Here is a 56,588-nt window from a genome sequence, read left to right as displayed (position 1 = left end):
CGGCCCTTTCGCTGGCCTCCTGCTCGAAGTCAAAAACGACCGAAACCACCACTACCGCGGGCATGGCCGGCGACTCGACGGCGATGACATCCTCGACGACGTCGAACACGATGTACACCGACGAAGCCTACAAGTCGCGCTCGAAACGCATTGCCGACAAGTACGCCACCGACATGAAGATTACGGACCCAGCGATGCGCGAGAAAATCAGCACCGCCTACTACAACCGCTCGAAGCGCTACGGCGAGATGAAGACCAAGTACGCCTCGGACACCACCGGCATGGGCGCCGCCATGCGCGACTACAATACGGCCACCGACACCGAATTTAAGGGCATTTACACCGACCCGGCTCAGTACAAATCGTACGAGTCGAGCCGCACCAATTACAACGAGGACTCCTACCTGAACGACGCCTCCAGTGCCTCTTCGTCCTCGTCGATGAGCCCCGACTCCAGCTCGACGATGAGCAGCGGCAGCGCCATGAGCGGCACCACTGACGACAACGCCATGGGCTCGCCGGCCGGCGCTACGACGGGCGCCACCGTGAGCAAATCGAAAACCAAGCTCACCGACGGCACGAAAATCAAAGTAAAGGAAGACGGCCAAGTGAAGCTAAAAGACGCCGACGGCGCCAAAATGAAGCAATAACCAGCGCCTTCGGCCGGAGATTCCGCGCCGTTCGTCTACTGGAGCCCGCGCCTGCAACGGCGCGGGCTTTTCTTTGCTCTTTAGGTGGGCCCCATGGGCCGGTTTTTGCGTTTATAGCCCCGAATGACGTTGCGATTTTTCGATTTGATGCGCCGCGGCTGGCCCTGGGTGCTGGCGCTGCTGGCCGGGCTGGCCTTGCCGGCGCAGGCCCAACAAAAGGTGCGCGTGAGCGGTACCATTTCGGCGTTCGACTTGCGTGAACCCATTCCGGGGGCCTCGGTGCGGGTGGTGCGCACCCGCGTGGGGCAGGCCGCGGGCCTCAAAGGCGAGTTTGAAATCGACGCCCTCCCCACCGACACGCTCTTATTCCGGGCCGTGGGCTTCCGGGCGCGGCTGCTGCCGCTGGGGGGCACCGGCATTTCGCAGCTCATCATCCAGGTGCAGTTGCAGCGCGACAGCGTGCGCCTGAGCGAAGTGAAAGTCATCAGCGACCGCCCCGACCGGGCGATGATCAACCGGGCCCTGCGCAACATGAAGCGCCCCGCGCCACCGGTGGTGAGTGGGGCCAAGCGCCCGCCGCGCCCCAAGCCCATGTTCCCCGTCGATTCGAGCGCGCCCAAGGCCCCCGTGCCCACCCTCGAAAGCCCCGTGAGCTTGCTCTACGAGCAGTTTTCACGCGAGGGCAAGCAGCGCAAAAAGGTGCGGGCCCTGGAAGCGGCCGACCAGGCCGAGAAGGACCGCAAGGCCCGCGCCAAGTACAACAAGGCCTTTAAGGATAACCGCGGCTACGAGCCGTAGGGCCCCGGGGCCCCAACCCCGGCCGGGCCTTCGCGTAAGCACAGGGTATGAAAATTGGGTATCCCTGCGTGAACGAGGCGATGGATTGCAGCGCCGCCAACACCTTCCGGCTGGCCTCTTACTCAGAAGAGCGCCTCGTGGCGGCCGTGGCCGCCAACCTGGCCTGCCTGCGCCGCCTGCTGGAATGGAACGTGGCCCAGGGCCTGCTGTTCTTCCGCATGGGCTCGGGCATTGTGCCCTTCGGCTCGCACGAAATCAACACCTTCCCGTGGCAGCAGCACTTCGGGGCCGAGTTTAGGGCCCTGGGCGACTACATCAAGGCCCACAACTTGCGCGTCAGCTTCCACCCCGACCAGTTCGTGGTGCTGAACTCGCCGAGCCCGGCCATTGTGCAGCGCAGCGTCGAGGAGCTGATTTACCAGGGCTCGATGCTGGACCTGATGGGGCTGGACGGCACGGCCAAGCTGCAAATTCACGTGGGGGGTTTGTACGGCGACCGGGAACTGGCCATCAGCCGGTTTGCGGATGTGTACGCCACCCTGCCGGCCGCCGTACGGGCCCGCGTGGTGGTGGAAAATGACGACCGCCTGTTTCCGCTGCGCGACTGCCTCGACCTGCACGCCCGCACCGGCGTGCCCATCCTGTTCGACAACTTCCACCACGAATGCCTCAACCACGGCGAACCCATGCACGAGGCCCTGCGCCTGGCCGCCGCCACCTGGCGCCCCACCGCCGACGGCGTGCCAATGATGGACTACAGCTCGCAGGCCCCCGCCGAGCGCAAGGGCAAGCACACTACGTCGATGGTTGAGGAGCTGTTCCGCGGCTTCGTAGCCGAGTTGCACGGGCTCGATTTTGACATGATGCTGGAAATTAAAGACAAAGAAGCCAGCGCGTTGCGCGCCGTGGCCATTTTGCGCGAGTTGGGCTTGGCCGCCCCCGCGCCTGGGGGCCCCGTGCCGCCCCTGGCCTTGCCCCCGGGCCCCGGTGCACCCCCCAAGGCGCGCGCCAAAAAGGCCGTTAAAAGCTAGCTTCTCGCCGCCCGCGGGCACGGGGCCCCACAATTTTTTATTTATCCTACCGAATTTTCACCCTCTTTTTCAATCAGCACCATGCCTTTCGACCACCTGCACGCCACCGTCAGCGCCCTCAAAAATGGCCTCACCAGCCTTCCCCTGGGCTCGGCCATGGACAATACCGAAACCTGGCAGCAGCAGTTTCTGCAGAGCGGCCAGCCCGGTCTGCAAGACATTGCCCGCGAACTCGGCAACCTCCAGTCGCTGCTCACCAGCGGGGCCCTCGACGGCGCCGCCATCGCCAACTCGCTGAGCATGCTCGGCGACCAAACCGGCGAAGCCGCCGCCCAAGCCCCCGACGAGCTCAAGAAACCCCTTACCGAACTCGCCGACCTACTGCGTCGTCACGGCGGTGACCTAGCCGCCCATAACGAACGGACCGGCGAATAATCACTCGTTTGGTCGTAACCGCAAAAAGCCCCGCTGACGAACTCAGCGGGGCTTTTTGCGGCATCATCAGGGCCCTAGTAGGGCGTCGTACTGCTGCGGCTGCGATTATCACGGCTCGGCACCACATCAGTCGATTCGCGCCGGGGCTGCTGGCGGATTATGGGCCGCTCGCGGACATCGGGCACTGCCGTGGGCGAGCCTTCGGGTGTACTCGCCGGCGCAAAGCCCGATTCTGGGTCGAGGCGCGAAGGCTGGGCGTCGCGGCTAGTAGTCGTGCGCTGCACTTCGGCCGGTCCTTGGATGGTGCTCTGGTTAAGGCCTGGGTTGATGGGCGGTACCACTGTTTGGCCCTGTGCCCCGCCCCGCACCGGCGCTGTGGGGTCGAACGGCACCGTCTGGGCCTTAGCTGCCACTCCCAGCAGCAGCAGTCCCATTGTAAAGAAGTTTTTCATAGTAAAAGGAATACCTGAATACAGCCAAAGCAAAACGACGGCTGCTTCTAAGCGAAACAGCCGTCGTTTTAATTACGCAGTATGGCCCACGGCCAAAACTGTGCTTAGTTCATCGGCTTGGTTTTGCTTTTAGCCTTACCGTCGCGCATCGAGCGCTTAGATTTTTTGTTCGACATCGTGCCGTTGTGCATGCTACCATCGCTCATGGTGCCGGTGCCCATCGTACCGTTACCCATAGTGCCAGTCGTCGTGCCGTTGCCCATGGTGCCGGTCGTCGTGCCGGTACCCATGGTGCCGGTCGTCGTGCCGGTACCCATCGTGCCCGTAGCAGGCGTCTGCATAGTGCCGGTCGTACCCGACGTAGTGCCCGGCGTCGTTTGAGCCATCGACACGCTTGTTGCACCAACAGTCAACAAAGCGGCGAGGAAGATTTGGGAAGCTTTCATAGTAAATTAACTTAAGTGGAAAGTGGGAAACTCAATATTTGGCAACCAAAGCAATTGTGCTGAGGTGGCATTTATACGAGAAGGATTTCTGAGGGTTATAGTTTTTCTAATTATAATATTATGTCATTATGCACAGTCACCAACGCCTATGCTAACGCACGATACCAGTAACCTCAACCATAGCAGCGACATAGGATCAATTTCCTGGCCAGTACACTTACTCTTTCTACCAGTTCGACCACCGGCCCCTTTCCTAAAAGATGAGGAAGAGCCAACCGATAGCCGTGTGTACACCGACTATGAAACCGCTCTAGTAGAAGTTATCCGTACAAATAGCCGAAAAACCACAACCGCCTTTTTCATCTATAAATTGCTAAAGCTCTAACAATAAAATACAGTTGTATTAAATAGATCGGCGGCAGTCTAACCCAGGATGATACTACGATTATAATTATCAATAATGATTTTAATTCGGGCCGTGTGCATTTTCAGGCATTTACTGAAGGAACAACTATTGCGCACGAGCACGCCGCCACGCTGGCGCAAAGAGCATTTAACGGACTCCACGGTGTTGGTGTGGCCTTCGCCTTTGGGGCAGGGCCGGTGCTGGTACCGGAACAGGACGTCGGCGTTGGCTTTTCGCTCGTCGGTGAAGTACCAGCTGCGGCGCCCATAACGCGGGGGCAAGGCCTGCCAGAGACGGCGGGCCGGGGCTTCGCCCCGGTTGCCCAGCATCCACCTATAAACTACTGCCCGGGGCCGGGCGGTTGCCCAAAGCGTGCTTCACACCCAGCGGGCTCACAAATGGCACGTTCTTAGCGGCAGGCTTGGCGACGGAATCGGCCGCCGCGGCCGCGGCAGTGGGGTTGAGCGATGCTGACTCGGTTTGGGCGGGGGCGTTCAGGGCCTCATCGCTGGGACGGGGCCCCGACGGCGTACCGGGCACACCGCCAGGCGATGCAGCAGGTACCTCGGTAGTGGGTTGGCGCGCGGGCTCGTTGCACGCAACCAACAGCACGCTGGCTCCGGCAAGGAGCCCAGCCGTTGTTGACCGTATTCTTTTCATGGCTAACAGCAAGATTGGCATTTCCCTTCTAAAACGCACTCGTCAGCTCTAGGTTGGTATTTCACTGAAAACAAAATGCACTTTTCTGTTTAGAAGTGAAGGTGTTCTTCGAAACTGCAAAAGCTTAAACTTCTCGGTTCGGCTGGCGTGACTCACACACCAAACCTATGCCCAGAGCGCATTGAGGCCTAATCCCTTCTTTTATTCGTCTGATTAACCCAGTTAGTAGCGGTGTTAATTGGGTACTATATGGGGTGATATGATTGAGCGAGATGGTTTGAAGCTATTGACTCAATAAGTTACTGGTGAGCAAAATACAACAATTGGCAATCAAGGCTGGATTATGGCCGTGCGTAGTTAATAGTAGTTAGGCTTGGGCGGCGCCAGCACGCGCAACGCCATGGGCGGCACCCAGTGGGGCCGGTTAGCGGCCGTGCGCATCTCCTGGCTGGTAGCATGGATGGTCACAATTAGTCGATTGGACAGCCAGAACTGGCCAAGTGCCGGCTGCCTAACCGACCACTGTTGGCTTGTTTGAGGTGTTTCAAAGAATAGGTGAGTAAAACCGACTCTTTCATATAGCCAGGGCAGGGTATTCCACAAGCCTAAGCGCTGACCACGCCACCCCTCTGTGTCCAACCGGCCAATTGTTCACCTCAATCGATGAATTTCACTGCACCCGCCAGCGCCGCCCGGCTGGGGCCCCACGTAGTATAACAGGGGCCCATAGCGGTAGCTGTCTCCAACCCACCTGCTTTTCGTGCCCTTGGCAGCAAAGCCTCATTGCTCCCCCCTCCCCCGCACCAGTCACGGCTTTAACGAAACCAAATGCGTCCAGGGCTGGGCGAGCGAGGATGCGGGAAGCACGTGGTGCCATCACGCGGCGAAGAAGGCAGCCAAATCTGCCGCGCACCAAGTAGCGGAGCAGCGACTTCAACTTTGAAATTATTCATCCAAACCGTCCCCCGGAAAAACAAAAACCCCGTTTCTGAGCCAGAAACAGGGTTTAAAGTGGAGCTGCAGGGATTCGAACCCTGGTCCAGACAAGGAGACCAACGTGCTTTCTACGTGCGTATCTATGCTTGAATTTTCGAAGGATTCCAGGCGCACATCAGGCCCTTGAAATCCCCTTAGCTGCAGTTGGGTTTCGCCCCCGAATCACAGCTCTTCGGAGGCTAGTTTCTACTTACGACGCGCCGAACTCCCAGGTGTAAAAACTTACCCGAGCGGCACGATGGCATTACCTAATTCTGAACTAGGCAGCCATGGCGTACGAATAGTCGCCAGTTGTTGTTTGAGCGATTTTTTTTACGGGAGAGCTTCGTTCAACTCCCGGCACGCTTACCCGCGATATGCGCAAGCTGTCAATTCCGGTCAGCCCCAAATGTTAGAAGAACGAGTTTCCGTTGCGCAACTCAGATGAGCTGCCTGGCGGGCCGCAAAGGTACGCGGGATTGGCTAAACGCCGGCGGTGGCGGAAAGGTTTCGTGGGGCCCCGGCCCGGCCCAGGGCCCCACAGCAGGCTTTCAAACGCCCTGTTTTCGGGGTAACTTTGTAGGAAGTCTTATGGAGAATTTTGTCGTTTCGGCCCGGAAGTATCGTCCCGCCACCTTCCGCAGCGTGGTGGGGCAGCAGCACGTCACCACCACGCTGCAAAACGCCATTCAGAGCCAGCACCTGGCCCAGGCGTTCCTGTTTTGCGGGCCCCGCGGGGTGGGCAAAACCACCTGCGCCCGCATCCTGGCCAAAACTATTAACTGCACCAACCTCACGCCCGAAACCGAGGCCTGCGGTGTCTGCGCCTCGTGCGTGGCGTTCCAGGAAAACGCTTCGTTCAACGTGCACGAGCTGGACGCCGCCTCCAACAACTCGGTCGAGGACATTCGCTCGCTGGTGGAGCAAGTGCGCTACCCCCCGCAGGCCGGCAGCAAGTACAAGGTCTACATCATCGACGAAGTGCACATGCTGTCCAATCAGGCCTTTAACGCCTTTTTGAAGACGCTGGAAGAGCCGCCGTCCTACGCCATTTTCATCCTGGCCACCACCGAGCGCCACAAAATCATCCCCACGATTTTGTCGCGCTGCCAAATTTTCGACTTCAGCCGCATCCGGGTTGACGACATGCGCCAGCACCTGCGCTACGTGGCCACCCAGGAAGGCGTAGGGGCTGAGGACGATGCTTTGCACCTGCTGGCCCAAAAGGCCGACGGGGGCCTGCGCGACGCGTTGTCGATGTTCGACCAGATGGTGACTTTTGCGGGCAACAACCTGACGTACAAGGACGTGGTGCAAAACCTCCACGTGCTGGACTACGATTACTATTTCCGGCTGGTGGATGCGCTGCTGCAAGAGAACCTTTCGGCCGCGCTGCTTCTGCTGGATGAAGTGATGCAGCAAGGCTTTGACCTGCACAATTTTGTGGTGGGTGCAGCCGAGCACCTGCGTGGCCTGCTAGTGTGCAAAGACGCCGTGACGGTGCAGCTGCTGGAAGTGTCGGATGGCATCAAGAAGCAGTACGTGGCGCAGGCGCAAGCCGCCCCCCTGGCCTTCGTGCTCTCGGCCCTGAACTTGGTGAGCCAGTGCGACCGCGAGTTTAAGCAAGCCAAAAACCAGCGCCTGCACGTCGAACTTACGCTCATGAAGCTGGCTTACCTCAACGGGGCCGTGCAGTTTGTGCGCGACGTGAACGGCACTGAAGCCGCTAAAAAAAAAACTAGCAGCCTAGCCGAGGCCCCCACGCCGGCCGCTGCCAGGGCCCCGGCGCCCGTTCAAGCTGCCCCAGCCCCGCTGCCGGGGCCCCCACTGGCCGCTGCCCCGCCTGCCCCTGCCCTGCCAAGCGTTACCCCAGTGCCCGCCCCCGTAGTATCGGCCCCCGCGCCGGCCGATGGCCCCGAGCCACTACCCGTGGAAAACGGCGTGGACGAGTTGCATGACACGCCCAGTATCGAGGCCGAACCGGATGCGGCCGTTACCGACCGCCACCAGATGCGCGACACGTTCCCGCACGTGGAAGTGGGCGTGCCGAGCATGGAAGGCCTGGAGCCAGAGCCGCGCCCGGCCCCGCCGTCGCTCCTCAACTTGGGGGCCAGCACGGGTGGCAAATTACCCAGCCTCAAAGACTTCAGCACCCGGCCCGCAGTTGCCAAAGCCGGCCCGGCGCTGGCCGACCCGCTGCCCAGCTCGGGGCCCGTGGCGCCCATCGACGACGCGCTGCTGCAACGCGTGTGGCGCGAAATGGCCGAGGAGCGCCGGGCCCAGGAGCGCATGAGCGAGTACACGCTGCTTAACCGCGCCGTGGCCGCCGGGCCCGACCACCGCATCGAGCTGACCGTGGACAACCCGGTGCAGGAAGACCAGTTCAACGAGATGCGCACCGAGTTTTTAGTAGAGCTGCGGCGACGCACCGGCCACCCCCGCCTCAACGTGGTGCCGGTGGTGGCGCAGGCGGCGCCCACCGCCCGGAAATTGTACACGGCCACCGACAAATTTGAGTACTTGGCCGAGCGGTTCCCCGCCTTACGCGAGGCCAAGCAGCGGCTGGGGCTGGAGGCTGATTTTTAGCGAGTTGGGCTAGTAAAAAAGTTGGGTTTGCGGAATGGTGCGGCCAGTGCGTAGCGTGCAGCCTGGGGCCCTGGGCGGCGGGTAATATCCTGGGTTTCTCCTATAAAAACCGTTTTTTATTCCCCTATTAGCCAACTACCTTTGTTTTTTCGTCCAGCTATTAGCTTCCCGCGCGCCCGATTTCGTGAAAAAATCTTCTTTGCTGTTACTTCCGGCCTTGGCAGCCCTGGGTTTTGCGACCGAATGCCAGACCAGTAAGCCGGCGGCCACCACCACGGCACCGGCCGCCCCGGCCCCGCCGGCCGCCGCAAAGGAAAAGACCTATTCTTACGAAACGGCCCCCAACGACCCGCTCAACGCCCGCATCTACCACCTGGCCAACGGCCTGACGGTGTACTTGTCGGACTACAAAAACGCGCCGCGCATCCAAACTTACGTGGCCGTGCGGGCGGGTTCGAAAAACGACCCGGCGGCCGCCACCGGCCTGGCCCACTACCTCGAACACATGGTGTTCAAGGGCACGTCGCGGCTCGGTACCAAAGATTGGAGCAAGGAAAAGCCCGAGCTGGACAAGATTGAGGCCCTGTACGAAACCTACCGCGGCCAGCGCAACGACCCCGCCGCCCGCAAGCGCACCTACCACCAGATTGACTCCATTTCGGGGGTGGCGGCCCGCTACGCCGTGCCCAACGAGTACGACAAGCTGATGGGCAGCCTCGGCTCGAAGGGCTCGAACGCGCACACCTCGAACGAGGAAACGGTGTACCAGGAAGACATTCCGAGCAACCAGCTGGAAAAGTGGGCCGCTGTGCAGAGCGAGCGGTTCACCGAAATGGTGCCGCGCCTGTTTCACACCGAGCTGGAGGCCGTGTACGAGGAGAAAAACCGGGGGCTCGACAGCGACTTCAGCAAGGAGTTTGAAGCGCTGAACGCGGCGCTCTACCCCACGCACCCCTACGGCACGCAGACGACCATTGGCACGATTGAGCACCTGCAAAACCCGTCGATTACGGAGATTAAGAAGTACTTCGGCGAGTACTACGTACCCAACAACGTGGCGCTATGCCTGAGCGGCGACCTGGACTACGACCAAACCATTCGGCTGATTGACAAGTATTTTGGAACCTGGCAACAGAAGACCGTGCCGGCGTTTAACGCACCCGTCGAGCAACCGATTGCGGCTCCCATCACCAAGGAAGTAGTGGGGCCCCAGGCTGAGAACGTGATGGTGGGCTACCGCTTTGCGGGCAAAGCCACTCGCGACGGCCTACGGCTGCGGATGCTGGACAAGATCCTGACCAACGGCCAGGCCGGCCTGTTCGACCTCGACCTGAACCAGCAGCAAAAGGTACTGCAAGCCAGCACCTTTACCGACCTGAACGACGATTATTCCGCACACATCCTGTTCGGCACGCCCCGCCAGGGCCAGTCGCTGGAAGCGGTGCAGGCCCTGATGCTGGCCGAAGTAGCAAAAGTGAAGCAGGACCAGTTCCCGGACTGGCTGATTCCGGCCATCGTGAACAACGAAAAGCTGCAACGCACCAAGGACTACGAGAGCAACCTGGCCCGCGCTAGCGCCTTCTACGAGTCGTTTATTGAGCGCATTAGTTGGGCCGATTACGTGAAGCAACAGGAGGATTTTGGCACCATCACGAAGGCCGAAATCGTGAAGTTTGCCAACGACCACTACGGCGCCAATTACGTCACCATTTACAAGCGCACTGGCACCGACCCCAACAAGGTGAAGGTGGTAAAGCCCGCCATTACGCCGGTGCCAGCCAACCGCGACGCGGCCTCGGTCTACTACACCGAGGTTTCGAAGCTGCCGAGCACGGAGTTGCAGCCGGTGTTCGTGGACTACAAAAAGGATATTCAGCAGGTGGAAGTAAAGCCCGGCCTGCCGCTGTACTACACCAAGAATACCGAGAACGGGCTGTTCAGCCTGTTTTACGCCATCGACCTGGGCACCAATAATCTGCCGCTGCTCGACGTAGCCACCGATTATATGCAGTACTTGGGTACCGGGCAGTACTCGGCGGCGCAGTTGCAACAGGAGTTTTACAAGCTGGGTTGCTCGTTTGCGGTCAGCAGCAGCCAGGACCGGGTGCTCGTCAGCCTCAGCGGACTGGACAGCAACCTGGTGCCGGCGCTCAAGCTGTTTGAGCAGCTGCTCAACAACCCGCGCCCCGACGCGGCGGCCCTCAAAAACCAGGTGGCCGGTATTTTGAAGCAGCGCCAGGATGCCAAGCTCAACAAGGGCGTGATTCTGAACCAGGCCATGCTGAACTACGCGAAGTATGGCGCGCGCAACCCATTTACTAACATCGTATCCGAGGCGCAGTTGAAATCGCTGAAGCCGGAGCAACTGACAGCTCTGCTAAAATCGCTGCCGACGTATGAGCACCGGGTGCTGTACTACGGGCCGCGTGCTATATCAGGCAATGATATATACACCAATGGCACCACGCTTGTTGGTATTACAGGTGTAGTTGCATCCGCTCACAAAACCCCCGCCAAACTAACGCCCGACCCCGCCGCTAAAGACTTCGCCGAGCAGCCGCTGAAAGACCGCAAGGTGTATTGGGCCGACTACAACATGGTGCAGGCCGAAATCCTGTTCCTGACCAAGGGCGACCTCTACGACAAGGGCTTGGTGCCCACGGTGAGCCTCTACAACGAATACTTCGGCGGCGGCATGGGCAGCATCGTGTTCCAGGACCTGCGCGAGAGCAAAGCCCTGGCCTACTCGGCCAGCTCGCGCTACGCCAGCGCCGACAAGCTGGGCCGCTCCAACTACATCGTGAGCTACATCGGCACCCAGAGCGATAAGCTGCCCGAGGCCATGACCGGCATGGAAGGCCTGCTCACCGACATGCCCATGGCCGAAGCCAACCTCCAGATTGCCAAGCAGTCCATCCGCAACAGCATCGCCACCGACCGCATCACCCACGAAGGCATTTTGCTGAGCTACGAGCGGGCCCGCCGCCTGGGCCTCGACTACGACGTGCGCCGCGACGTATACGAGCAAACCGCCAAGATGAGCTTTGACGATTTGAAGAAGTTTCAGGCCGCCAAAGTAAAGGGCCAGAACCAAGTAGTGCTGGTCATCGGCTCAAAAGACCGGCTCAACTTCAAGGAGCTGGCCAAGTATGGCACCGTGCAGCAGCTCACCCTGAAAGAACTGTTCGGCTATTGATGTTTAGTGGCCTATGGGGCCCCGGCAGTTGTCAGGCTGCGGGGCCCGGCCGGCGATTTGCCCGAAGCGGCGACGCCGCGGGCCGCACCCCAATTCCCACCCTGATAACGATTACCTACTCACTGACAACGCACAACTCTTTTCCACATGGCAGAACAGAAAATCACCATCAAAAATGGCAAGCTGAACGTACCCGATAAGCCCACGATTCCCTACATTGAGGGCGATGGCACGGGCCCGGACATCTGGCGTGCCTCGCAGCTTGTATTCGACGCGGCCGTGGAAAAAGCTTACGGCGGCAAAAAGCAGCTGGTGTGGAAGGAAGTGCTGGCCGGCGAGAAATCCTTTAAGCAAACCGGCAACTGGCTTCCCGCCGAAACCCTCGACGCGTTCCGCGACTACCTCGTGGGCATCAAGGGGCCCCTGACCACGCCCGTGGGCGGCGGCATCCGCTCGCTGAACGTGGCCCTGCGCCAGGAGCTGGACCTGTACGCCTGCGTGCGCCCCGTGCGCTACTACGACGGCGTGCCCTCGCCGGTGAAGCACCCGGAGCTGACCAACATGGTCATCTTCCGCGAAAACACCGAGGACATCTACGCCGGCATCGAGTACATGAACGGCACGCCCCAGGCCCAGAAAATGCTGGAATTCCTGGTGGACGAGATGGGGGTGAAGAAAATTCGCTTTCCCGAAACGTCGTCGTTCGGTATTAAGCCCGTGTCGAAGGAAGGCACCGAGCGCCTCGTACGCGCTGCCATCAAGTATGCCTTGGAACACAAGCTACCGTCGGTGACGCTGGTGCACAAGGGCAACATCATGAAGTTCACCGAAGGTGCCTTCAAAACCTGGGGCTACGAGCTGGCCGAGAAGGAGTTTGGCGCTAAAGTATTTACCTGGGCCCAGTACGACAAGATTGTGGCCAAACAGGGTGTGGCCGTGGCCGATGCCCTGCAAAAGCAGGCCCAGGACCAAGGCAAGCTCATCATCAAGGACAGCATCGCCGATGCGTTCCTCCAACAGATTTTGCTGCGCCCCGCCGAGTACTCGGTGGTGGCCACGCTGAACCTGAACGGCGACTACATCTCCGACGCCCTAGCGGCCATCGTGGGCGGCATCGGCATCGCGCCGGGCGCCAACATCAACTACCTCACCGGCCACGCCATCTTCGAAGCCACCCACGGCACGGCCCCCAAGTACGCCAACCAGGACAAAGTGAACCCCGGCTCGGTTATCCTCTCGGGGGTGATGATGCTGGAGCACATGGGCTGGAAAGAAGCCGCCGACCTCATCAACAAAGGCTTAGAAGCCGCCATTGAGAGTAAGCGCGTCACTTACGACTTCGAGCGCCAAATGGAAGGTGCTACCCTCCTCAAAACGAGCGAGTTCGGCCAGGAGATTATCAAAAATATGTAGTAGCTTGGCTACTACATATTAATTAGAAACCCCTACGTTGGCTCTAGTCGGCGTGGGGGTTTTACATTCAAGCTAATGTTAGACTTTGTATTTCAAAACGGAGAGTTTTCACCAGATAGCTCTTCATTTTTACCAGATCTACTTACAAGCGCAATTGGTGCAGGCATTGGTGCTGGTGGTGCACTCTTTGTTTACTGGTTGCAAATACAAAGAGAACGAGATCTAAAGTATATAAATCAAAGTACTCAAGACAAAGCAGACATAGAATACTTTCAATTAGTACTAAAAGATACTCTTGGCTTTGTTGAAGTAGAATCTAAAGTGCGTCTTGATTATGCCGCTGAAATCAAACAGCAACCATATAAAAGCATTCCTTTAAATTCTTACCCAACGTTACCCTTGATTCGTCTGGAAAAAATTAATCATGAAAAGATGCATCACTTATTTCTTTCAACACAAGGTAGCGATGCAACTAAAAATTTCAAAAATATTTATAAATACATAGACTATTTTACAAATTCCTTTACTGAAATTAATTCGACAATAGACAGAGATACTATAGAAATACAAACCCTCAAACAAGATTACGCTAATCAGTTCGACAGCTTAGTAGATGAAGTATCGAAGAAGGCGAATGCTATACGCTATGGTGTTCATAAAGGTCATCTATCCTATGAAAATGATCCGTTGTACGTTTTGCTTAATGGAATAATTTCTGATTTTTATGAAAATAGAACTGATACAACTGATTTAGTTTACTATCAGACGCAATTTGTAAGAAAGTTAACTGAAGGTTTAGTACTAGGTAAATTCATAGGAGATTCTGATTGTCTTAATTTAGCATTAAGTAGCAAAGGCATAACATTCATTTATAGCAACATAAAATTTAAGATCGAGGGTTTAGCAGAATATCTTCAACGATATTGCAGTTCTTTACAACAAGAATTGAAAAATTTCACTGTCTCCGTAGACAAAATAGGCTTTAGTAAGCAATTAATTAATGAACGCTGGTACCATATTTTTTATACGCCTGGACAGTAAATTATCCCTCCTACCATTTTTATCACTAGTTTTCATTAGTGTATCGCTATAATACAAGCTATTCTACCAGACCTGAACTAAATATTGTCTAATCATTTAGAGTTAAAGCCTATTGTCGATTTGGGACGGCACATTACTGCCGCCAGGACCGTTTGGAGCGATTTTAAGACACTGCTGAAGCCGCACGGGCTTTATGTAATTCCTTATCAACCGGGTAGTGAGGGCTGGGACGGGTTTCCTTACTCCGTGGCCGGCCTTACCTTTGCCGGGTATGCCATCAATCTCCCACCGCGGCCAGGCCATGCCGGTGTCGCCGTTTCGCAAGTTATTGCCGTTTGCCGATGCTGCCAAGCAGGCTGGCAAAGTCGTTTATCCGCTCAACATCGGCCAGCCCGACGTGCTGACGCCCCCCGAAATGATGGAGGCCGTGCGCAACGCCGACATCAAGGTGTTGGGCTACGGGCTGGGGGCGGGCTCCGATAGCTACCGCCACAAGCTGGCCACCTATTACCAGCGGGCGGGCATTCCGGCGCAGTTCGAGCACATCATGGTGACGACGGCGGGCAGCGAGGCCATCATGTTCGCCATGCTCGCCTGCCTCAACCCGGGCGATGAAGTGATTGTGGCCGAACCGTTTTACGGCACCTATACCGCATTTGCCATCGCGGCTGGCGTGAACATCGTGGCCGTCACGTCGCACATCGAGGACGGTTTTGCCCTGCCGCCGCTGGCTGATTTCGAGGCCGTCATCACGGACCGTACCCGCGCCATCCTCATCTGCAACCCCAGCAACCCCACCGGCTACGTGTACCGGCGCGACGAGCTGGAGGCGCTGCTGGGCCTGTGCATCCGCCACGATTTGTATTTGCTGTCGGACGAGGCGTACCGCGAGTATTGCTACGACGGGGCTACCTCAACCAGCGTGCTCAGCCTGGAAGGCAGCGAGCCGTACGCCGTGGTGCTCGACACCATTTCGAAACGTTACAGCGCTTGTGGGGCCCGCGTGGGAGCCTTCGTCACGCGAAACTTGGACGTGTGGCAGGCTGCGTTCCACTTCGGGCAGATGCGCATTTGCCCCCCTACCCTGGAAATGATAGCCGCCGAGGCTGCTGCGGACCTGCCCCCCTCCTACTTCGACGGCACCCGTGCCGAGTACCAGGCCCGCCGCGACCTCATGGTGGCCCGCCTGCGGGCCATGCCGGGCGTGACGTGCCCCGTGCCCGGGGGCGCTTTCTACGTGGTGGCCCGCCTGCCCGTGGACGACGCCGAGAAGTTTGGGCAGTGGCTGCTGGAAGAGTTTACGCTCGACAACCAGACGCTGATGCTGTCGCCCGCTAATGGTTTCTACCACACGCCGGGCCTGGGCATCCAGGAAGTACGTATCGCCTACGTCATCAACCGCACGGACTTGGCGGCGGCTATGACGTGCTTGGAGGTAGCGTTGCGCGAATATCCGGGGCGCACGATGCATCTTGCGGGCGCGGCGGCCGTAGAAGCGGCAGCCTCCACCGCCTCGTAACTACCTCATTCATGGTCCCTTCATCTGTTTCGGTACAAACCGCCGACTCACCTTCTACCCACGATTATTCGGCGCCGCTGCGTGTTTGGCACTGGGGCAATGCCCTGCTGGTAACCGGCCAGTTGCTGACCATCCTCTTCCTGAATGTTATCGTCGATGCGCGCTCAGCCATCCCGGAGTTTATGAAGGCGGCGACCAAGGACGGTGGGGCCCCCACCGAGCAGCAAGGCCGGGCATTTGCCCACATCATCAGCGACCGGATCTGGGAATGGCACATTGCCATCGGCCTCGGGCTAGCCGCTTTCTGGCTGTTGCGGGTACTGCTGGAGCTGCGGGGCCCCGCAGAGGTGCGCTTCTCGACGCGCTTGATGCTGGTGGCCCGCAAGTACCGCCTCGCCCCGCCCGCCGAAAAGGGCGACGCGCGCCACGCGCTATTTGCCAAGACCACGTACGCGTTGTTTTACATCTTCTTAACCGTCATGGTCATCACCGGCCTGGCCCTGACCTGGGCCGACGACGTACCGTTTCTGCACAGCATCGAACACACGGTCAAGGAAGTACACAACGTGACTATGTACCTAATTATTGGCTTTTTCGTGCTGCACTTGGCTGGCGTGGTGTGGTCGGAAATTACCGAAGATAACGGCCTTATTTCGCGGATGGTTAGCGGCAGCAAAGCCGGCAACCAGCGCGCTTAGCCACGGCAGCCCCCTGGGGCCCTAGACGCGCTTGGCTCACGACAACGCTGCTACGCCGGGGCCCTAAATCACCGGACCAGCGCCCTTCTGGGGCCCTGGCCTCCATCAAAAAGAGCGGCTCCTGGGAGCCGCTCTTTTTGTTCGGGCCGGAAATACCGGCGGCTTATTTGTTCAGCGGCTTGTCCTCGGCTTTTTGCGTTGAGCTTTGGATGGATTGCAGCTGCATGGGGTTGGGCTGGGTCGGGAACGACTGCTGGAACAGCTCGAAGCGCGAGGCCACGGGCTGGCGCGGGTAGGCGTTGTTGCTCAGGTCGGTATCGGCGGTTTGCAGGTAGGGGTCGAGCACGAAGCTCACCACCGGCTTGCTCGTGGTGACGACCTTGGTGACCTGCTCGTTGTTTTTGCGCCACAGCTCCACCGGGATGTTCTGGATTTCCTGGCTGCCGTCGGCGTAGGTCAATTGCAGAATGACCGGCATCACGAGGCCGCCCACGTTGTGCAGGCTCAGCTCGTAGAAGTTGGTGTTGTCGCGCAGGCGCTGCTGCTGGGCGGGGGTCAGGTTTTTGGTGTAGGCGGTGTAGCGGCTGCGGTCGGCGTCGGTCACGGCCAGCGGGTCGTAGCTGTTGTAGAAGTCCTTGAGGTCAGGCTTCTCGTCCACCACCGTCTGCTTGATGTCCTGGGCGTTGCGCTGCTGCGACACGGTTTGCGGCTGGGCGGCTTGCAGCTTTTGCAGGCGGGTGTTTTCCACGCTCGGGTCCTTGGTGTTCACGTTGTAGTACTTCACTGCGTCGATGCTGATGTCGCAGCGGTCGGTGCCATAGAACCAGCCGCGCCAGAACCAGTCGAGGTCCACGGCCGAAGCGTCCTCCATCGTGCGAAAGAAATCGGCGGGCGTGGGGTGCTTGTAGGCCCAGCGCTGGGCGTAGGTTTTGAAGGCGTAGTCGAACAGCTCGCGGCCCATCACCGTTTCGCGCAGCACGTTCAGGGCCGTGGCGGGCTTGCCGTAGGCGTTGTTGCCGAATTGCAACACCGATTCCGAGTTGGTCATAATCGGCGTTTGCAGGCTCTTGTCGGTGCGCATGTAGGCCACGATGTCTTTCGGCTCGCCGCGGCGCGAGGGGTAGTTGCGCTCCCACTCCTGCTCCGTCAGGTACTGGCAGAAGGTGTTCAGGCCCTCGTCCATCCACGTCCACTGGCGCTCGTCCGAGTTCACAATCATCGGGAAGAAGTTGTGGCCCACTTCGTGGATGATCACCGAAATCATGCCGTACTTCCGGTCGGCCGAGTAGGTGCCGTCGGCCTCGGGTCGCCCGCCGTTGAAGCACAGCATGGGGTACTCCATGCCACCCACCGGGCCGTGCACCGAAATGGCCACCGGGTACTGGTACGGGATGGTGAACTTCGAATACGTCTTGATGGTGTGAGCTACCACCTCTGTGGAGTACTTACCCCACAGCGGGTTACCTTCCTTAGGGTAATAGCTCATGCACATCACTGGTTTGCCGTCCTGCTTGATGCCCATGGCGTCCCAAATGAATTTGCGCGAGCTGCACCAGGCAAAGTCGCGCACGTTTTTGGCGGCGAAGGTCCAGGTTTTAGTGCCCTTGGGCTGGCCGCCTTCGCTCTTCACGGCCTCGTCCTGGCTCACGATGAGCACCGGCTTTTTGGCCCCCACGGCCTGGCGCAGGCGGGCCTGCTGGGTGCCGGTGAGCACCTGCGCGGCGTTCTGGAGTGTGCCGGTGGCGCCCACCACGTGGTCGGCCGGGGCCGTGATGCTCACGCGGTAATCGCCAAAAGGCAGGGCAAACTCGCCGTTGCCCAAAAACTGCTTGTTCTGCCAGCCCTGGAAGTCCGAGTACACGGCCATGCGGGGGTAAAACTGGGCGATTTCGTAGAGGTAGTTTTTGTCCTGCGGGAAATACTCATAGCCGCTGCGGCCGTTGATTTTCAGCTGGTCGTTGATGTTGTAGCGCCAGTTGATTTTGAACGACACGGACTGCTTGGGCCCCAGGGCCCGCGGCAGGTCCACGCGCATCATGGTGTGGTTGATGACATGGGCCAGCGCCTTGCCGTCGGCCGAGGTCACGGCCTCAATCTTAAAGCCGCCGTCGAAGTCGCGCTGCACCATATTATCCACCGCCTGGAACGGCACCCGCGCATCGAGTGCGGCCACCTGCGTGGCGATGGTGATGGAGTTCTTGTCGAACAGGTTTTGGTCGAGCTGCACCCAGAGGTAGGGCAGCGTGTCGGGCGAGAGGTTGGTGTAGGTGATGGTTTCGCGGCCCGAAATAGCTTGCTTGGCATCGTCAAGCGTCACGGCGATGGTGTAGTCGGCGCGCTGCTGCCAGTATTGGGGCCCCGGGGCCCCGCTGGCGGTGCGGTAGCTATTGGCGGTGGGCAGCAGCGTTTCGAGCTGCGCGAACTTGTCGGTGCCGGAGTTGGTGAGCTGCGCATGGGCCGCCGGGGCGGCCAGCAGCAGCAGCGCGGCTTTCAGGGAGGAAAAACGGGGCATGAACCGGGGAATAGGTTTCAACGAAATGAGTAAGGCACCCAAGATTGAGAAAGGCGGCAAATTACGCCGTTAAGTTGCAGGGACCCCGGCGGCAGGAAATCATTTCCTGCCTTAAGCATATTTTTGTTGCAGCAACAGCAGCGCAGCCACGCCCAGCGCCGCGCCGCTCACGGCCAGTACCCAGTCGCGCCGGGCCACGCCGAAGCCACGCAGCAGCAGGGCCCCCAGCGCCAGGATGACGCTCACAATCAGCACCTGCCCCAGCTCCACGCCCACGTTAAAGGCCAGCAGCTCCAGCACCGGCCGGCTCTGCTGGCCGAGCAATTCGCGCAAGTAGTTGGAAAACCCGAGGCCGTGGACGAGGCCGAATGCGGCGGCCAGGGCATTGGGGGCCGCCCATAGCACGGGGCCCAGGGACCGGTTTGCGGGGGCCGGCCGGCCTGGGGGCCCCACCCGCCCGAGGTTGAAAACGGCCGTGGCCATGATTGTCACCGGAATCAGGGCCTCGATAACGGCCGGCGGAAACGTGACGAGCCGCAGCGTGGCCAGCGCCAGCGTGAGCGAGTGCCCCACGGTGAAGCTCGTGACCAGCGCCAGCACCCGCCGCCAGTCGGCCAGCACGTAGGGCGCGCACAGGGCCAGCAGAAACGTGAGGTGGTCGGTGGCCCGCGGGTTGCAGATGTGCAGAAACCCCAGGTGCAGGTAGGTTGTGAATGTGCTCATGCAAAAAGAAAGCGGAGTTCCTGCAAAAGTCTGGTAACTTGCCGGAAATCTTATTCTATTCAGATTTTTAGTATAATTCCTGGTTTTAAAATCCTCAATGCGGACATTAAATATTCACTCTGGGGCCCCAAATTGGCCACGCCAGTTCATTTGCATTGGCTATATTATTGTTATTGCACCGGCACACAACAACCTGATAATTATTTCATCTTTATAACCATTCCATGCTGCACCGTTACGTTCTAGCCTTTTCACTGTTCTTAACATTCACCTCGGCCCACAGCCAGGTTTCCACTGCCGGCGCCGGCGCCATGCCCGTGCCCCTCAGCCGCCAGGACACGGCGCGCGCCGTGCACGAACTGTTCAAGAGCCGGCGCGGCGGTGGCTTTAGCTGGCTGGCGTTCGGTGGGGCGGGCATGGCGGCGTCCATCATCCCCGCCCAGCAAACCACCAGCGCGGGCGTTTGGACGCCCGGGGTGGTCATTGGCTCGGCACTGGCGGCGCTGGGCATCAAAAAACTCGCCCAGTTCGGGTGGGGGCGCGAGCACCGCGTGCTAAGCGCCTTGGCGGCCACTGGCTACTTGCCAGCCGATGTAAAGCGCCGCCTGCGCGGCAATTTTGCTCCGCTTCACGGTACTGCTTCGGCCCCCAACCCATTTTTGGCCGCTGGTATTGTGTCCAGCGCGTCAATTCCTGCCCCGCCACTGCCCGGCCCGGCTGCGCCAACGTCCACCGCCTCGGTTACTACGCCTACCCAATTGCTGGCCGATGCCCGGCAGGATACCCTCGACGCCGTGCAGGGGTTTTTCAACGCCAAACAACTCGGTGGGCAGCTACCGCTCCTCCTAGCCCTGCCTGGCCTGCGCCTGATGACGGGCGCCAGCAATACCAATTACTCGCCCTCGCCCTACTTGCAATCCCAAAGCAGCGAGCCCGGTACCGGGCAGGTAGTGGCGGGTTTGGCACTCATGGCGGGCGGCGCCGCGTACATGTTCATTCACAACGCGCCTTATACGGCCACCAAGTTCGCCACTTTGCGCAACGATTACTTGGCAGGCAAGCCTTTGCCCGCTGATATCCGCACCAAGCTCAAAGCCAGGCACCTTGTGCAAGGCCGCGCCTACCGTGAGCGGCTGGACCGCAAAGCTGCGCGCCGAGCCAAAAGAAACAGCTGATACAACCGAGCTATTTCACTGCAAATGGGGCTCCGGAGCGGTGGTGCTGGCAAGTACTGCCACTGCCCCCGGGGCCCCACCAACCGTAAAAATCAAACCACTGAGCTGGGCGCGGCGGCCAGCACCGGCCGGGCCAGCATGGCCCGCGCCACCGCCTGGCCACTGACGAGCGCCGCCTCGACAGTGCCGGCAAACGGGCCGCTATAGGTACCCTCCCCGGCAAAAAACAGCGTACCGGCCACGGGCGTGGCCAAGGCCGCTTGCGCCGCCCCGGCGCCCACCGTGGCATACGAATACGCTCCGTAGGCAAAGGGCTCGTGGCCCCAGTTGCGCACGTAGCTGGCGCAGAGCTGCGCTTGCAGAGTTTCGGGCGATACCGCCAGCAAGGGAGCCAGCGACGCCAGGGCGAGTTGCAGCACCGCTTCGTTGGGGGCCCCCACCAGCCGCTGCGCGGCGGGCCCGGCCAGCCAGCCGGTGAGCTGGGGCGTGGCGGCGGGCCGCTGGCTCCACCAAGTGGGCACGGCCGCATCGGAGAGTAGAAACTCCAGTTCCGGCAGCCGGTCTTGCCAGAAGGGCGTGCGAAACTCCAGTACGATTTTGATAACCGAGCCAAAGCCCAGTTGGGCCGCGGCGGCCCGGTGCGCGGCCACCTCCGGCACAAAGCCCAAGTAGCCGGCCTGCTGGGGGCCCCGCTGCCACACTCCTAGCGGCACCGTGCACAGCATCTGCTGGGCGCGGTAGGTGGCGCCGGCTGCCGTCACGGCCTCTACTTGCCCGGGCTGCCACCGGATTTCTCGCACCGGCGCCGCCAGGTGCAGCAGGGCCCCCGCCGCCTGCGCTTGCGCCGCCAGCCAGTGCAGCAGCGGCCCATAGCCCCCCACCGGCCGCAGCGAGCCCTGGGCCCCACCCGCCGACCACTCGTCGCGCATGGCCCAGGCGCTCACGCGCTGCGGATCGGCCGCGTCGTAGCCTTCGGCAAACTGGGTGGCAAAGGTGCGCAGCGCGGTGTATTCGGGGCCCGAAAATTCGCGGTCCAGAAAGTCGGCCAGCGGCAGGTCGTGGGCTAGTGCCTGGAGTTTTTCCAGCAGCGGGGGCAGCAGCGCGAAATAGTTGGCCTGGGCCTGCAGCTGGCCGCCTTGCACCAAGTACGATTCGCCATTGGCCTCCTCCCACGTGATGCCCGCTTCCGCCATTAGGGCCCTGGTGAGGGGCACTTCGCCGTGCATGAATTCTGCCCCGGCCTCGATGGACTGGGTGAAGCCCGGGGGCCCCAGCGTGTGCACACGCCCGCCGATCCGGTCCTGGGCCTCCACGAGGCACACGCGGCGGCCGGCCCGGGCCAGTCCCCGCGCCGCGAGCAACCCCGCGGCCCCAGCCCCAATCACCAGTACTTCGGTAGAATAACTATTGTTGTTGGCAGCCATACATTTTGCGCAAAAAAAGCCCCGCTAGCAAGCGCTGGCGGGGCTTTTTGTTTAGAGGCAACTTATTTATACGGTCGGGATTTCTACGTTCTCGAACTTCACCGCACCGTCTTCTATCGAGCGCTACTACACGTTCTAATTCAACAACAAGCGCACCAGAATCAGTTTAGTGAAGACACGGGGAGCATTTAATTAATTTAAGGTTCCGGGCAACTCTTGTAGCATTCGCGCCACAGTTTCATCCAGCGGGTTGATTTGCGTTTGCATTACCAACCACACAAACTCAAAATCAGTATCAAAATAATGATGCGTCAGCTTGTCGCGCATTCGGGCAATGTTGCGCCACGGTATTTCGGGGTACGCCTCGCGCCACTCGACCGGCAGGTTTTTTGTGGCCTCGCCAATAATTTCGACGCTTTTCACCACAGCGCGGCACATTACTTCATCGGCTACCAGCGCCGCCAAATCCGGCAATTTCAGCCGGCATCGCTGCAAAAACTGTATCTCGTCGCGGATATGCAATAGTCGTTCAAGCGGCGGCAAGGACATATTCAGTAGTACGTAAGATATGCGGCCCAATGTATGGCGACAGCCCCGGCCGCGTCAGCAGTTCCACTTCCCGCCCAAGCAACTCTTCTAAAAAATCAACTATTTCAAAGAAGCCGTTAAACGTCTTTCGCCCTTGCCCAAAATCCACGAGCAAATCCACGTCGCTCGCCTCCGTAGCCTCATCGCGCACAAACGAGCCGAACAGCCCCAACTGCGCCACGCCCAGCGCCCGCAACTGCGCCTGCTGCTGTTGAAGGCGGGCAATAACTTCGGCCTTGGTGCGGACTGGTTCCATAAGCGTGCTATATACGAAGGACACGCAAGATACAGCCCCCTTGCTAGCCGTTCTCTCTTCTCCCCCCCCCCGGCCCCACCGCCGTGGCTGGCGCGGTGGGAGCAGCAGCAGTTTCTTGCAGGCCCACCCCGATGTGGAGTGGGAACGCGGCGTAACAAGTCACCTCATTTTTGTAGATCTTTGGGGTTAACTTGCTGCTGACTTCTACAATTATCGGCATGGCTCTTATCTCGTCCACACCTACGGCCACGGTTGCGCAACAACTCGACAACCTCGCCAATATGGCCGAGCGCGTGGCATCACCGGAATTCAAGCGGGGGTTTCGGGAGTTTGTGCGTGCTCGAGCCAAAGCAGCCAATTCCTTTTTGACCTACCGCGACGAACAAGGGCGCTTGGTGCAGGAATGGCCGAGCACGGGCCGGCTGGAAGTTCTGGCTGCGCCGGTGCAATGACCGACCTTACCGTTCCCACCATTTATGTACTGGCGGGGCCAAATGGGGCGGGTAAGACTTCCCTTTATCAGTACGAAGCGGTGAAAGTGCCGCGCTTAAACGGCGATAGTCTCTACCAGCAGGGCCTAAGCGTAGCCGAAGTAGAAGCATCGTTGCGGCAGCAATTGGAGGGGTGGATTGAACAGCGAATTTCTTTCGTTATCGAAACCAATGCGGCCAGCGAACGGGACTACGCCCTATTCAGCGCCCTGAAAAAAGCCGGTTACCACCTCGAACTCCGGTACGTGGGCTTGGAGTCGGTAGCGGTTTGCCAGCAGCGCGTGGCCCAGCGCGTGCTGGAAGGCGGCCACAGCGTGCCACCGGCGCTGATTCAGCAACGGTACGCCAACGGCCTGTCGCTGCTCAAGCGGCACTACCGCATTTTCGACCGCATACAATTGTACGACAACACTGGCACTGAGGCGCAGCAAGTAGCTGAGCTACGGCCCGGCCACGCTTTGCAGCAAACTGCTCTTTGGGCCGCTTGGGCAGCCCCTGTGTTAGCCCACATCATTAAAATGGAAGCGGTTTACCAGAAATTGCCTGGCTAAACTGCTCTGTTAGCAGCATCCGCGCCCCGCCGCCGGGGCTGGCGCGGCGGTGGTAGCAGGCGTTTCTGCAGACGTGTCAGATGGGGTCACTGCATATATTTACCGAATGAAAAACTTGATTACTCCTTCAAGATGGTTTGAGCCCAGTCCGTTCTCCTTTATTCGATATATGTCTTTTTTATCAGGGATAATTGCCTTATTTACAGTCGCGCAATGGAGTTGGGCAAAGGCATTAGGTGAATTAGGTTTTTATATATTACTAACTGATGTTACGCGCTAAATTAAGGTTTGCCCCTTTCACTGCTTGCCGCCATGACCTGCACGCTGGACTTATACACGGATTATCTGATTAGCTCGACGGGTCAAACCTCGGCCACGGGTTTGTCGCGGTTGCTGGGCGGGGCGGTGAGCCACGACCAGGTGACGCGCTGGCTCAGTGGCTCGTACCTGGATTCCGAGCAGGTCTGGCGGCAAGCCAAGCCGCTGATTCGCCGGGCCGAGCAGCAGCGGCCGGCCGACGAGTTTGCGGTGCTTATCGTCGACGATTCTGTCCTGGAGAAGGCGCACACCGACCCCAGCGCCCTGATTTGTACGCACTGGGACCACGGCCAGGGCCGCTTTGTCAAGGGGCTTAACTTCGTGAGCCTGCTCTACCAGGCCGGCGCGTTGGCCGTGCCCATCGCCGTGGAACTCATCGAAAAAACCGAGGCCGTCTGGGACGCCAAAACCCAGCAAACCAAAGCCAAAAGCAAGTACACCAAGAACGAGCACCTGCGGGCCATGCTGCGCGTGGCCCAGCAGCAAGTGGCCTATCGGTACCTGCTGGCCGACAGTTGGTACGCCTCGGCCGAAAACCTGAATGCCGTGCGGGCCCTGGGCCACCACTTCGTCGTGGCGCTCGAATCCTCGCGCACGGTGGCCTTGAGCGAGGCCGCGCGGGCGCAAGGCCGGTTTCAGGCCGTCGATACCCTTGTTTTTCCCGAGGAGCAGCCCCTGCGCGTCTTTTTGCGGTCCGTCCAACCGGCGGTGCTCGTGACCAGGCAAGTCTTTACAAACAAAGACGGTTCGCAGGGCGTGCTCTACCTGGTCAGCAGCGACACGACCCTGAACCAAGCCCAGTTGGCGGCGATTTACCAGAGACGGTGGAAAGTCGAAGAATACCACAAATCCCTCAAACAGAATGCGTCGATGGGCAAGTCGCCCACCAAAACGCCCGACACCCAAGCCAATCATTTTTTTGCCGCTATTCTGGCTTACACCAAGTTAGAAGCGCTCAAACTCAAGTGCGGCATTGGGCATTTTCGCTTGAAAGCACAACTATATTTGACCGGACTCAAAGCCATGTACCAGCAATTAGCCCAATTCACCGCGTAATATCAGTTACTAATACTTTTTTATGCCGGGCCGTTGATTGCTGTTGATAGTCTCGAACAAGATATACGGAAGAAAATAGATGAGAAGGAAAATTATATTTCTCGTCTTCAAGCAAAAATAGAATTTTTATTGTTTGATTATCAATGCGTTGTTAAGGCTTTTAAAATTAGCTAAGCCTGCACACAATTGAAAAACCTCTTCCAATTTCACTTTTTTTCTCATTCTGTTCTCCTGGCGCAGGATAAAAAAGGATTTCATCTTCGCAAGTGCATTTTCTACGGCTACCCGTTCACGAGCAAGTAGGCGATTTATCGCTCGCTGCCAAGCGTTAATCGGGTTATTTTTGCTAGCCTTAAACGGAATGAAAATGCGTTCACTTATGCCCAGATTCTTAATTCCCTGAAAGCCTAGGTCAACATGAAGTGTATAGTTTTTTAAGCAAATACCGGCTAGCATATCTTTTAAAATGGCAAAATCCTGTTGCCTGCCGCTATAGCCCTTACTGATTAATTTTATTTGTCGGTCTAGGGTGCTAAGTAGCAGAAACTTTAGGGTGTGAAGTTTTTTTTACCGCTATAGTGCTCTCGTTGAATTTCTTGATTAGCAGCTCGTTCAATTGGTATTTCGGTCACATCAATCACTAAGTCTTCTATGCCCGCGAAATACTCGTCGAATGCCCGCTGATTGGCAAAAATTGCTTGACTAGCCGGCATTACTTGGTGCAAAGCAGCTTTTAAACAGGGTTTAAGTAGCTCCAAATACTGACTCACCGCATACTCAGAGATGTTAAAATAAACGCCCATATTTAACAAAGTTGGATACGCTTTTAAATAGTGCAGAATAAAAAATAAAGCCTCTTTTTTATCCGTAAGCACCGGCTTCTTGCCCGCGTGCAACAAGGTCTTTTTAGGGGTATAATATAACTCGAACGCAACAGCAAGTTTTTCGAATTCGGAAAGCGTTAACCCAGTAGTTGCTTTATATTGACGGTCTGTGCGAGTGTGATGATAAATACTAGGCATTTATTTTATACGCAAAATATTGATAAACAGTTAATAAAAACCTTAATAGAAGAAATGGAGTACAATAATTCCATTTCTAACCTTCAAATACAGTTGGACGAGTTGAATGACAAAGAAGAATTCTATAAAAATGAAATAAAGCGTCTGAAATCAAGAGTGAACCATTTACTTAGAGGTTAGGTAACATCCAGGTTCTGTAAGCAAAAAGCCCCGCCAGCACTGCGCTGACGGGGCTTTCTATTAAAATGCCAACCCAACGAATTACACCGCCGGGATTTCCACGTTCTCGAACTTCACCGCGCCGTCTTCCAGCACGGCTTCTACCACGGTGTCCTTGCTCACTTTGCCGGAGAGAATTTCCTTGCTTAGCTCGTTGAGGATCACGCGCTGGAGCACGCGCTTCAGCGGCCGGGCCCCAAACTGCGGGTCGAAACCCTGTTCGCCGAGGTAGTCGAGCACCTCGCTGGTGGCTTCGAGTTGGATGCCGGCTTCTTGCAGGCGCTGCTGAATCTGGCGGAACTGGATGTCCACGATGCGGCGGATTTCCTTGCGCTTGAGGGGCTGGAACATCACGATTTCGTCGATGCGGTTCAGGAACTCGGGGCGCATGTGCTGGCGCAGGCGCTCCACCACTTCGTCGCGGGTGCGGTCCACCACTTCCTCGTGGTTGTACTCATTCAGCTCCTTGAAATTCTTCTGGATGATATCGGCCCCCGTGTTCGAGGTCATGATGATGATGGTGTTCTTGAAGTTCGCCACCCGGCCTTTGTTGTCGGTGAGGCGGCCGTCGTCGAGCACTTGCAGCAGGATGTTGAACACATCGGGGTGCGCTTTCTCAATCTCGTCGAGCAGCACCACCGAGTAGGGCTTGCGGCGCACGGCCTCCGTGAGCTGGCCGCCTTCGTCGTAGCCCACGTAGCCGGGAGGGGCCCCGATGAGGCGCGAGGTGGCGTGGCGTTCCTGGTACTCGCTCATGTCGATGCGCACCAGGGCGTTTTCGTCGTTGAACAGGTACTCGGCCAGGGCCTTGGCCAGCTCGGTTTTGCCCACGCCGGTGGTGCCGAGGAAGATGAACGATCCTATCGGCCGCTTGGGGTCTTGCAAGCCGGCGCGCGAGCGGCGCACAGCGTCCGAAATGGCGGCGATGGCCTCGGTCTGGCCAGCCACGCGCTTGCCCAGCTCGGCTTCGAGGTTGAGCAGCTTATCGCGGTCCGGTTGCAGCATTTTGCTCACCGGGATGCCGGTCCACTTGGCCACTACTTCGGCAATGTCCTCGCTGGTCACCACTTCTTGCAGCATCGCGCCGCCGTCTTTGGTGGCATTGGCTTCGTCCTGCAAGGTCTTGAGCCGCTGCTCAGCCTCCTGGATTTTGCCGTAGCGCAGCTCAGCCACGCGGCCGTAGTCGCCCTGGCGCTCGGCTTGCTCGGCTTCGGTTTTGAAGCGCTCGATATTTTCTTTCTCGGTCTGAATGCCGGTGAGGACGGATTTTTCGCCTTCCCACTTGGCCTTCAGCGAGTCGCGCTGCTCGTTCAGCTCCGACAAGTCTTTGCTCAGCACGGCCTCGCGGTCGTGGTTTTCTTCGCGGCGCATGGCTTCGCGCTCAATTTCGAGCTGCATGATGCGGCGCTGCACCTCGTCCAGCTCCTCGGGCATGGAGTTCATCTCGATGCGCAGCTTGGCGGCGGCCTCGTCCATCAGGTCGATGGCCTTGTCGGGCAGGAAGCGGTCGATGATGTAACGGCTGCTCAGCTCCACGGCCGCAATCACGGCGTCGTCGGTAATGCGCACGCCGTGGTGCAGCTCGTACTTCTCCTTGATGCCGCGCAGGATGCTGATGGCGTCGGGCTGGCTCGGCTCATCCACGATGACGGCCTGGAAGCGGCGCTCCAGGGCCTTGTCTTTCTCGATGTACTTCTGGTACTCCTTGAGCGTGGTGGCCCCGATGGCGTGCAGCTCGCCGCGGGCCAGGGCGGGCTTGAGCAGGTTGGCCGCGTCCATCGCGCCTTCGCCGCCCCCGCCGGCCCCAATCAGGGTGTGAATCTCGTCGATGAAGAGCAGAATCTGCCCCTCCGAGTCAGTCACTTCCTTGATGACGGCCTTGAGACGCTCCTCAAATTCGCCCTTGTACTTGGCCCCGGCCACAAGCAGGCCCAGGTCGAGGCTCATCAGGGTTTTGTCTTTCAGGTTCTCGGGCACGTCGCCGGCCACGATGCGCTGGGCCAGGCCCTCAGCAATGGCGGTTTTGCCCACGCCGGGCTCGCCCAACAGCACGGGGTTGTTCTTGGTGCGGCGCGACAAAATCTGGAGCACGCGGCGGATTTCCTCGTCGCGCCCAATCACGGGGTCCATCTTGCCCTGGCGCACCCGCTCGTTCAGGTTCACGGCGTAGCGGTTCAGGCTCTGGTATTGCTCCTCCGCGGTTTGGCTCGTGACTTTGCGGCCCCCGCGCAGCTCCTGGATGGCGGCTTTCAGGTCTTTCTCGCTGAAGCCGTTGTCTTTGAGCAAGGTCGCGGCCGCGTCTTTGCCGCCGAGGATGCCCAGTAGCAGGTGCTCGACGGAGACGAATTCGTCGCCCATCTCCTTCATCTGGGTGTTGGCGCGCGTCACGGCGTTGGCCGCGTCGTTGGCGAGGTAGGGCGAGCCGCCGCTCACCTTGGGGTAGGCGGCCACAATGGCATCGAGGCGCTGGCCGACGTTGGCCATGTTGGCGCCCAGTTTCTTGCCCAGAAACGCCAGGGTGTTCTCGTCGTTCTGGAGCAGGGCCTTCAGCAAATGGCCCGTTTCGATGGCCTGCTGCTGGTTGGCCCCGGCAAGTTCGGTGGCCTTCTGCACGGCCTCCTGTGCCTTGATGGTGAAGTTTTTAAAGTCCATTTTGGTTCGTCTCTAAGTAGGTGCTTCGGGTTAGGAAGTTTGTACGAAGGGACTAGCAAACGGGGTGCGAGAAGGGTTTTTCGGACTTTTTGGCTAGAAAATGCGATTTACCATCAACCTCCTACGCCATAATTTCAGGCCTATTCACCCGACGACGCGGGCTTGCCGTTTTCCACTGCTTCGGGCACGATGTATAGCTCCCGAAACATCTGCTCTACCGTAGCTAGCAAGCCCGGCTCGGGGTTGGCGCGGCATTCCAGAAAGTACGCGCTGATAGCGGGCAGTGGGTGGTGGGCAAACCGCATGGGCCCCACAAAAGCCGTGACCATTTTGAGGTAGACGCGGAACCGTTTGGTAGTAATCTGCCCCTCTCCCACTAATGGCTCGCCCACGAAACCAGCCGAGGCCAACGGGTCGCGCCGGCAAATATCCAGGAAAATCTGCGTGCAGGTAGTCAGGATGCGGAAAGCATCACCGTCATTCACTAGCAGCTTAAACCGATTAGGCGAAGCCTTGAGGGCCAGCGGATAATACTTGAGCACGTACACGTGGTGCTGATACTCCTCAGCTTCGACGATGTAACGCCGGTTCTTGCGGGTGCGAAACGTGTAGTAGTGCGTACAAACCAAAGGGCCATCCTTGCGAGACGGCCCTTTGCGGTAATGAAACAGATAGCCTTCGCCTAGCTCGCGCTCAAATAGCATACTTGTAAGCGTTGCGACGCAAGCGAATTAAGTCCTCTTCCGAAAGCGTGTCAAACTTGAACTGCTTAGCATACTCGCGGGCCTGAGCCAGCCGCTCTTCTTTGGTCGGAGTAGGGGCCCCAGTGGGCTGTGGCTTTTTATTGTCGCTGGCACCCATGATTCGGCAGGTTTATAGGTAACGGGTTTCCCATTATCACGAAGATACTAGAGAAGGTTCAGCAAATGGCCCGTTTCGATGGCCTGCTGCTAGTTGGCCCCGGCAAGTTCGGTGGCCTTCTGCACGGCCTCCTGCGCCTTGATGGTGAAGTTTTTAAAGTCCATTAGTGCTAGGTTCTAGTAAGTGCTTCGGGTGAGGAAGTTGGTACGAGAACGCTAGCAAACGGAGTGCAAAGGTGCGGATTCGGACTTTTTGGCGGAAAAATGCGATTTAGCCGTTTTCGCGCTAACAATTTGTCATTATTGAGGCGTGTATTTAATGCTCTTCAGCTTTCCTGTCAAGTATGCAGTTGATGTTTTATTCTGGGTTGAATAGAAGAATAAATAAGACTTAGTTTTTCCAACATAGAATTCCGTAACATTAGATTTTAGTGTATCACTTTCAAATTCTACTTCTACATTACTAAAATATCCTGTCTTCACTTTTTGAATCTCATTCCACGTTGCGAGCAGAATTAAGAAAGTAAAACTTATTATTAAAGAGAGTATAATCACATACTGTTGGAAGGACTGAATACTATAATAAGAACCCGATTCTAAAGACATCATAGGTACAAGAATGGTAATAGTTGGCCACGCCCAAATATACCTCGCAAGTTCAAAGTTTTCTATTTTAGGCCTTCTCCATAGAATCAACAAAAACACAACAAGAAACACGAATCCCACAGCTACCAAAGGTAGCAAAAGACTAAAATGACGACTTAATCTTTCAAAGAATTCTAATCCAATATCAATTCCCGAAAGGTTATACGGTAAAATAAGGCCAATATATGGAACAGCCAGAACCATCACAATTACGCTCGCTGTTGCTATATTATCTGCGAAAAGGGTAATTATCTCGCTTGGGTCAATATAGTCAACAATTGAAATATTGAATGCCTTATAATAAATAATAAATTTTGAAAATCCAACTACTAACAGTGCTAATGAAATTATACTTATTGTTTGACTTGAAAAAAATGATTCCATATTATTTTAGTTTGATAGAACTTGAAAACGAATAGTCAACCCAGCAAAGTGGCTCATCCAAATGATAGGCAAGAATTCTCTTATCTCGAATTAATGAGCCAATTGCAGAATCTATCCCTCCTCGTGTCACTTGCACGGATGGAATCATATTCAAAAGCTTCTTCACTCCGCTATAGCTAACGATGTAGCCGTATGCCCCATTCCTAATTTGATATGGAATAAAAATCCGTTTATTTATAATAACACGCTTATTATGAGAATAATTATTACCTGAATTCAAAAATAATATGTCAAAATCATTTGGCACATTTTCTAATACAGAATTTAACTTGGTATTAAAACTTTTAGCCAGAATCACATCATCCTCAAAAATCATTGAATACTCAATTTTTTGACTGACAATCCTTTTCCAAACTGAATAGTGCCCAAGCCAACATCCAACACTTCCCTCTGAAAGGAAAGCAACTGACCTTACACTAATTATATTTGGATACTTGCACACATCTACTCCCATTAATCCATCGACAATAGAATAGTGTAATTTCTCTCCATCAAATCCTTTTTTGATAAAGCTTCTTCTATCTAAACTATTTTTTAACGATAAAACGAACGTTTGTCTTATATAAATTGACTCTTCAACTACACGCTCTAATTCAGGAGGTATATACCACCTTAATCTGAGCTTTACATATTCAATTCTATTACTGAAGTTGTAATGCGCAAAAGCATTAAATACTAGTGAGCTAATTAGCTTTGATATCCCTGTAGTCACAAATACGTCTGAAAATAGCTCTCGATAAAAACAGGGCAACTACACAAAGGCTACCGTTTTTTCAGCGGCACCCGCATCGCTCAATACAACGGCAGGCGGAATATCAGCCCAACAGAAGCGCCTGTTTCACCCAGCAGCTTCGGCGCGGGCCGGTGAATTGTAACGAATGTAAGATAACAGAGTATCAAAAGCCGCCCCAGTGGCTGGGCGCGGCGGCGGGCGCTAGGAAGTATCAAGGTAGTACTCGCGCGTATTTTCGCGGCCGATGGGCCACTATACCGACGCACCCGGGGACAACCTACTGGGCTTAACTGACCGCCACTTGCTGGATGAGGCGGAGGCAGAAGGCCTCATTCGGGCTGAAAACTACCTTTACGACCTGCCCGAAGAAACGGAATTTACCGTGGCGCTGCTGCTCGACCTGCACCGCGTGGCATTTGGGCGGGTGTACGAGTGGGCGGGCCACTACCGACGCTCCAATCCGAACGTCGGCGACTTCCTGCCCCCGGCCTTTCAGCAAGTCCCTACCCTGCTGTATCAGTTTGCAGAGGAAGTGCAGCACCGGCAGCAGTCGACCCGTACCGAAGCCGAGTTAGCAGCTTTGCTGGCCTATGCGCATCATCGCTTCGTGGCTATCCACCCCTTCACGAATGGCAATGGCCGCACCGCCCGACTACTCACCAATTTTCTGGCCTTTCGCTACGGCTACCAAGAAGTAGAATTGTACCAGCGGGCAGCTGGCGAAGGCCGGGAGGTGTATTTGCACGCTATAAAAGCGGGGAATTCTCTCGATTACCGGGCGCTGGAGCAATTAATTAGCACACAACTTCGTCTGTTTGCGGCGTAGGTTTCGCGATTCGCTCGGCTTCTACTTTTTCGTAGAGCGCCTCCAGGCGTTCCATTGACACGGTTTGGTTTTCCAGCGCCATCGTACCGTACACCGAGCGCAACATCATTTGCTTTACGAAAGCGGGGTTTTCTAATTGTTGGTAGCGTTGGCGGAAAGTCATGGCGAGGATGATAAAGCACGAATTTATGAAGTAATGCTGCTTTAGCTATTACTCTCGCGTTCCTGACGCGCAGCAGTAAGCTACGGTAGAACAGCTAATTCCAACTACGGTATAGACCTGCATCAAAATTAACAGGGAATCCCTACTCGCCCGCGCGCTTCGTACAACTGCCCGTATGAAACCGAACTCCCTTGCTGCTTTTTACGACGCGCTTGCCCCGGGCCCTGAGTCCGCCGTGGGCGTGTTGCCGCCGCCGGACATGGGGCAAGGCGTGGGGCATTTTAACGTGTTCCCGTTGGCAGACCTCCGTAGGGCGGCCCCGATGACGTTTAGCCGGCGGGAATACTACAAAATCACGCTCTGCCGCGGGCGCAGCCAGGTGGAGTGCGCCGGCCAGGCCCCGCACGTTGGCGCCAATACCTTGTTTCTGGTGACGCCGCGCGTGCCCTACCGATGGCTTCCGCTCACCGAAGATTTTACCGGCTACAGCTGCCTCTTCGACGACGCGTTTTTGCTGCCCGCCCGCCCCGGGGTGGTGCTGGCGGAACAACTAGTTGCACCGGCGCCGCGGCGAACATGGCGCGGGACTGACCAGCGGCTAAAAGTACGCGGCCAGGGCCCCCACGATTGTCACGGCGAGCACGCCGCTGTACAGCAGACTGGCGGGGTTGTGCATAATTGTTAGCAAGTCGGCAGTGCTTTTCCGGCTATGGGGTAGCACGGGCGCTTAACAAAATGAGCCCCTGCCAATTATCGGCAGGGGCTCATCCAGTAATCAAAACGAGGGCGCTGGGAGAGACTGGCTGCCCCTAGCAGCAACTACATTTTAGTTTTGGTTTTCATCGAACCGTCGGAGTTCATTTTCATTTTGCGGTCTTTGCGCATCATCTTTTTGTCGCTCTTGCTCATGCCCGACATTTTGTTCATGCGCTTGCTGTCAGGGGCCTGCTGGTCGGTGGTAGAGCCGGCGCTGGGCATGTTGGACGGGTTGCCGGTTTGGGCCCCGGGGGCGGTACCGGGGGCTACGGTCTGGGCGGAAGCGGCGCTTACGGTGAGAGCGAAGGCAGCGGCGAGGATCAGGGAAATTTTCATATTGGGAATCTGAATATGGGTGGGAAGTGGGTGGCGGCGTAGCCACCGCGCAAGTCTATACGCAGCGAAGCGCCCCGCGTTTACGCCAAAACCGCCTTGTTTGGCCAAGCACATAATTTAGTAACCCGCCGCTGGGGGCCCCGGCGCGCTACTTGGCCGTGGCCAGCACCTCGCGCAGCGGCGTCCACCGGATGTCGGGGTAGCGGGCGTTGTCGAGGGGCGCGAGTTTGGGGGCCCCGGTGAACATGTTGTGCAGGTACTGCATGCCCTGCCAGGGCGGGAACACCTCATCGGGGGCCGGGGCGAGTTGGCGCGTCGCCCGAATCATCAGCTTCAGGAGCCACAAGCTGCCGGCCCGCAGGCGGCGGAAGCGGCGGCCCGTCACGGCGGTGGCGGCGGCCTGGAGGTCGCGGACGGTGGCGACGGCGCCGGCCACGCGCAGGTAGCGGGGCGTGGTGGCGTCGAGGGCGGCGGAGGCCGTGAAGGCGGCGGTGTCGGCGATGGCGGTGAAGTCGAGCGGCTGGTCGGCGCTGCCCCAGTACAGCACCCGCCGGATGCCGAACAGGACCACCGGCGCCTGCCCGGTCAGCAGGTCCATGAACATGCCGTTGAGGATGGAGGTGGCCTGAATGGGGGCCCCGTCGAGCCGCTGGCCGAACTCACGGCGCAGGTCGAGGTTGCGGTTGGAGCCGGCGGGGAGCTTAGTGAAGTCGATGGAGTAGTCGGACGGGATAAAGCGGGGCACGCCGGCGGCCACGGCCGCGTCGAGCAGCCTCGTTTGCAGGTCCACCATCACGTCGCGCAGCCCCGACACGGCCGACACCACGCAAGCGGCGTCAACGCAGGCGTAGGTTAGGGCCCCCACGTCGTCGAAATCCACTTCTACGATGGTGGCGCCTTGTTGGCGCAGGGTTTCGACTTTGGGCTTGGTGTTGCCGGGGCGCACCAGGGCCCGCACGCGGGCGCCGCGTTGCAGGAGGTGCTGCGCGATGCGGTAGCCGAGGTCGCCGGTGGCGCCGGCCAGCACGATGAGGGCTGGTTCGGCGTTCGGAATGCTTTGCGGGCCGGTTATTTGCTCTGCCACAAGGGAGATTTTACACGTGGTTGGATGGATTTATTCGCCCCTGGCTTCGCAAGCCGCCGTAGCGAACCGAATGCGGCCATCGGGCGAGAACCTTGATACCGCATTGTTTTCCTTAATGTTGCGGACAGCAGTTTGCCAACGTGTGCTAATCTTGGCTTAACGCGCCTACGGGCGATGCGGCTCACAAAGGCTGGAGTGGACGCCGGCTAAACGGCACCTAGGCCCGGCGGCACGTATGAAGGCGCTACTCTTAGCTACTTCTGCCTGGCCAATCCGGCCGGCCCAACTAAGGACTTCGCCATGCCTCCCGCTTACTACATCGGCTGTTCCGGCTTTTCGTTTCGCGACTGGAAGGGCGCGTTTTACCCGCCCGACCTGCCCCCGCGCAAGTGGCTGGCCTACTACTGCTCGCAGTTCAACACCCTGGAGCTGAACGTCACCTTTTACCGGATGCCGACCCTGAAGGCCTTTGAAACCTGGTACGCGCAGAGCCCCGCCGATTACCGGTTCGCCGTGAAGGCGCCGCGCCAGGTGACGCACTACAAGAAATTCAACGCCGACGCCCAGCCCATCCTGGCCGATTTCTACGGCACCGTGCGCGAGGGGCTGCGCGAGAAGCTGGGCCCCGTGCTGTTTCAGCTACCACCCAAGGCGGAATACAGCGACGAGCTGGCCCAGCGCTTGGTCGACAGCCTCAACCCGGCGTTTGCCAACGTGGTGGAGTTTCGGCACCCGAGCTGGTGGGAGGCCGAGCCGCAGCGGCTGCTCACGCGGCACGGCATTGCCTTCGCGGGGCAGAGCTACCCGCCGCCCCTGGAGCTGCCCGACGAGGTAGTGGCCAACACGGCCGTGCTGTACTACCGCTTCCACGGCGTGCCCGAACTGTATAAATCGTCGTACAGCCCGGAGTTCCTGGCCCGCATTGCGGCGGAAATAAAAGCGGCCAAAAACGTGCAGCAGGTGTACCTGTATTTCAACAACGGCATCGGGGCCGCGGGTGTGCACAACACCCGGCAGATGCAGGCGCTGCTGGGCCAGTAGGCCCAGGGGTGATTGAGTTGGCTAAAAAGTATTTTAGGCGGTCATGCTGAGCTTGTCGAAGCATTGCTACCGCAGCAGTAATCAATTGGTTTCTTCTCCACGATTCAAGCAGTACGTATGGGCGCCCCGCAGATAACCCAAGTTTCCTTTGAAAACCCCTTCGTAGACGAGCTACGCGGCGAAGCATCGGGCCTGCTGGGGCCCCGGCAAGTGCCGGGCTATTGCTACTCGCGGGTGGTACCCACGCCCGTGCGCGACCCACACCTGCTGGCGTGGTCAGCCGAGCTGGGCGCGTACCTGGGCCTGGCGAAACCGGCCGAGCGGGGCCCCGCGGTGGACGCGCTGGCCGGCAACCTGGTCACGGGCAGCATGAAGCCCTTTGCGGCGCGCTACGGCGGGCACCAGTTCGGCAACTGGGCGGGGCAGCTCGGCGACGGGAGGGCCATTTCGCTGGGCCAGGTGGCGGCCACGGACGGCTCGCGCCAGGAAATTCAGCTCAAGGGAGCGGGCCCCACGCCGTATTCGCGCCGCGCCGACGGCCGGGCCGTACTGCGCTCGTCGCTGCGCGAGTTTCTGTGCAGCGAGGCCATGCACTACCTCGGCGTGCCCACCACGCGGGCCCTGAGCTTAGTGGCCACCGGCGATTCGGTCGTCCGCGACATGTTTTACAACGGCAACGCCGCCCCTGAGCCGGGGGCCATTGTGGCGCGGGTGGCGCCCACGTTCATCCGGTTCGGCAACTTCCAAATAATGGCGGCCCACAGCGAAACGAACAACCTGCGCGCGCTGGCCGACTACACCATTCACCACCACTACCCCGAGCTGGGGCCCCCATCGCCGGCGGTTTACGTGCGCTGGTTTGAGGAAATAGCCCAGCGCACGGCCGTGCTGGTGGCGCACTGGATGAGCGTGGGCTTCGTGCACGGCGTGTTGAATACCGATAACATGTCCATCCTCGGCCTTACCATCGACTACGGCCCTTACGGCTGGCTCGAGCCCTACGACCCCGACTGGACGCCCAACACCACCGACTTCGGCTCGCGGCGCTACGCCTTCGGCCAGCAGCCCCGGGTGGCCCTGTGGAACCTGATGGCCCTGGCGCAGGCCCTCACGCCACTGCTCGACGATGCGCAAGCCCTGCGCCCTGGCCTCGACGTGTACGCCGACACGCTGGCCGCCACCCGGCACGCGCTGATGCTGCGCAAGCTCGGCCTCACGCCCTTGGCGCCCGAGGCAGACCTCGCCCTGACCCAGGATTTGCCCGAAGCCCTGGCTGGCCCGGAAATCGACATGACGGTTTTTTTTCGGCACCTCTCCCACCTGGCCCCGGCCCTGGTGGCCGAACCCGGCCGCGAAACCGAGCGATTCGACGAGCTGCTGGCGGTAGCGGCCTACGCGGTGGTGCCCGGCGAAGACCAGCTCCTGCGGCAATGGCTGCGGCGCTACGCGCTCCGCCTCCGCCAGGAACCGGCCAGCGGCGAAACCTTGCGAGCCAACATGCTGCGTGCCAACCCGAAGTTCGTACTGCGCAATTACCTCGCCCAAGGGGCCATTGAGGCCGCCGAAGCCGGTGACTTGTCCCGGCTCGAAACGCTGTTCGAAGTACTGAAAACGCCGTTTGCTGAACACCCTGCGCACGACGAGCTGGCCGCCAAGCGGCCCGACTGGGCCCGCGACAAGCCCGGCAGCGCCACGCTCTCGTGCAGCTCCTAAGCAGTAGCTGGGCCAATGTGCCGCACCCGGGCCCCGCCCTGATGGACGGGCTGCTGCTCGGCTGGGGCCCTACGCGCGGGCTCGTGGCGTCCGGGCTGCTTGGCTCGGGTTAGTTCAGGCCCACCTTGCCTTTCATCGATTCGAAGAGCTTGGGCGAGTCGAAGCCGACGCCGTGCTTGAACACGATTTCCATCTGGCGGAGTTGGTGGATGTCCTGCTCGGGGTCGCCGTTTACCAGCACCAAGTCGGCCTGCTTGCCGGCTTCTATGGTACCGATTTCCTTTTCGCGGCCCAGGTAGCGGGCTCCGTTGAGGGTACAGATTTTGATGGCTTGCAGCGGCGTGAAGCCGCCTTCGACTAGCAATTCGATTTCGTGGCGGTTGGCGTAGCCAGCTATGGTGCGGCCCGCGCCGGTGGGGTCGGTGCCGGCCACGAGTAGGCCCCCAGCGTCGTAGAACTGCTTTTCCCAGGCTTGCTCCTTTTTGAAGAGGGCCACGCTGGCCGAGTCCTTGCCCTGGTTTTGCTGCCACGTGGTGGTTTCGCGCTCTTGCAGCTGCGGAATCAGGGCATCGAGGCCGCCGCCAAGCACCACTTCGCGTCCGGTGTAGGGCTCGAACACGGGCAGCGTGGAGGTAAGGGCCACGTGCTTGCCGATAAGAAATTTGATGAGGTCCGCCATGGCGGGGCTGTTCACGGGCAGGCGTTGCAGGGCCTGGTGGGCGGCGGGGTAGTCGGCCACGTCGGGCGTTTTGTTGGGCACAAAATCCGAGCTGGCCATGAAGCCGTGCTCCAGGTTGTCAATGCCAAGGTCGGCGGCCTCGCGGTAGGTGAGGGCGCAGAGGTGGCCGGTGATTTTGAGGTGGCGCGGGTGGGCCTCGCGCACCACGGCGGCCAGGTCGGCGCGGGTGGCGTGCATGTACATTTTGAACGAGGTGCAGCCCCGGTCGGCCCAGAACTTGGTGGCGGCGGCGGCTTCCTCGGGGCCCTTCACGGTGTTCAGGGCCGGAATGTCCATGCTCGGCTCCTCGATGTAGGGCGCCGTTACGTCCATGTCGGGCCCGGTGAACTTGCCCTCACCGATGAGCCGCTGAATGGCCAGGTCGGTTTGGGGCTCGATGCTGCCGGCCGTGCGGATGGTGGTGGCCCCGCCCGCCAGGTACAGCCGCGGGAACGAGTACGGCATCTGGGCGATGTTGAAGAACCCGCCCGCCGGCATGGTGTAGTACAGGTGCTCGTGCAGCATCACCAGGCCGGGAATCAGCGTTTTGCCAGCGCAGCTCACCACCTGGGCCCCGGCGGGCACCTTCACCTTTTTGCTGGGGCCCACCTGCTCGATGCGGCCGCCGCGCAGCAGCACAGTTTGGTGCAGCAGCGCCGGCCGCCCGGTGCCGTCGATGACCTTGGCGTCGGTGAGGGCCACCACCGGCGCGTTCACCTTGATGAAGGCTTGCACCTGGGGCGTGAACGCGGGCGGGGCCTGCGCCCGGCTGGCCGCGGCCGGGGCCCCGGCGAGTACGGCGCTTAGGAAGCAGCGAAAAAGCGAGTTTTTTCTCATCGTGGCGGGGAGCAAAAGGGCCGGAGTTAGCTGGGCAAATGTAGGCTGCTACCACCGGCCTGAATATCTCGTAGAGCTACTATGCGCATCCCCTACCAGCAGTTTCAGCAAGAGTTCAAACGGGTGTTAATGACCTTGGATTTCCCCGAGGCCAAGGCCGGGCAGTGCGCCACGCTGTTTGCCGAAAACAGCCGCGACGGCGTGTACACCCACGGCCTGAACCGTTTCCCTACCTTCGTGGGCCACGTGAAGGCGAGCCTGGTGCACCCCGCCGAGCCGGAGCTGGTGGAAACCAACGGCTTGGTGGAGCGCTGGGACGGCCACTTGGGCCCCGGCCCTACCAACGCGGCCACGGGCATGGCGCGGGCCATTGCCCTGGCCGGACAGCACGGCCTCGGCTGCGTGGCCCTGCGCAACGCCAACCACTGGATGCGCGGCGGCACCTACGGCTGGCAGGCCGCCGAGGCCGGCTGCATCGGCCTGTGCTTCACCAATACCATCGCCAACGTGACGCCCTGGGGCGGCACCGACGCCCGCCTCGGCAACAACCCCTTGGTGCTGGCCGTGCCCCGCGCGGCCGGCCACCTGGTGCTCGACATGGCCCTGTCGCAGTACTCGTTTGGCAAGGTGAGCACCTACGCCGCGGCCCACGAGGCGCTGCCCGTACCCGGCGGCTACGACCAGGCCGGCAACCTGACCACCGATGCCGCCGAAATCATGGCCTCGCAGCGCGGCGTGCCCATCGGCTTCTGGAAAGGCTCGGGGCTGGCGCTGATGCTCGACGTGGTACTGACGGCCCTGAGCGGCGGTCGTTCCACGGCCGACATCACCCGGAGCGGGCAGGAATCCGGGGTGTCGCAGTGCTTCATCTGCATCCGGCAGCCGGCTTTGCACGAGTCGGTCATCGAAGAAATGCTGCGCTTTACCAAAAGCAGTCCGCTGGGGCCCGGCAGCGCGGGCATTTTTTACCCCGGCGAGCAGTCGTTGGCTACCCGCACGGCCAACCTGGCGCAGGGCACCCCGGTGAACGAGGCCATTTGGGAGCAGGTGCTGCGCATGTAGTTACCCGCCCAGCCAGAGAACCACTTAACGCTTTATGGCTACTTACCACATCGGCTGCTCGGGCTACCACTACCGGCACTGGCGCGGCGTGTTCTACCCCGAAAAACTGCCCATGCGGCGCTGGTTCGAGTACTACTGCCAGCAGTTCCGCACCCTGGAGCTGAACGTGACGTTCTACCGCTTTCCGCAACTATCCTTCTTGGAAAACTGGTACGCGCAGGCCCCGGCCGACTTTCAATTTGCCGTGAAAGTGCCGCAGCTGATCACCCACTACAAGCAGTTTCACGGCGTGGGGCAACTGCTGGGCGACTTCTACGGCACGGCCGGCCGGGGCCTGCTCGACAAGCTGGGGCCCGTGCTGTTTCAGCTACCCCCGCGCCTGGCCTACGACGCCGACCGGCTAACGCGCATCCTCGACTGCCTCGACCCGGCGTTTGTGAACGTGCTCGAATTTCGGCACCCCAGCTGGTGGCGCGACGAGGTGTACGACGCCCTACGGCTGCGCCAAGTGGTATTCAGTGGCCAAAGCCACCCGCTGCTGCCCGATGCCGTGGTGGCCACCGCGCCCACGCTGTACTACCGGTTCCACGGCGTGCCGCACCTCTACGCCTCGCCCTACGACGCGCCGTTCTTGCAGCGCGTGGCTGCGGCAGTTGCCGCCGCCCCGGGCGTGGAGCAGGCTTATTTGTACTTCAACAACGACATCGACGGCTCGGCCATCGGCAACGCCCACCAGCTGCTTGACGCGGTGGGTTCAGCCCAGCCGCGTGGCGCCAACTAACCGGGCCAACACCGCGTGGCGCCAGCTAAATAGCCTGGGGCCCCGGGGCCGCTTGATTTGTTGCGCCTCACTGCACCAGCGAAGCCGCCGCTGGGGCCACGGCATCGGCCGCGTGGGGCGCGGGCCGGGGGGCCGTTTGGCGGCGCATCAGCAGCAAATAGATTCCAGCCGAAAGCAGGAAGCCCACGAACCACGCGTAGTTGTACACGGCCACCAGGCCGGGCCACACCGCACCCTTGGGCAGCACGCCGATGGCGGTGAGGAAGCCCGGCACGTTGGGCAGCACGCCCAGCGCCAGGGCCAGCAGGGCGGCGGGGTTCACGCCGCCGCGGTAGGCGTAGGGGCCCCGGTACTGGTAGAGGGCGGGCAGGTCGAGCTGCTGGTGGCGCAGCAGGTAGTAATCGGCAATCATGATGGCGCCGATGGGCCCCAGCAGCGCCGAATAGCCCACGAGCCAGGTGAAGATGTAGCCCGATGGGTCGGCGATAAGCTTCCAGGGGAAGATGAGCATGCCGAAGACGCCGGTGACGTAGCCGCCGGCCTTGAAGCTGATGCGCGTAGGCGACACGTTGGCGAAGTCGTTGGCGGGACTCACGATATTGGCCGCAATGTTGGTGGCCAGCGTGCTCAGGGCCACGGCTAGCATAGCAGCACTCACCAGCAGCTTGCTCTCGAACTTGGCGGCCAGCACCACGGGGTCCCAAATGGTGTGGCCGTAGATGACAAACGTGGCCGACGTGACCACCACCCCCACGAAGGAAAACAGCGTCATCGACGCGGGCAGGCCGATGGCCTGGCCCAGTTGCTGGGCCCGCTGGCTGGTGGCGTAGCGCGTGAAATCCGGGATGTTGAGCGAAAGCGTGGCCCAAAACCCCACCATGCCCGTGAGGGAGGGAAAAAAGAAGGCCCAAAATGCGGCGCTCGACGTGAACTTGCTGGGCTGCGCCAGGATGGGCCCCAGCCCATGCCCGGCCGATATGCCCCAAAACAGCAGCGCCAACGCCGCTACTGGCAGGAAAATGCCTTGAAAACCAGTAGCTTCCGAATACTCTCGACGCCCAAATACACCACGTACATGTTCAGCAGCTAGAACAGGAAGAACAGCAGCGCGGGCCCCGTGGCCAGGCCCCAGCTGGCCGGGAACACGGCCGGCAGCGTGCCCAGCGCCGGTACCCACAGCACGGCCATTTGATAGAGGGCGTAGCCACCGATCCAGGTTTGGATGCCGAACCAGCCGCAGGCGATGATGGCCCGCAGCAGGGCCGGCACGTTGGCCCCGCGCACGCCAAAGCTGGCGCGGGCCAGCACCGGAAACGGGATGCCGTTCCGGGCCCCGGCGCGGCCGTTTAACAGCATGGGCACCAGCACGATGGTGTTGCCCAGAAAGATGGTGAGCAGCGATTCCTACCAGTTCATCCCGCCTTCGATGAGCGAACTGGCCAGCATGTAGGTGGGAATGCATAGGCTTATGCTGATCCAGAGGGCGGCGTAGTTACCGGTGCCCCAGGTGCGGTCGGCCAGGGCCACCGGGGCCAGGTCAACGCTGGTGAAGCCGGGGGCCGGGGCAAGTTGCGGCGACGTATCCATGCGGTTCCAAGTAAAAGGGCTCGGAGCGAATGTAGTGACAACGTGGGCTTTGGCCCCCCAGGATACCATATGTTTTTTAGCCGGGGCCCCAGCACTGCTTGCTAATCGCAAAAAGCCCCGAACCTAGCGCAGGTTCGGGGGCCCTAATTGGCAACTGCGCTAGCGTTAGCGCCGGTGGCTGGCGGTGGGGACGAAAGCCGTGGCCTTAGGGGCCCCAGCGGCCGCCACGCGCCACACTTTGTTGCCCGCGTCATCCATCACCAGCAGGGCCCCATCGGGCAGCGTCACCACGCCTACGGGGCGGCCGTAGGCCTTGTCGGAGTCGCCACCGACGAGGAAGCCGGTGAGGAAATCCTCGGGTTTGCCGGCCGGTTTGCCATCCTTGAAGGGCACGAAGGCCACCTTGTAGCCCGAGAAAGCGGCGCGGTTCCAGGAGCCATGTTCGCCCACGAATGCGCCGTTCTGGTACTTGGCGGGGAAGGCTTTCTGGTCATAAAATGTGAGGCCCAGGGCCGCTACGTGGGGCCCCATCGGTACATCGGGCACGAGGGCTTTCTGCACCAATTCGGGGTGCTCGCCCTTGCGGCGGGGGTCTACATTCTGGCCGTAGTACGAATAGGGCCAGCCGTAGAAACCGCCTTCTTTCACGCTGGTGATGTAGTCGGGCACCAGCTCGTCGCCCAGCTCATCCCGCTCGTTTACGGCCGCCCACAGTGTGGAGGTGCCGGGGTAATAAGCCAGGCCGATGGGGTTGCGCAGGCCGCTGGCGTAGATCTTCTCGCCCGAGCCATCGGGGTTAATTTCTAAGATATTGGCCCGGCGCACCTCGTTTTCGGGGCCGTGCTCCTGCACGTTCGAGCCCGAGCCGACGGTTACAAAAATCGTTTTACCGTCCTTGCTGGCCAGCAAATTGCGGGTCCAGTGGTTGTTGTAGCCGCCTTCGGGCAGGCTCAGAATTTTCTGGCCCGCGCCGCTGATCTTAGTGGCCCCCGGCTGGTATGGGTAGCGCAGCACGCCGTCGGTATTGGCCACGTAAAACGAATTGCCCAGCACCAGCATCCCAAACGGCTGGTTGAGGCCGCCCAGAAACACGGTACGCACATCGGGCTTGCCATCGTGGTCGGTGTCGCGCAGCAGCGTGATGCGGTTGGCGCTAGTGGCTTGCAGTGAGCGCGACTTGTCTAGGTTCAGGGCGGCGGCAATCTCCTTTTTGGTGCCCTTGGGCAGTGTAGTGGCCTCGGCGATGAGCACGTCGCCGTTGGGGGCCACGTAGGCCCAGCGCGGGCTTTCGAAGGCCCCGGCAAACTCCGTCACGGTGAAGCCAGCCGGCGCGGTAGGCGTTTTGCCCGCGGGCCAGTCGATGATGTCCACTTTTTTGCTCACCGATTTGGTGGCGTAGGGCGCGGGCAGGTGCACCGATTCCTCGACGGGCGTGGTCACGGTTTGGGCCGGCGTGGTAGCGGCGGCATATTGCTTTTCCTGGGTACTGGGCCCGCCGTTGCAGGCAGCCAGTAAGCCAAGGCTAGCCAGTGGCAGAACGTTTTTAAAATGCATGGTCAACGGAGAATACGGTAGAAACACAGGGCCCTGGGGTCGCGAGAGAACAGCCACAGCCTTGGCATTTTACATCTTTTCTTCATGATTGGTTGTCCGTGGGGCCCCAACAAAAACGGCCCGCTTCACAGCGGGCCGTTTTATTTAGCATTAGCGCTTGGGCTGGATGCCTATTTGCGCGACGCCTTTCTAACGCGGGCCTTTTTGCGGGCCGGGGCGGCACCGTCGGGGGCCGTTTTGCCTTCGGCTTGCAGCTGGGCGATGGTCGGGGCCGGGCCGTATTTGGCTTCGGCCGGGTTGGCTTCGCCGGTCAGGTAGGGGTCAAATTCTACGCGGCGGTTTTTGGCGCGGCCGGCAGCGGTCTTGCTGGTGTCAAGCGGCTTGGTTTTGCCGTAGCCGCGGGCTTCGATGCGCTCGGCGGGCACGCCCTTTTTGAGCAGGTAGTCGCGGGCTGAGGCGGCGCGGTCGTACGAGAGGCGCAAGTTGTAGCCTTCGCTGCCCTTGCTGTCGGTGTGGCCAGCCAAGCTGAGGCTGTAGTCGGGGAACTCGGTCAAGGTTTGCGCAATCTGGTCGAGCCGCTCGTTCGACACCCGCAGCAAGCGTGCCCGGTTGTATTCGAACTGAATGAACTTAGTGGCCTTTTGCTCGGGCGACATTTCGGGGCAGCCGTTGGCGTTCACCTTCGTACCGGCCGGGGTATTGGGGCACTTGTCCTGGGCATCAGCCACGCCGTCGCCGTCCGAGTCAATGGGGCAGCCGTTTTCGTCCACTTTTACGCCAGCCGGGGTGCCGGGGCACTTGTCTTTGTCGTCCGATACACCGTCGGCGTCCGCGTCAAGCGGGCAGCCGCTGGCGTCCACTTTGGTGCCAGCCGGGGTATTGGGGCACTTGTCGTCGCCATCGGCCACGCCGTCGCCGTCGGCATCCGGGCAGCCTTGCAGGGCGGCCAAGCCTTTCACGTCGGGGCACTTGTCTTGGTAGTCGGCCACGCCGTCGCCGTCCGTATCAACCGGGCAACCGTTTTCGTCTACTTTCACACCGGTGGGCGTGTCGGGGCACTTGTCTTTGCGGTCGGGCACGCCGTCGCCGTCCGTGTCTTTGGCCTTGCCCAGGGCCAGCGTCAAGCCCAGTGAATGCACCAGGAAGTCGTCGTAGCGGTTATCCGTCGCGCTGTACACGTTATCCGTCCGCTCGGTCAGCGGGTAGTGGTAGGCCGTTTGCAGGTCGAGTGACAGTGCTGGCGACAAGTGGAAGCGCAGCAGGGCCCCACCCATGAAGTCGGGCCGGCCGATGGCGTTGTCGAAGTTGTTCGTGCCGTTGTTGCCCACGCTGTGCGCCAGGTACATGCCCACGCCACCGAAAATAGCTGGCTGGATGAAGGCGTCTTCTTTCAGAATTTTGCCGTTGTTGAGCTTCAGCTTCACGAACAAATCCACGAGGCCCGACTTCACGTCGTAGCCCGAGGGCTGCCCGTACGGCCGGTTTTTGGGGAAGCGGTAGAGCTCATAGTTGCCCATCAGGCCCAGGTCGAACGACGGGGAGAGGTAGCGCGTGATGGCGGCACCGCCACCAAAGCGCAGGCCTTCGCGGCCCAGGTTCCACCAGTCGGTGCCAATTTCGCCACGGTATTGCAGCACGCTAACGTTGCCGCTGATGGCTGTCTTGTGGTCGGCCGTTTGCGCATGCGCGCCAAACGAAGCCCCTAGCGATGCCGCAGCAAGCACGGCACCGGACGCCAGGTTCCGGGTAGAGAAAAGGTTTAATTTCATACGGGGTGAAAGAAAGGGTAACAGTTCCTTAATAATGTTAAGGCCCTATACTTCCTTACCCGTAAAAAGTTGCCCTTTGTAGTAGCCTTGAGGCCCTAGCAATTTACATTCGGCCGTAATTCAGGCCCAGAATTAGCACAATGCCAATAACCATTAAGATGAGGTAGGTTTCGACGGCGCCGGTTTGCACGTAGCGCAGCAGGTAGCCGCCGCCCTGCACCGCCCGCCCGAAGCCGTTGGTGATAGGGTTGATAACGCCGTTTTCCACGAACTTGTAGAGGCCGCGCGACAGGGCCATGGTGGGCTTCACGAACAGGGCATCGTACAGCTCGTCGATGTAATACTTGTGGTACACCAGATTTTCGGGGGCCGAGCGCGGGGCATCGTCGGCTACCGGGCGCTGGGCGCGGGCCACGTATAGCACGTAGGCCAGCACAATGCCAAGCACGCCGGCCGCCACCGACAAGCCGATAAGCATTAGCTCGGTGCCGTGGTCGGGCTCCAGGGCAAAGGCTGCCGGGTTGAGTCGACGCGAGTAGGTGAAGAGCGGGGCCAGGAAATCGGCCAGGTAGTGCTTGCCCAGCACCATAGGGGCCCCCATGAAGCCGCCCACGGCGGCCAGAATGGCGAGCACAACGAGCGGCAAGGTCATGCTGGCCGGCGACTCGTGCAAGTGGTGCTTCTGCTCTTCGGTGCCGCGGAACTCGCCGAAGAAGGCTAAGAATAGCAGGCGGAACATGTAGAACGCCGTGAGGAACGAGGTGAACAGGCCCACGGCCCACATCAGCTTGCTGTGCTCGTAGATGTGGCTCAGGATTTCATCTTTCGAGAAAAAGCCCGAGAATGGCGGGATGCCCGAAATGGCCAGGCAGCCGATGAAGAAAGTGAAGAACGTGATGGGCAGGGCTTTGCGCAGGCCGCCCATGCGGCGCAGGTCCTGCTCGTTGCTCATGGCGTGGATAACCGAACCGGCCCCCAGGAACATCAGGGCCTTGAAAAAGGCGTGGGTGAGCACGTGGAACAGCGACGACGAGTAGCCCATTACGCCCAAGGCCAGGAACATGTAGCCGAGCTGCGACACCGTGGAGTAGGCCAGCACCTTCTTGATGTCGTTCTGGGCCAGGCCGATGGTGGCGGCGAAAAACGCCGTAGCCAAGCCGATGATGCCCACCACCTCCAGCGTTTGGGGCGCGAGCGTGAAGAGCACGTTGGCCCGCAGCACCATGTAGATGCCGGCCGTGACCATAGTGGCGGCGTGAATGAGGGCCGACACTGGCGTGGGGCCCGCCATGGCGTCGGGCAGCCAGGTGTAGAGCGGCAACTGGGCCGATTTGCCCATGGCCCCCACGAACAGCAGCAGCGTGATGGCCGTGCAGATGCCCACGGTGTAGGGCCCAAACTCCAACAGCGAGGCTTTCTGAAACACCTCGCCGTACTGCACCGAGTTGAAGGTGAAGTAGATGAGGAAGATGCCCAGCAGGAAGCCCAGGTCGCCGATGCGGTTGATGATGAAGGCTTTCTTGGCGGCGTTGTTGTAGCTGGTGTGGGTGTTCCAGAAGCCGATGAGCAAGTACGAGCAGAGCCCCACGCCTTCCCAGCCGATGAAGAGAATGACGAAGTTGGCGCCCAGCACCAGCACCAACATGCTGAACACGAACAGGTTCAGGAAGCTAAAGAACTTGCCCACGTTCTCGTCGTGCGCCATGTAGCCGATACTGTACACGTGGATGAGGAAACCCACGCCGGTCACGAGCAGCAGCATAATCAGGCTGAGCTGGTCGATCTGGTAGCTGAACGGGATTTGCAGCGAAGCCACGGATATCCAATCGAATAGCTCGACGGTGTAGGCGCGGTGCACCGTGGTGCCGGGCAGGGCCCAGCCCGCCGCCGGGTGCAGGAAGCTCCAGAACAGGAACGCGGAAATCAGGAACGAGCCCAGCACGGTGGCGCTGCCCAGCAATCCGGCCAGCGCAGCCGGCAGGCGTTTGTTAAGCAAGCCGTTCAGCAAGAAGCCCACGAAGGGCAGCAGCGGAATGAGGACGTAGAGCAGGGTGGTGTGCGGCGCGTTGGGGCCAGGAATAACGGTTTCCATCAAGGAGGGAGTGAAGGAGCGAATGGGTGAATGAAAGGAGGGCTAAATGAGCAATAGAGCGGAGGGCCGGGGCCCCATTCGCTCATTCACTCCTTTGCTCATTCACCACTTGAGCCGGCTCAGCAGGTTGACGTCGGTGGTTTGGAAATTGCGGTAAATCATGACGATGATGCCCAGGCCCACGGCCACTTCGGCGGCCGCCACAGCCATAATGAAGAACACGAAAATTTGCCCGTTGGGGTCGGCGCGGTAGGCCGAAAAGGCCGTCAGCAGGATATTCACGGCGTTCAACATCAGCTCGATGCACATGAAGATGATGATGGCGTTGCGCCGCGTGAGCACCCCCACCACGCCGATGGAAAACAGGGCCGTGGCAAAAAAAACGTAGTACTGCAGCGGAACGGTGCGGATGACTTCAGGAATGGTGGCTTCCATGCGGGGCGGAACGGGCGGAGAATCGGACCGGGTTTGGGCCGTATTTTGGGCAGGCAAAGGTATCCTGAAAAAGCAAACCCCCCGCCGGTTAAAGTATTAGGGCCGGGGCCCCGTCTGCTTGCCTACCATGGAAAACCTGGCTTTTTCGCTCCCCACTCCTATCCTCCCGATGACGGCCTCGCAGCAAGACCGGCAAATTGCCGACGCCGTGCGCCAGCAGCGGCCCCGGCTACTGCAGTTCATCCGCCGCCGCATTCCCGACGAAGCGGAGGCCGAAGACCTGCTGCAAGACGTGTTTGCCGAGCTGGTGGAAAGCTACCGCCTGCTGAAACCCGTGGAGCAGGCGGCCGCCTGGCTCTTCCGGGTGGCCCGCAACCGCATCATCGACCTGTACCGCCGGCAGCGGCCGGTGTCGCTCGAAACGGCATTCGGGGCCGCCGAGGCCGACCCCGACGGCGAGGGCCTGCTGCTGGCCGACTTGCTGCCAGCCCCCGACGACTCGCCCGAAAACCGCCTGCTGCGCGAAACCCTGATGGAGGCCCTGGCCGATGCCCTGGCCGAGCTGCCGGTGGCCCAGCGCGAAGTGTTCGTGTGGCACGAGCTGGAGGACAAGAGCTTCAAGGAGATGGAGGCCGAAACCGGCGTGCCGCTCAAAACCTTGATTTCGCGCAAGCACTACGCCGTGCTGCACCTGCGCAAGCGCCTGCAAAAGCTCTACACCGAGCTGTTCACGGACTAGCCGGGGCCCCGGGGCCCTCCTAATTTTTACTGACTCAACTTAATGATTACCTTATCATGAACCGTCAATTCTGGCTGCTGCGCGGCCTCAAGTTCGTTGTTTTCGCCAGTCTGTTTGTCACAGCCGTGCTGTTCCTCACCCAGTATTTGTGGAACTGGTTGGTGCCGGCGCTCTTCCACGGGCCCCCCATCACGCTAGGCCAAACCTTCGGGCTACTGCTGCTCAGCCGCTTGCTGTTCGGCAGCTGGGGCGGGCGCCGCGGCAGCTGGGCCCAGAAACGCCGCGCCTGGCAGCAGCGCATGGCCGGACGCATGGAAAACCTAAGCCCCGAAGCCCGCGAGAAATTCCGCCAGCAAATGCAAGCCAAGTGCGGCGGCATGGGCTGGATGCGCCGGCCCGAAGCCGCCGCCCCGGCGCAACAACCCGCGTAGCTTTCCTGGGGCCCCAGGGGCCCCTCGTGCTGACTTGTTGGGGAATGGGCTGATTATGTTGGCGCAGTTTCCGAGTCCGTGTCCAGAGCCCTGTTGAACGGAGTGGTAGTCTGTTTAACGTTAGCACGGCAACGGAGTGCCACTCCGTTCTACAGCCATTCGTACGCTGACTGCTAAACTTCCTAAACAGCTTCTAATAAAAAGGCGCAGCCCCAGCAGGGTTGCGCCTTTTTTTGCACCCCTGCTCAGGGCCCTACAGTTTGAGGTCTTTGGTGTTGTCGTCGAGCTGGCGGTCGATGATGAGGTGGTCGGGGTCGATGGCGACGGAGGCGGGTTTCCGGTTTACCACGAAGCGGAGCTGGTTGTCGCCGGCGCGCAGGTGGCGCTTCACGAGCAGCAGCGGCGCCACGGGCTTTTTGTCGGGGCCCAAGGCGGGGAAGACGGCCACGGGCAGGGCGTCGCGGGATTGGTCGGCGGGGCGCTGGTTGCCCAGGCTGTCGGCGTAGAACTTGGCCGATTTCACCGTGAAATCGACTTGGTAGCGGCCGTCGGGCAGCTTTTTGGCGCTGGCGGCCGTCACGCGGTTGCCAAACAGCGTGATGCGCTCGAAGGCATCGGTGAGGTAGGCTTGCAGTGAATCGGGCGCGGCCCGGCGCAGGTAGCCGGTGAACTCGGGCGAGTTGGTGTAGGGCGGGCCCTGGAAGGCTACGGCGGCCACGTACTTCTTCAGGGCCCCGTTCAGCGTCGCCTCGCCCAAGTAGTCTTGCAGGGCGTACATCACCACCGAGCCCTTGGCATAGTGGATGTACTGCTGGTTTTCGACCAGGGCCAGCGGCACCTCCTTCTTGCGCTCGAAGGCCCGCCCGCTGAGGTAGCGGTTCATGTCGTACTTGAGGAAGCGCTGCATGGCGACCGGGCCGTTGTGGTGGCGTAGCACCATCAGGGCCGAATACTCGGCCATGGCTTCGGCCATCAGCGTGCTGCCCTGCACGTTGCCGCCGATGACCTGGTGGGCCCACCACTGGTGCGCCACCTCGTGGGCCGTCACGTAGTACGGGTAGTTCAGGTCTTCGGGGTCCTTGTCTTTCACGTTGGCAATGAAGCCGATGGCCTCCGAAAATGGCACCGTGTTGGCGAAGCTTTGGGCGAAGGCCTGGTAGCGCGGGAACTCCAGGATGCGCAGCTGCCGGTGCTGGTAGGGCGAGAAGTTGCGCGAGCAGTACGCCAGCGCGTCCTGGGCCCCGGCGGCCATGCGCTGGAGGTTGTACCCGTGGCCCGGCTGGTAGTAGATGGTAATGGGCACGGTGCGGTGGCCCACCGAGTCAACCCACTGGCTTTTGTATTCCTTGTAACGCGCCGACAGGAAGGTGTAGAAGTTAAGCATCGGCCGGTCCATCACATAGGTAAAGTAGCGGCGGCCGTCTTTCACCCACTCTTTTTGCAGGTAGCCGGGCGCCATAGCCGTTTGGTCGGCCTCGGTGCTGACGGTGGTGCGGAAGCGAATCCAGTCGGCGTCGTGGCTGATGTAGGTATTCTGGCGAGCCTTCAGGTCGTTTACCTTGGCCATGCGGGGCTTGGGTTTCAGGCCGTAGTTTTTGCGGTCCTGGTCGCCGCTTAGCTCGGCTCCTTCGCGGTAGCCCAGGCTGGGCAGGTAGTTGCTGCTGATGAAGGTGCCGTTGTATACGATGTCGGTACTCGAACCCGAGCTGGGGAAACCGCGCTCCTGGTACAGAATGTCCATGCCGAGCGCCAGCGAATCGCCGGGGGCCAGGGGCTGGGCCAGGCGGTAGAGGCGCACGCCGTAGGTGGTGTCGTTCAGGGCCAGGGTGGCCTGGCCGGGCTGGCCCAGCGTGAGGGAGCGCACGCGGGGGGTTTGCTCCACGGGAATGCTTACAATGACGGTGTCGAGGGCGCGGGCGTGCTTGTTCACCAGCGTGAACCGGCCCCGGAAGCGCACGGCGCGGGTACTCGGGAAAATCTCCGTGTTCATGTCCACGGCCGTAATGCGGGGCTGGGCCACGTCTTTGAGGCGGCGGTACTGCTTCTCGTAGGCCACTTGGCGCTTCTCGCCCGCTTTGGGCGTCCTGTATTCATTCAACACGTTGGTGTTGTAAAAAATGTAGCCACCCGCGCCCAGGCTCACGAGCAGGCCCAGGGCCAGGGCGGCGGTGCTGCTGGGGCCCCAGCGGCGGCGGGCTTCGCGCAGGCGGCCGGCGGCGTCGGTGCCGCGCGTCCAGAGCAAGCTGGCCAGCAGCACCAGCAGCACGGCCACGCCGGCCCACAGCAGCTTGGTCCACCAAAAGGCGGGCAGGAAGTGCCCGTAGCCGTTCATATCGGAATAGGGCCCCGGCGTGCCGCCGCCGCCGTAGCCCAGCAGCCGGTGGCCCAGGCCAATCTGGCTCCGGAAAATATTGGCCACGTAGTACACCACCATCACCGCGAAGCCCAGGTACTTGTTGTTCACCACTACCTGCGTCACCATGCTCAGCACGCACAGCAGCAGCAGGAATGGAAGCTGGTACAGGAACAGCGCTTGCAGGTAGAGACCGATTTCGTAGTGGAAGTAGCCCCTGAACGTCTGGATAACCAGGCCGCAGACCATTATCACGGCCAGCAGCACCACCTGCACCAGCCCCAGCGCCGCCAGCTTGCTCAGCAGCGGCACCCAGCTGGGCACGGGCACTGCATCGGTAATCTGGGCCACGCCGGCCTCGCGCTCGCGCCACACCAGCTCGCCACTGTAGAAGATGATGATGGCCAGAAAGAACAGGAAGAAGGAGCCGGTGATGGCCTCCAGCATCTCGTAAGTGACGGGGTAGGTAGCGGTATCGAAGGTTCTGCCGACCTGCGCCGAGGTGGCCAGCAGCAGGATTACGCCCGCCCCCGCAATGGCCAAAAAGTAGCGGCTGCGCACAATGCCCCGGAACTCCAGCTTGGTGAGGCTCCACCACTGGCGCAGGCTCATGGCGCCGGAGAATACCTGGGCCACGCGCGGCAGGCGCAGGCCGCCGGGCTGGGCAGCGGGGGCCCCTTCGGCCGCCAGGGCATCGGCGGCCGTCACGCGGCGGCTTTTTTTGTCGGGCTTATCCGAGGCGAAGGCCGAAAACCGGAACCGGGCGTAGCACAGCGCCAGCAGCCCCAGGCCAAAGGCCAGCCACACGGCCCGGTTCAGCAGCACGTAGCTGGAGAGGGGCAGCAGCAGGGAGTTTTTCTCGGCCGAAGTCCAGTAGCGGGTCGTGAATTCAATGGCCGACAAGCCAAAGGCATCCAGCGCGGCTACTAGGTGCTCATTCTTGAGGTCCTGCAGGTAAGACGTAGCCACCAGATACACCACCAGCAGCAGCACCGAGCCGATGTAGGTGCTCAGAATATTGCGCGTGAGCGTGGCCCCCGTGAAGAAAATAGCGCCCGAAAATAGCAGGTTGGGCAGCACCAGCACCAGGTAGGGCCACACGTAGGTGCCGGCCGGGGCCACGGCCAAAAACCGGTCGGCTTGCACCCAGGGCATAATTCCCGCCACCGCTGCGCCCAGCCCGATGCCGCTGAATACCAGCACCGAAATCAGGTAAGAGCCAAAAACCGCCCGCCCAGGTAACCAAATTTGCTAATGGGCGTGGTGTAGAACAGCGCGTGCGTGCGGTACTCGAAGTCGCGGTACACGGGGTTGCCCATCAGCGAGGAGGCGATGATGACGCCAAACACGCTGAGCACCGCCGTGATGATGTTGAGCGAAAACGGGGCGTTGATTTTTACTGTCTGGCCGTCGCCGCCCAAGGCAACGTTCACGCCGGTACCGAAGCCGCCGCCCGCCGCCGTCACCAGCAAAAAGGCCATCAAAAACAGGAGAAAGAAATAAATCCAGGTGGCCGGCCGCTTGAGCCGGTACTTCAGTTCAAAAAGGAAAATGGGAAGAAACATAAAGGTTCGATTTAGAAGGGGTAATGGAGAAATATGGTGGCACGGTCAGGTGACCGTCATGCTGAGCGAAGTCGAAGCATCTCTACTGCGAAGAGTAATCCAATTGAAAGGATATACTGCTGCGGTAGAGATGCTTCGACTTCGCTCAGCATGACGACCTGGTGGCTCTAGGCCATTACTGCCCCACTTTTACTCCGCGCTTCGTACCGCTGAATCTCCGCGAAGTACACGTCCTCCAGGTCGGGGCTCACGGCTTCGAAGCCGCTGTCCGGGGCCCCATCGGCCAGCACGTGCACCACGGTTTTGCCCGCAAACAGGCGCGAGCTGATGACCTGCTGGCCAGCTTGCAGCGCCGATAATTCCGTCTTCTCAATCAGCTTCTTCCAGATTTTACCCTTCAGGTTGTTCATCACCGTGAGCGGGTCGCCGGTGAGCAGCACTTCGCCCTTGTTAATGATGGCCATGTGCCGGCACAGGTCGCTTACATCGCTGACGATATGCGTGCTAAGTATCACCACCAGGTTCTCGCCAATCTCCGAGAGCAGGTTGTGGAAGCGGTTGCGCTCGGCGGGGTCGAGGCCGGCCGTGGGCTCGTCCACGATGATGAGGCGCGGGTTGCCCAGCAGCGCCTGCGCAATGCCGAAGCGCTGCTTCATGCCGCCCGAGTAGCCGCCCACGTGCTTCTTGCGCACATCATAAAGGTTGGTTTGGTGCAGCAGGGCCCCCACCATTTCCTGGCGCTCCTTGCGGCTGGCAATGCCCTTTAAGGTGGCGAAGTGGTCGAGCAAATCCTCGGCGCTCACGCTGGGGTACACGCCAAACTCCTGGGGCAAGTAGCCCAGCACGCGGCGCACGGCTTCCTTGTCGTGCAGCACGTCGATGCCGTCGAGCACGATGCTGCCCGTGTCGGCGTCCTGCAGCGTGGCAATGGTGCGCATCAGGCTGCTTTTGCCCGCGCCGTTGGGCCCCAGCAGGCCAAACATGCCGTTGGGAATGTCGAGACTAACGTTTTTGAGCGCCTGGGTGCCGTTGGGGTACGTTTTGGAGAGGTTGGTAATGGTGAGGGCCATGGGCAGCAGAAAGGAAGGTGGTTTTGAAAAAAAGATAGTGGCTGAACCGAAGCAATTACAGCGGCAAATTGCAGATGCAAATAACAGGTAAGTAGTTGCCCAACACGTGCCAAACGGGCCAGCAAATAGCAACAGTGATGCTGAATGGCCAGGGGTATCGAATTAGGTAGTAGGCGAAAGCTGCTTTTGCACTGGCCCGCCAGCCCAGCGAACGGTAGCGGTCAGCCACTCGGCGTAGAGGCAGGCGCTGCCTTGGTCGATGCTGCGGGGCAGCGCCTGCAAAGCGGTTTGGGCGAGGGCCAGGGCCCGCGCGGGGTCGTCTGCCAAGCGGGCCAGGGCGGCTTCCACGCGGGCCGTTACATCAGCCGTGACCAAGGCACTGGGCTGCGCCAGTGCCCGAAAGGCGCGGGCGGCGGGTAAGTCGTGCTGGTAAGCGGCCGCGAAAAACGCCGATTCCAGCCAGCCACTGGCTTGGATGGCCGCCGGCTGCTGGGGCAGCTGCACCCGGTAGGCGGCCAGGTGCTCGCCGGCTTGTTCGATTTGCTGGGCATCGAGGGCCGCTAGGTAGAGGTAGTAGTGCGCGTAGCACTTGCAGGGTAGCTCCTGGGGCAAGGCGGCCGCGGCCGCGAGCAGGGCCTGTGGCAAGTGGCGGGGCCGGGTGCCGGCCATGGAGTGGGCCATGGCCGTAATCAGGGCCAGGTCGAGCTGGCCGGCCGCGTCGCCCCGCCACAGGTGCAGCAGCCGGCCACCGTCGCTGTAAAAACCGCCCAGGTGCATGGGTACCAGCGTCAGCAACGCCAGCAGCGCCGAAATGCCGCCGCTCGCGGCCAGCGCCACCGCCAGCACCTGGCCCACGGCCGAGGCAGCGGGGGGCAGCAGGGCGTAGGTGCCCAGCGCCACGGCCGCCCACGCCACACTGCCCAGCGGCCCACCCGCCCCAAATACCATAAACCGCCGGCGCAAGTCGCCATCATTAGGAGGCAGGCACAGGGCCATGCCGCCGGCCAGGTTCAGGCTTTTGTTCCAAACAAAGCGCAGCCGGCCCGCTTCGCGCTTCCACATCAGGGGCCCCACCACCAGCCAGCGGAATTGGAAGCGCTGCGTCTGCCCCGCCAGCACGTGGCCCAGCTCGTGCAGCAATACGGCCAGCAGCCAGGCCACCGGCAGCAGCGCCAGCAAGCCGGCCACCTGCCCCCGGCTCCACGCCCCGTGGTGCGACAGCCGCAGGCCGTGTTTTGCGCCCAAGCCCCCGACCACAGCGCCCAAGCCCGCGCACAGAACAAGAAGAAGGTACTTACGCAAGTTTTTCATGGTTGTAAAGAAGGACAATTATGGAACGGCTACGCCGCTGGCAGCTTGGTGCCCCGGCGGCACAGCCCGTATGTCGATGGCGTAGGCCCCGCATCGATGAGGCCGCAGACGAAGCAAATTTTATTCTCGGCATTATCAAAACCAACCTTCGTATAGGTCTTACCGCCAGGGAGATTATGCCATTGATAATGGTAAGAGCGGGGGGCAGGAAAAAGGAGCAGTAATAGGTAGAGCTGCAAATGAACGACCGGTGAATCGGCAGCGCAAGTAATTCATTACACCCGGCTTGTAACGAGGGGTGCTGGTCAGTCCTGACGGCGCCGTAGGCCAGAAAGACGCGTTGGCCGGGCGTTTAGGGACACTGGCCGAAATGCGGCCCCGGGAGCCCTA

At 60.0% G+C, this 56,588-nt stretch carries 51 protein-coding genes, 1 other RNA gene and 1 pseudogene (1 of these 53 only partly in view); 22 read left to right on the top strand and 31 right to left on the bottom strand.

Going from position 1 to position 56,588, the window contains the following annotated elements:
* The 4 genes from AXW84_RS03545 to AXW84_RS03530 all read left to right on the top strand — a co-directional run.
* Positions 1-650 carry the 3' portion of a hypothetical protein gene (locus AXW84_RS03545; protein ID WP_068228765.1) on the top strand. It extends 31 nt beyond the left edge of the window, so 650 of the gene's 681 nt are visible here — the last part of the coding sequence; the start codon falls outside the window, past its left edge; it ends in the stop codon at positions 648-650.
* 123 nt (positions 651-773) lie between these two features.
* On the top strand, positions 774-1,448 hold the full coding sequence (locus AXW84_RS03540; RefSeq protein WP_082773678.1) for a carboxypeptidase-like regulatory domain-containing protein: 675 nt from the start codon (positions 774-776) through the stop codon (positions 1,446-1,448).
* Positions 1,449-1,495: 47 nt separating this feature from the next.
* Positions 1,496-2,479, top strand: a complete 984-nt coding sequence (gene uvsE, locus AXW84_RS03535; RefSeq protein ID WP_082773677.1) for a UV DNA damage repair endonuclease UvsE — start codon at positions 1,496-1,498, stop codon at positions 2,477-2,479.
* An 81-nt stretch (positions 2,480-2,560) separates the two neighbouring features.
* The gene (locus AXW84_RS03530) at positions 2,561-2,914 is read left to right on the top strand and encodes a hypothetical protein (RefSeq protein ID WP_068228759.1); all 354 of its coding nucleotides are present in this window, start codon (positions 2,561-2,563) and stop codon (positions 2,912-2,914) included.
* Positions 2,915-2,988: 74 nt separating this feature from the next.
* Here the strand turns inward: AXW84_RS03530 and AXW84_RS03525 are convergent, their stop codons facing one another.
* The 5 genes from AXW84_RS03525 to ssrA form a co-directional block, all read right to left on the bottom strand.
* A complete protein-coding gene (locus AXW84_RS03525) occupies positions 2,989-3,366 on the bottom strand; it encodes a hypothetical protein (RefSeq protein WP_068228756.1) in 378 nt (125 codons plus the stop codon).
* 104 nt (positions 3,367-3,470) lie between these two features.
* Positions 3,471-3,812 (bottom strand): hypothetical protein, encoded by a 342-nt coding sequence (locus tag AXW84_RS03520; protein WP_068228753.1) that lies wholly within the window; start codon positions 3,810-3,812, stop codon positions 3,471-3,473.
* Between the two features lie 423 nt (positions 3,813-4,235).
* Positions 4,236-4,547 carry an IS1 family transposase gene (locus tag AXW84_RS03515; RefSeq protein ID WP_068228749.1) on the bottom strand — a complete coding sequence of 104 codons (312 nt, stop codon included), beginning with the start codon at positions 4,545-4,547 and terminating at the stop codon, positions 4,236-4,238.
* A gap of 4 nt (positions 4,548-4,551) precedes the next feature.
* Complete coding sequence (locus AXW84_RS24445) at positions 4,552-4,830, bottom strand: hypothetical protein (protein WP_157886791.1); 279 nt, start codon at positions 4,828-4,830, stop codon at positions 4,552-4,554.
* 1,057 nt (positions 4,831-5,887) lie between these two features.
* Positions 5,888-6,260: a transfer-messenger RNA gene (ssrA, locus tag AXW84_RS03510) on the bottom strand.
* Positions 6,261-6,444: 184 nt separating this feature from the next.
* Here ssrA and AXW84_RS03505 point away from each other — a divergent pair.
* The 6 genes from AXW84_RS03505 (at position 6,445) to AXW84_RS03485 (ending at position 16,306) form a co-directional block, all read left to right on the top strand.
* The gene (locus AXW84_RS03505; RefSeq protein ID WP_068228746.1) at positions 6,445-8,439 is read left to right on the top strand and encodes a DNA polymerase III subunit gamma/tau; all 1,995 of its coding nucleotides are present in this window, start codon (positions 6,445-6,447) and stop codon (positions 8,437-8,439) included.
* Between the two features lie 184 nt (positions 8,440-8,623).
* Positions 8,624-11,635 carry a M16 family metallopeptidase gene (locus AXW84_RS03500; RefSeq protein WP_236943238.1) on the top strand — a complete coding sequence of 1,004 codons (3,012 nt, stop codon included), beginning with the start codon at positions 8,624-8,626 and terminating at the stop codon, positions 11,633-11,635.
* A 147-nt stretch (positions 11,636-11,782) separates the two neighbouring features.
* A complete protein-coding gene (gene icd / locus AXW84_RS03495) occupies positions 11,783-13,048 on the top strand; it encodes an NADP-dependent isocitrate dehydrogenase (RefSeq protein WP_068228739.1) in 1,266 nt (421 codons plus the stop codon).
* Positions 13,049-13,123: 75 nt separating this feature from the next.
* Complete coding sequence (locus AXW84_RS24440) at positions 13,124-14,089, top strand: hypothetical protein (protein WP_157886790.1); 966 nt, start codon at positions 13,124-13,126, stop codon at positions 14,087-14,089.
* Positions 14,090-14,360: 271 nt separating this feature from the next.
* Positions 14,361-15,608, top strand: coding sequence for a pyridoxal phosphate-dependent aminotransferase (locus AXW84_RS03490; RefSeq protein ID WP_068228736.1), 1,248 nt, complete (start codon positions 14,361-14,363; stop codon positions 15,606-15,608).
* An 11-nt stretch (positions 15,609-15,619) separates the two neighbouring features.
* Positions 15,620-16,306, top strand: coding sequence for a cytochrome b/b6 domain-containing protein (locus AXW84_RS03485; RefSeq protein WP_071890945.1), 687 nt, complete (start codon positions 15,620-15,622; stop codon positions 16,304-16,306).
* Between the two features lie 163 nt (positions 16,307-16,469).
* Here AXW84_RS03485 and AXW84_RS03480 read toward each other — a convergent pair whose 3' ends face one another.
* A complete protein-coding gene (locus tag AXW84_RS03480; RefSeq protein WP_068228728.1) occupies positions 16,470-18,818 on the bottom strand; it encodes a M1 family metallopeptidase in 2,349 nt (782 codons plus the stop codon).
* Between the two features lie 111 nt (positions 18,819-18,929).
* Positions 18,930-19,541 (bottom strand): HupE/UreJ family protein, encoded by a 612-nt coding sequence (locus tag AXW84_RS03475; RefSeq protein ID WP_068228725.1) that lies wholly within the window; start codon positions 19,539-19,541, stop codon positions 18,930-18,932.
* Between the two features lie 224 nt (positions 19,542-19,765).
* On the opposite strand from AXW84_RS03475, the gene AXW84_RS03470 reads away from it, so the two are divergent.
* The gene (locus AXW84_RS03470) at positions 19,766-20,716 is read left to right on the top strand and encodes a hypothetical protein (protein ID WP_068228722.1); all 951 of its coding nucleotides are present in this window, start codon (positions 19,766-19,768) and stop codon (positions 20,714-20,716) included.
* Between the two features lie 92 nt (positions 20,717-20,808).
* On the opposite strand, the gene AXW84_RS03465 is transcribed toward AXW84_RS03470, so the two are convergent.
* The 3 genes from AXW84_RS03465 to AXW84_RS03455 form a co-directional block, all read right to left on the bottom strand.
* Positions 20,809-22,140, bottom strand: coding sequence for a flavin monoamine oxidase family protein (locus tag AXW84_RS03465; protein WP_068228719.1), 1,332 nt, complete (start codon positions 22,138-22,140; stop codon positions 20,809-20,811).
* Positions 22,141-22,332: 192 nt separating this feature from the next.
* Complete coding sequence (locus tag AXW84_RS03460; protein ID WP_071890941.1) at positions 22,333-22,689, bottom strand: HepT-like ribonuclease domain-containing protein; 357 nt, start codon at positions 22,687-22,689, stop codon at positions 22,333-22,335.
* Positions 22,670-22,984 (bottom strand): nucleotidyltransferase family protein, encoded by a 315-nt coding sequence (locus AXW84_RS03455; RefSeq protein WP_068228714.1) that lies wholly within the window; start codon positions 22,982-22,984, stop codon positions 22,670-22,672. Before AXW84_RS03455 ends, AXW84_RS03460 begins: the two co-directional genes overlap by 20 nt.
* A gap of 191 nt (positions 22,985-23,175) precedes the next feature.
* On the opposite strand from AXW84_RS03455, the gene AXW84_RS03450 reads away from it, so the two are divergent.
* From AXW84_RS03450 to AXW84_RS03440, 3 genes are all read left to right on the top strand, one after another.
* Entirely contained in the window at positions 23,176-23,436 is a 261-nt protein-coding gene (locus AXW84_RS03450; RefSeq protein ID WP_068228710.1) for a hypothetical protein, read from the top strand.
* Complete coding sequence (locus tag AXW84_RS03445) at positions 23,433-24,026, top strand: zeta toxin family protein (RefSeq protein WP_157886789.1); 594 nt, start codon at positions 23,433-23,435, stop codon at positions 24,024-24,026. Before AXW84_RS03450 ends, AXW84_RS03445 begins: the two co-directional genes overlap by 4 nt.
* Positions 24,027-24,338: 312 nt before the next feature.
* The gene (locus tag AXW84_RS03440; RefSeq protein WP_068227993.1) at positions 24,339-25,400 is read left to right on the top strand and encodes an IS701 family transposase; all 1,062 of its coding nucleotides are present in this window, start codon (positions 24,339-24,341) and stop codon (positions 25,398-25,400) included.
* A gap of 126 nt (positions 25,401-25,526) precedes the next feature.
* Here AXW84_RS03440 and AXW84_RS03435 read toward each other — a convergent pair whose 3' ends face one another.
* The 7 genes from AXW84_RS03435 to AXW84_RS22980 form a co-directional block, all read right to left on the bottom strand.
* Entirely contained in the window at positions 25,527-25,907 is a 381-nt protein-coding gene (locus tag AXW84_RS03435; protein ID WP_236943322.1) for a transposase family protein, read from the bottom strand.
* Between the two features lie 41 nt (positions 25,908-25,948).
* On the bottom strand, positions 25,949-26,422 hold the full coding sequence (locus AXW84_RS03430; RefSeq protein ID WP_068228700.1) for a transposase family protein: 474 nt from the start codon (positions 26,420-26,422) through the stop codon (positions 25,949-25,951).
* Between the two features lie 261 nt (positions 26,423-26,683).
* Positions 26,684-29,293, bottom strand: coding sequence for an ATP-dependent chaperone ClpB (clpB, locus tag AXW84_RS03425; protein WP_068228697.1), 2,610 nt, complete (start codon positions 29,291-29,293; stop codon positions 26,684-26,686).
* Between the two features lie 140 nt (positions 29,294-29,433).
* On the bottom strand, positions 29,434-29,922 hold the full coding sequence (locus AXW84_RS03420) for a hypothetical protein (RefSeq protein ID WP_157886788.1): 489 nt from the start codon (positions 29,920-29,922) through the stop codon (positions 29,434-29,436).
* A gap of 64 nt (positions 29,923-29,986) precedes the next feature.
* Positions 29,987-30,154, bottom strand: coding sequence for a hypothetical protein (locus AXW84_RS24435; RefSeq protein ID WP_157886787.1), 168 nt, complete (start codon positions 30,152-30,154; stop codon positions 29,987-29,989).
* Between the two features lie 299 nt (positions 30,155-30,453).
* Complete coding sequence (locus tag AXW84_RS24430) at positions 30,454-31,182, bottom strand: hypothetical protein (protein WP_157886786.1); 729 nt, start codon at positions 31,180-31,182, stop codon at positions 30,454-30,456.
* Position 31,183: 1 nt separating this feature from the next.
* Entirely contained in the window at positions 31,184-31,954 is a 771-nt protein-coding gene (locus tag AXW84_RS22980) for a glycosyltransferase family 25 protein (RefSeq protein WP_071890939.1), read from the bottom strand.
* A gap of 265 nt (positions 31,955-32,219) precedes the next feature.
* On the opposite strand from AXW84_RS22980, the gene AXW84_RS03415 reads away from it, so the two are divergent.
* Entirely contained in the window at positions 32,220-32,801 is a 582-nt protein-coding gene (locus tag AXW84_RS03415) for a Fic family protein (protein WP_068228691.1), read from the top strand.
* Here AXW84_RS03415 and AXW84_RS22975 read toward each other — a convergent pair.
* Positions 32,770-32,964 carry a hypothetical protein gene (locus AXW84_RS22975; RefSeq protein ID WP_071889820.1) on the bottom strand — a complete coding sequence of 65 codons (195 nt, stop codon included), beginning with the start codon at positions 32,962-32,964 and terminating at the stop codon, positions 32,770-32,772. The two genes, AXW84_RS03415 and AXW84_RS22975, sit on opposite strands and share 32 nt — an antisense overlap.
* A 175-nt stretch (positions 32,965-33,139) precedes the next feature.
* Here AXW84_RS22975 and AXW84_RS03410 point away from each other — a divergent pair, with 175 nt between their 5' ends.
* Positions 33,140-33,649: a hypothetical protein gene (locus AXW84_RS03410; protein ID WP_068228688.1), complete on the top strand. Its 510-nt coding sequence runs from the start codon at positions 33,140-33,142 to the stop codon at positions 33,647-33,649.
* A gap of 134 nt (positions 33,650-33,783) precedes the next feature.
* Here the strand turns inward: AXW84_RS03410 and AXW84_RS03405 are convergent, their stop codons facing one another.
* Together AXW84_RS03405 and AXW84_RS03400 are read right to left on the bottom strand one after the other, a co-directional pair.
* A complete protein-coding gene (locus AXW84_RS03405; RefSeq protein ID WP_068228684.1) occupies positions 33,784-34,056 on the bottom strand; it encodes a hypothetical protein in 273 nt (90 codons plus the stop codon).
* 148 nt (positions 34,057-34,204) lie between these two features.
* Positions 34,205-35,140 carry an aromatic alcohol reductase gene (locus tag AXW84_RS03400; RefSeq protein WP_236943237.1) on the bottom strand — a complete coding sequence of 312 codons (936 nt, stop codon included), beginning with the start codon at positions 35,138-35,140 and terminating at the stop codon, positions 34,205-34,207.
* A 300-nt stretch (positions 35,141-35,440) separates the two neighbouring features.
* Between AXW84_RS03400 and AXW84_RS03395 the strand changes: the two genes are divergently transcribed.
* Together AXW84_RS03395 and AXW84_RS03390 are read left to right on the top strand one after the other, a co-directional pair.
* A complete protein-coding gene (locus AXW84_RS03395) occupies positions 35,441-36,181 on the top strand; it encodes a DUF72 domain-containing protein (RefSeq protein ID WP_068228681.1) in 741 nt (246 codons plus the stop codon).
* Positions 36,182-36,298: 117 nt separating this feature from the next.
* Positions 36,299-37,894, top strand: coding sequence for a protein adenylyltransferase SelO (locus AXW84_RS03390; RefSeq protein ID WP_068228678.1), 1,596 nt, complete (start codon positions 36,299-36,301; stop codon positions 37,892-37,894).
* Between the two features lie 109 nt (positions 37,895-38,003).
* Here the strand turns inward: AXW84_RS03390 and AXW84_RS03385 are convergent, their stop codons facing one another.
* On the bottom strand, positions 38,004-39,449 hold the full coding sequence (locus AXW84_RS03385; protein ID WP_068228675.1) for an amidohydrolase family protein: 1,446 nt from the start codon (positions 39,447-39,449) through the stop codon (positions 38,004-38,006).
* Between the two features lie 81 nt (positions 39,450-39,530).
* On the opposite strand from AXW84_RS03385, the gene yiaK reads away from it, so the two are divergent.
* A complete protein-coding gene (yiaK, locus tag AXW84_RS03380) occupies positions 39,531-40,511 on the top strand; it encodes a 3-dehydro-L-gulonate 2-dehydrogenase (RefSeq protein WP_068228672.1) in 981 nt (326 codons plus the stop codon).
* Between the two features lie 34 nt (positions 40,512-40,545).
* Positions 40,546-41,292, top strand: a complete 747-nt coding sequence (locus AXW84_RS03375) for a DUF72 domain-containing protein (protein ID WP_068228668.1) — start codon at positions 40,546-40,548, stop codon at positions 41,290-41,292.
* 67 nt (positions 41,293-41,359) lie between these two features.
* On the opposite strand, the gene AXW84_RS26135 is transcribed toward AXW84_RS03375, so the two are convergent.
* From AXW84_RS26135 to nuoK, 6 genes and pseudogenes are all read right to left on the bottom strand, one after another.
* On the bottom strand, positions 41,360-42,292 hold the full coding sequence (locus AXW84_RS26135; RefSeq protein ID WP_250636927.1) for a cytosine permease: 933 nt from the start codon (positions 42,290-42,292) through the stop codon (positions 41,360-41,362).
* A gap of 86 nt (positions 42,293-42,378) precedes the next feature.
* Positions 42,379-42,879: pseudogene (locus AXW84_RS26130) on the bottom strand (cytosine permease).
* A gap of 165 nt (positions 42,880-43,044) precedes the next feature.
* Positions 43,045-44,433 (bottom strand): PQQ-dependent sugar dehydrogenase, encoded by a 1,389-nt coding sequence (locus AXW84_RS03365; RefSeq protein WP_068238879.1) that lies wholly within the window; start codon positions 44,431-44,433, stop codon positions 43,045-43,047.
* 170 nt (positions 44,434-44,603) lie between these two features.
* Positions 44,604-46,202, bottom strand: a complete 1,599-nt coding sequence (locus AXW84_RS26325) for an OmpA family protein (RefSeq protein ID WP_068228665.1) — start codon at positions 46,200-46,202, stop codon at positions 44,604-44,606.
* Between the two features lie 103 nt (positions 46,203-46,305).
* Complete coding sequence (gene nuoL, locus AXW84_RS03355; RefSeq protein WP_068228662.1) at positions 46,306-48,294, bottom strand: NADH-quinone oxidoreductase subunit L; 1,989 nt, start codon at positions 48,292-48,294, stop codon at positions 46,306-46,308.
* 102 nt (positions 48,295-48,396) lie between these two features.
* Positions 48,397-48,729 (bottom strand): NADH-quinone oxidoreductase subunit NuoK, encoded by a 333-nt coding sequence (gene nuoK / locus AXW84_RS03350; RefSeq protein WP_068238878.1) that lies wholly within the window; start codon positions 48,727-48,729, stop codon positions 48,397-48,399.
* Between the two features lie 127 nt (positions 48,730-48,856).
* Between nuoK and AXW84_RS03345 the strand changes: the two genes are divergently transcribed.
* Positions 48,857-49,468 carry an RNA polymerase sigma factor gene (locus AXW84_RS03345; protein WP_068228659.1) on the top strand — a complete coding sequence of 204 codons (612 nt, stop codon included), beginning with the start codon at positions 48,857-48,859 and terminating at the stop codon, positions 49,466-49,468.
* A 56-nt stretch (positions 49,469-49,524) separates the two neighbouring features.
* Positions 49,525-49,899 (top strand): hypothetical protein, encoded by a 375-nt coding sequence (locus AXW84_RS03340; RefSeq protein WP_068228656.1) that lies wholly within the window; start codon positions 49,525-49,527, stop codon positions 49,897-49,899.
* Between the two features lie 253 nt (positions 49,900-50,152).
* Here AXW84_RS03340 and AXW84_RS03335 read toward each other — a convergent pair whose 3' ends face one another.
* The 4 genes from AXW84_RS03335 to AXW84_RS03320 form a co-directional block, all read right to left on the bottom strand.
* Positions 50,153-53,455 carry an ABC transporter permease/M1 family aminopeptidase gene (locus AXW84_RS03335; RefSeq protein ID WP_068228653.1) on the bottom strand — a complete coding sequence of 1,101 codons (3,303 nt, stop codon included), beginning with the start codon at positions 53,453-53,455 and terminating at the stop codon, positions 50,153-50,155.
* 5 nt (positions 53,456-53,460) lie between these two features.
* On the bottom strand, positions 53,461-53,817 hold the full coding sequence (locus AXW84_RS25695) for a hypothetical protein (RefSeq protein WP_068228650.1): 357 nt from the start codon (positions 53,815-53,817) through the stop codon (positions 53,461-53,463).
* Between the two features lie 167 nt (positions 53,818-53,984).
* A complete protein-coding gene (locus AXW84_RS03325; protein WP_068228647.1) occupies positions 53,985-54,887 on the bottom strand; it encodes an ABC transporter ATP-binding protein in 903 nt (300 codons plus the stop codon).
* A 162-nt stretch (positions 54,888-55,049) separates the two neighbouring features.
* Positions 55,050-56,198, bottom strand: coding sequence for a M50 family metallopeptidase (locus AXW84_RS03320; protein ID WP_157886785.1), 1,149 nt, complete (start codon positions 56,196-56,198; stop codon positions 55,050-55,052).
* Positions 56,199-56,588: the final 390 nt, after the last annotated feature.

Origin of the sequence: Hymenobacter sp. PAMC 26628, from assembly GCF_001562275.1 — a bacterium.
Classification (GTDB): Bacteria; Bacteroidota; Bacteroidia; order Cytophagales; family Hymenobacteraceae; genus Hymenobacter.
Note: the sequence above shows the minus strand (reverse complement) of the source record. Positions and strands in the feature narration are given on the sequence as shown.

What these genes read in the sequence shown, in the direction of transcription:
- AXW84_RS24430 (WP_157886786.1), bottom strand. Translation starts at nt 31,182, where the DNA reads ATGGAATCATTTTTTTCAAGTCAAACAATAAGTATAATTTCATTAGCA.
- yiaK (WP_068228672.1), top strand. Translation starts at nt 39,531, where the DNA reads ATGCGCATCCCCTACCAGCAGTTTCAGCAAGAGTTCAAACGGGTGTTA.
- AXW84_RS03540 (WP_082773678.1), top strand. Translation starts at nt 774, where the DNA reads ATGACGTTGCGATTTTTCGATTTGATGCGCCGCGGCTGGCCCTGGGTG.
- nuoL (WP_068228662.1), bottom strand. Translation starts at nt 48,294, where the DNA reads ATGGAAACCGTTATTCCTGGCCCCAACGCGCCGCACACCACCCTGCTC.
- AXW84_RS03390 (WP_068228678.1), top strand. Translation starts at nt 36,299, where the DNA reads ATGGGCGCCCCGCAGATAACCCAAGTTTCCTTTGAAAACCCCTTCGTA.
- AXW84_RS03340 (WP_068228656.1), top strand. Translation starts at nt 49,525, where the DNA reads ATGAACCGTCAATTCTGGCTGCTGCGCGGCCTCAAGTTCGTTGTTTTC.
- AXW84_RS03470 (WP_068228722.1), top strand. Translation starts at nt 19,766, where the DNA reads ATGCTGCACCGTTACGTTCTAGCCTTTTCACTGTTCTTAACATTCACC.
- AXW84_RS03465 (WP_068228719.1), bottom strand. Translation starts at nt 22,140, where the DNA reads ATGGCTGCCAACAACAATAGTTATTCTACCGAAGTACTGGTGATTGGG.
- AXW84_RS03460 (WP_071890941.1), bottom strand. Translation starts at nt 22,689, where the DNA reads ATGTCCTTGCCGCCGCTTGAACGACTATTGCATATCCGCGACGAGATA.
- clpB (WP_068228697.1), bottom strand. Translation starts at nt 29,293, where the DNA reads ATGGACTTTAAAAACTTCACCATCAAGGCACAGGAGGCCGTGCAGAAG.
- AXW84_RS03395 (WP_068228681.1), top strand. Translation starts at nt 35,441, where the DNA reads ATGCCTCCCGCTTACTACATCGGCTGTTCCGGCTTTTCGTTTCGCGAC.
- icd (WP_068228739.1), top strand. Translation starts at nt 11,783, where the DNA reads ATGGCAGAACAGAAAATCACCATCAAAAATGGCAAGCTGAACGTACCC.
- AXW84_RS03320 (WP_157886785.1), bottom strand. Translation starts at nt 56,198, where the DNA reads ATGAAAAACTTGCGTAAGTACCTTCTTCTTGTTCTGTGCGCGGGCTTG.
- AXW84_RS03505 (WP_068228746.1), top strand. Translation starts at nt 6,445, where the DNA reads ATGGAGAATTTTGTCGTTTCGGCCCGGAAGTATCGTCCCGCCACCTTC.
- AXW84_RS03475 (WP_068228725.1), bottom strand. Translation starts at nt 19,541, where the DNA reads ATGAGCACATTCACAACCTACCTGCACCTGGGGTTTCTGCACATCTGC.
- AXW84_RS24435 (WP_157886787.1), bottom strand. Translation starts at nt 30,154, where the DNA reads ATGGGTGCCAGCGACAATAAAAAGCCACAGCCCACTGGGGCCCCTACT.
- AXW84_RS03530 (WP_068228759.1), top strand. Translation starts at nt 2,561, where the DNA reads ATGCCTTTCGACCACCTGCACGCCACCGTCAGCGCCCTCAAAAATGGC.
- uvsE (WP_082773677.1), top strand. Translation starts at nt 1,496, where the DNA reads ATGAAAATTGGGTATCCCTGCGTGAACGAGGCGATGGATTGCAGCGCC.
- AXW84_RS03410 (WP_068228688.1), top strand. Translation starts at nt 33,140, where the DNA reads ATGAAACCGAACTCCCTTGCTGCTTTTTACGACGCGCTTGCCCCGGGC.
- AXW84_RS03405 (WP_068228684.1), bottom strand. Translation starts at nt 34,056, where the DNA reads ATGAAAATTTCCCTGATCCTCGCCGCTGCCTTCGCTCTCACCGTAAGC.
- AXW84_RS22975 (WP_071889820.1), bottom strand. Translation starts at nt 32,964, where the DNA reads ATGACTTTCCGCCAACGCTACCAACAATTAGAAAACCCCGCTTTCGTA.
- AXW84_RS03430 (WP_068228700.1), bottom strand. Translation starts at nt 26,422, where the DNA reads ATGCCTAGTATTTATCATCACACTCGCACAGACCGTCAATATAAAGCA.
- AXW84_RS03415 (WP_068228691.1), top strand. Translation starts at nt 32,220, where the DNA reads ATGGGCCACTATACCGACGCACCCGGGGACAACCTACTGGGCTTAACT.
- AXW84_RS03490 (WP_068228736.1), top strand. Translation starts at nt 14,361, where the DNA reads ATGCCATCAATCTCCCACCGCGGCCAGGCCATGCCGGTGTCGCCGTTT.
- AXW84_RS03445 (WP_157886789.1), top strand. Translation starts at nt 23,433, where the DNA reads ATGACCGACCTTACCGTTCCCACCATTTATGTACTGGCGGGGCCAAAT.
- AXW84_RS03345 (WP_068228659.1), top strand. Translation starts at nt 48,857, where the DNA reads ATGGAAAACCTGGCTTTTTCGCTCCCCACTCCTATCCTCCCGATGACG.
- AXW84_RS03325 (WP_068228647.1), bottom strand. Translation starts at nt 54,887, where the DNA reads ATGGCCCTCACCATTACCAACCTCTCCAAAACGTACCCCAACGGCACC.
- AXW84_RS25695 (WP_068228650.1), bottom strand. Translation starts at nt 53,817, where the DNA reads ATGTTTCTTCCCATTTTCCTTTTTGAACTGAAGTACCGGCTCAAGCGG.
- AXW84_RS03375 (WP_068228668.1), top strand. Translation starts at nt 40,546, where the DNA reads ATGGCTACTTACCACATCGGCTGCTCGGGCTACCACTACCGGCACTGG.
- AXW84_RS03365 (WP_068238879.1), bottom strand. Translation starts at nt 44,433, where the DNA reads ATGCATTTTAAAAACGTTCTGCCACTGGCTAGCCTTGGCTTACTGGCT.
- AXW84_RS03520 (WP_068228753.1), bottom strand. Translation starts at nt 3,812, where the DNA reads ATGAAAGCTTCCCAAATCTTCCTCGCCGCTTTGTTGACTGTTGGTGCA.
- AXW84_RS03525 (WP_068228756.1), bottom strand. Translation starts at nt 3,366, where the DNA reads ATGAAAAACTTCTTTACAATGGGACTGCTGCTGCTGGGAGTGGCAGCT.
- AXW84_RS03480 (WP_068228728.1), bottom strand. Translation starts at nt 18,818, where the DNA reads ATGCCCCGTTTTTCCTCCCTGAAAGCCGCGCTGCTGCTGCTGGCCGCC.
- AXW84_RS03515 (WP_068228749.1), bottom strand. Translation starts at nt 4,547, where the DNA reads ATGCTGGGCAACCGGGGCGAAGCCCCGGCCCGCCGTCTCTGGCAGGCC.
- AXW84_RS03455 (WP_068228714.1), bottom strand. Translation starts at nt 22,984, where the DNA reads ATGGAACCAGTCCGCACCAAGGCCGAAGTTATTGCCCGCCTTCAACAG.
- AXW84_RS03385 (WP_068228675.1), bottom strand. Translation starts at nt 39,449, where the DNA reads ATGAGAAAAAACTCGCTTTTTCGCTGCTTCCTAAGCGCCGTACTCGCC.
- AXW84_RS24440 (WP_157886790.1), top strand. Translation starts at nt 13,124, where the DNA reads ATGTTAGACTTTGTATTTCAAAACGGAGAGTTTTCACCAGATAGCTCT.
- AXW84_RS03485 (WP_071890945.1), top strand. Translation starts at nt 15,620, where the DNA reads ATGGTCCCTTCATCTGTTTCGGTACAAACCGCCGACTCACCTTCTACC.
- nuoK (WP_068238878.1), bottom strand. Translation starts at nt 48,729, where the DNA reads ATGGAAGCCACCATTCCTGAAGTCATCCGCACCGTTCCGCTGCAGTAC.
- AXW84_RS03440 (WP_068227993.1), top strand. Translation starts at nt 24,339, where the DNA reads ATGACCTGCACGCTGGACTTATACACGGATTATCTGATTAGCTCGACG.
- AXW84_RS26325 (WP_068228665.1), bottom strand. Translation starts at nt 46,202, where the DNA reads ATGAAATTAAACCTTTTCTCTACCCGGAACCTGGCGTCCGGTGCCGTG.